Below are 56,110 nucleotides of genomic sequence, written 5' to 3' on the forward strand. Positions count from 1 at the left end.
CGATGACGGGCACGGCATAGGCTCCGGTCGCCGCGGGATCGCCGGGGCCGTTGGACAGGAACACGCCATCGGGCTTCTGCTCCATCACCTGCTCATAGGTCGCCGTCGCGGGCAGCACGGTCACGCGCGCACCGGCCTTCACCAGATTGCGGAAGATATTGTGCTTCGCGCCATAATCCAGCGCGACGACATGGGGCCGCTCCGCACCCGCTTCATTCAGGCCATAGCCAAAGCCCAGCTTCCACACGCCATGCGCCCAGGGCCGCTGCGCCCCGGTGACGGCGATGGCGAGGTCCATGCCCTCCAGACCCGGCCAGGCGGCGGCTTTCGCGGCGAGCGCGACGATGTCGAACCGGCCCGTTGGATCATGGGCGATGACGACATTGGGCGCACCCTTTTCGCGGATCATCCGCGTCAGCGCGCGGGTGTCGACGCCCGCCAGGCCGATGCGGCCATTGTCCTTCATCCACTGGTCAAAGGGCATGACGTTGCGGAAATTGCTGGGCGCGGTCACATCCTGCCGCACGATGCAGCCCAGCGCATGGGGGGCGTCGGCCTCCACATCGTCGGCATTGGTGCCGACATTGCCGATATGGGGGAAGGTGAAATTGATGATCTGCCCCGCATAGCTGGGGTCGGTCATGATTTCCTGATAGCCGGTGATCGAGGTGTTGAAGCAGAGCTCCCCCACCGCATCGCCCACAGCACCGAAACCACGGCCGAAAACCGCGCTGCCATCGGCGAAAACCAATGCCCCTGTCGCTCCTTCGGGCACGGTCAAGGTCTTGGCGTCAGCCATGGCAAGCGATTCCTTCTTATGCTTTTTCGGGAACCCGTCTGATGCGGGTTAAACGGCCGGTCACCTATGCCTCCCGCGCCGCGCGGTCAACGTCTGTTAAAAAAGTCATTTCGCATTATATATGCTCCTTTCCCGCAGACAGGATTTCCTCGCCATGATTCGCGACATGATAAAGAGCGCCCAGGTCGAAGCCATGAAGGCGGGCGACAAGGACCGGCTGGCCGCCGTGCGCCTGATCCTCGCGAAGCTCAAGGACCGCGACATCGAACTGCGCACCGCCGCCAATGTGCCCGATGATGACATAGTGGTCGTCGAAGTGCTCCAGAAAATGGGCAAGCAGCGCCGCGAATCCATCGACATGTTCAAGAGCGGCGGTCGCGACGAACTGGCCGCGAAGGAACAGGCCGAACTCGATGTGATCGAAAGCTTCCTGCCGCAACAGATGAGCGCGGAGGAAACCACCGCCGCGATTCTGGCGATCAAGGCCGAAATCGGCGCGTCCAGCGTCAAGGATATGGGCAAGGTGATGGCGGTGCTGAAGGAACGCCACGGCCAGGTGATCGACATGAGCAAGGCCAGCGGCCTGGTGAAGGCGGCGCTCGCCTGATCGTGCCCGGGGCATGAGCCTTTCCCCAGCCTTCCTGGACGAATTGCGGGCGCGCACGTCGCTGTCGACGCTGATCGGGCGGACGGTGAAGGTGCAGAAGGCCGGGCGCGAATATAAGGCGTGCTGCCCCTTCCATAACGAAAAGACGCCCAGCTTCACGATCAACGACGAAAAGGGTTTCTATCATTGCTTCGGGTGCGGCGCGCATGGCGACGCCATCCGGTGGATGACCGACCAGCGCGGCCTGCCCTTCATGGACGCGGTGAAGGAACTGGCGGCGGCGGCGGGCATGGATGTGCCTGCGCCCGACCCGCGCGCCGCCAAACGCGCTGAACAGGCAAAGGGCCTGCATGATGCAATGGCGGCGGCGCAGGCATTTTTCGAGGAGCAACTGGGCGGCATCGAGGGGGCGGAGGCGCGCGCCTATTTGCAAAAGCGGAGCATATCCGACGCCACCCGTCGCGCCTTCGGCTTTGGCTACGCCCCCGATTCGCGCGGGCGGCTGAAGGCGGCGCTCAAGGATTTCGGCGAACCGATGCTGGTCGAGGCGGGCCTGCTGATCGCCCCCGAGGGAGAACGCGAGACCTACGACCGGTTTCGCGGCCGGTTGATGCTGCCCATCCGCGACATTCGCGGCCGGGTGATCGCCTTTGGCGGGCGGATTTTGGGCGCGGGCGAACCCAAATATCTCAATTCCCCCGACACGCCGCTCTTCGACAAGGGGCGCACCCTCTACAATATCGACAAGGCGTCGCCCGCCAGCCGCAACAGCGGCCGGATCATCGTGGTCGAAGGTTATATGGACGTGATCGCGCTGGCGCAGGCGGGCTTTGCCGATGCCGTCGCGCCGCTGGGCACGGCGCTGACCGAGCATCAGATCGAACGGCTCTGGAAAATGGTCGACGTGCCTGTCCTCTGCTTCGATGGCGATTCGGCGGGGCAGAAGGCCGCGATCCGCGCGGCGTTGCGGGCGCTGCCCCTTCTGAGGCCGGGAATGAGCCTGGCCTTCGCGACCCTGCCGCCAGGGCAGGATCCCGACGACCTGCTGCGCGAATCAGGGGCCGCCGCGTTCGAGGCTGTGCTCATCGGAGCGGAGCCGTTGGTCGACCGGCTGTGGAAGCATGAACAGTCCGCAGCCCCGCTCGATACGCCCGAACAGCGCGCCGCGCTCAAGCAAAGACTTCGCGCGCTGACCGACGCCATCGCGGACGCAGATGTGCGCGCCCATTATGTCCAGATTTTCCGCCAGCGTTATGATGCGCTCTTCTTCGCCCGGTCAGCGCCGGGTGAGCAGCAACGCGCGCCGCGCGGCGAATCGCGTCCCGGCTGGAAACGCGACAAGCGCGGCAAATGGCAGCCGCCTGTGCCCCCCGCCGGCGGCGAGGCGCGCGCGATCGGCGCGACCGGCATGGAACAAAGGCTGCTGCGGGCGGTCTTGGCGGGGCTGCTGCGCCATCCTGAACAGGTCGCGCTCCACCGCGAGACGTTGCTAACGCTATCCATCGCAGATCCCCTGCTGGCGCAATTGCTCGATTCGATGATTGCCGCCTCGTTCAGCAAAGAAACGGTTGAAAGTGATGGCCTCCTTACCATATTGGGGCAAGGTGAGTTGTATAATATGGCTAAAGGGATGCTCCGGGCCGATACGTTCACAATCACCCCCTATAGCAAGGACGGCGATGCCGGTCGCGCGCAGCGCGATCTGGCCGAAGTCGTCCGGGTCATGGCGCAGGGGCCGGAACTGGAGCGGGAACTGGCGGCCGCGACTCAAAGGGTGATGGACGATGTTACGGAAGACAATCTGCTGGCGCAGCAGCGGGCTTTGACCGCGCACAGAGACCATCTGATCCGCCTCGCGGAACTGGTGCAGCCCGAAGAACATATGTGATGTGCTTGTCCCGGCGTGGCGGGGCGACAGAATTAAGGCGAATAAATGGCGAGCAAGGCGAACGGCAAGGGTGCGGGCGAGGACACGGAAACGGGCGATGCCCCGCTGCTCGACCTGAATGAAGCGTCGGTCAGGAAGCTGATAGCTCGCGCTAAGAAGCGCGGCTACATCACCGTTGACGAACTGAACGACGCCCTGCCCCAGGATCAGATGTCCACCGACCAGATCGAGGACATCATGGCTGCGCTCAACGAAATGGGCGTGAACATCGTCGAGAATGAGGAAGCCGGCGAGGACGGCGATGATCAGCGCGAGCGCGAGGATGCCGAAGACGCCGAGGACGATTCGGGCGACGACGACGGCGCCCCCAAGCTGGTCACCGAAAAGAAGAAGGAAACGGTCGACCGCACCGACGACCCCGTGCGCATGTATCTGCGCGAGATGGGCGCTGTCGAACTGCTGAGCCGTGAGGGCGAAATCGCCATCGCCAAGCGGATCGAGGCCGGCCGCGACACGATGATATTGGGCCTGTGCGAAAGCCCCACGACCTTCAACGCGATCATCGAATGGTCGACGGCGCTCAACAATGGCGAAATGCAGTTGCGCGAGATTCTCGACCTCGACGCCATGCTGTCGAAAGACCCCGCGCCCGAAAATCTGGAGGAAGGCGCCGAGGACGATGATGGCGAGATCAGCGAAAAGACTGCTGGCCCGAGCTTCAAGGACGAGGAAGAGCCGGAGGAGGAATCCGCCGACGGCGATGAGGATGAGGACGGCCTGACCGAACGCCGCGCCCGCCGGACGGAAGAGGATGACGAGGAGGACAACACCCTCTCCCTCGCCCAGATGGAAGAGACGCTGAAACCGATGGCGCTGGAGAAATTCGCGACCATCACCGACATCTTCCGCAGCTTCTCCAGCGCGCAGGAATCGCGGATGCTCGCCATGGCCAATGGCGAGGCGTTGAGCCAGAAGGCCGAGGATGATTATCAGGCCCTGCGCGAAAGCCTGACCGCAGAGGTCGAAAGCGTCCAGTTCCACCAGCAGAAGATCGAATATCTCGTCGATCAGCTTTATGCCTATAACCGGCGCCTGACCGCGCTGGGCGGGCAGATGCTGCGCCTGGCCGAACGGCACAAGGTCAGCCGCAAGGATTTCCTCGACCGCTATGTAAACCATGAACTGGACGATGGCTGGCTCGACAAGGTGAGCGGCCTCGACAAGAAATGGTCCGCCTTCGTCGCCGCCGAAGGTCGCTCGGTCGACCGCATTCGCAACGAGGTGAGCGAAATCGCGCAGGCGACCGGCATGTCGCTGCCCGAATTCCGCCGCATCGTGAACATGGTGCAGAAGGGCGAGCGTGAGGCGCGCATCGCCAAGAAGGAAATGGTCGAGGCGAACCTCCGCCTCGTCATCTCCATCGCTAAAAAATATACGAACCGTGGCCTGCAATTCCTTGATCTTATTCAGGAAGGCAATATCGGTTTGATGAAGGCGGTCGACAAGTTCGAATATCGCCGCGGCTACAAGTTCAGCACCTACGCCACCTGGTGGATCAGGCAGGCGATCACCCGCTCGATCGCGGATCAGGCGCGCACCATCCGCATCCCGGTCCACATGATCGAAACGATCAACAAACTGGTCCGCACCAGCCGCCAGTTCCTGCACGAGCAGGGCCGCGAGCCCACGCCGGAGGAAATGGCCGAGCGCCTGTCCATGCCGCTGGAGAAGGTGCGCAAGGTGATGAAGATCGCCAAGGAGCCGATCTCCCTGGAAACGCCGATCGGCGACGAGGAGGATTCGCATCTGGGCGATTTCATCGAGGACAAGAATGCGATCATCCCGGTGGACGCCGCCATTCAGGCGAACCTGAAGGAAACCGTTACCCGCGTGCTCGCCAGCCTCACCCCGCGCGAGGAGCGCGTGCTGCGCATGCGCTTTGGCATCGGCATGAACACCGATCATACGCTGGAGGAAGTGGGCCAGCAGTTCAGCGTGACCCGCGAACGCATCCGCCAGATCGAGGCGAAGGCGCTGAGAAAGCTCAAGCACCCCAGCCGCAGCCGCAAGATGCGCAGCTTCCTGGATCAATAACGGCGGTGCCGGACAAACGGATAAGCAGGAAAAACAAGACTCCTGATCCGCCGCCCGTTAAACGATCATCGGTCAAAAAGGACGATGCTCCATCGTTCGGAGAGAATCGCGCGCCAATGTCGTTGTCGCCCGGGCACGACAGTGTCGATCTGACCGGGTTGAGCGGAGATGAGAAGGCCCGACTGTTCCTGAAGATGGGCCTGCGCGTCGATGCGGCCAGCCAGGCTATTGTCGGGATGGTGAAGTCGCCCCTCGGCCTGCTGTTCGAACCGCCCATCGTGCTCGCCGATATCGAAATGTTCGGCTGGGTGGGCAAGATCGGATCCTATAGCTGCGTGCGGGGCGGCCGTCTGGAAAGCATCGCGGAAATCGGGCGCTATTGCAGTATCGCGCCGGGTCTTTTCATCGGCGGCGGCAATCATCCGGTCGACTGGCTCAGTTCGCACCCCTTCCAATATGCCGGCCAGGCGGACTGGCGCGACTATGCGCCGGATCGTGCTTTCACTACGGAATACGACTATCTCGACTTGGAATGTATCGGCGAACAGCCGCGCATTGGGCATGATGTCTGGATCGGCGCCAATGTGACGATCCTCAAATCCGTCACTATCGGGGATGGCGCGATTGTGGCCGCCGGATCGGTGGTCCATCGCGACGTTCCGCCCTATGCCATCGTTGCCGGATCACCCGCGACGATCAAGCGTTTCCGATTTCCTCCCGACGTCATCGAACGGCTGCTTCAGACTCAATGGTGGCAATTTCGCCATTCCGACCTGTCAGGACTGCCCTTTCATAACATCACCGCCTGCCTCGACGAGATCGACAGGCGGCTGGAACAGGGGCGCATCCGGCGGCGCGGACGGCCGCTTTATGGCCTGACGAACGATCAGTTGAAGCTGCTTCGTCACTATTGATGGCTCCCTATGGGCGGAACCGGGCCCCAATCGGGCGTAACGCAGGCGCCGTAAACCGCCTGTTTACCCGTTGTCGCTATCGTGAAGGCATCGCCTTGCTTCAAGGTGGGCGGACTTCGAAGGACAGGCGATGAGCAACGCAATTCCGCTGCATAAAGGCAGCAGCATTTCCCCGCTTCTGGACGCGCTCGTCCGTGCGGAGGGCAGTGCGGCCCATCCCTATGTGCACCGGATCGTCGACACCCCGGTCAACGCCGCGTCGCGCGCCCTGCCCGACCTTGCCGACATCGCCTATTATCTCTGCCTGCTGCACGGCCGCCATCCCGGCGTCATCGACCATGCCGCCGGTCGATCCACCGACAATGGCGCGCGGGCCTGGCTGGTCCACGCGGCCGACGCCTTTGCGGGCGAGCGCGCCTATCTGACCCAGGTGACCGTCGCTGTCGGCCCCGCGCCCAGCACTTCGGGGCAGGCCGATTGTGAAACCATCGTCAGCCAGCAGCGCCACGCGCTCGACATGCTGGCACAGTCCGACCGGCGCGGCTGCGCCATGGGCGCGGCCATGGCGCTGGCGCTCGACTGGCGCGCCATCCGCAAACTGCTCGACATCGCCGCCATCCGCGTGGGCATGGAGCCAGCGCCCTGCAGCCTGCCGCACGCCGCCGAGACGCTGGCGGTCGCCGGCGCCATCGGCGGCGATGACGGCATCGACCGCGCCATCCAGTTCGGCGCGCGTCAGTTGCTCGCCCAGCATCGCGGCCTGTGGGATCTGATGCAGGCCCGGGCCGCCGTTCGCGCCAACGGCTGACGCATCCCCGCTTCCTGCGCGCTTGCGCAAGTCCGCGCCATTGCCTACCCCTGACGCCGATCAGCGGTTCAGGAAAGGGCGATCATGCGTTTTGAAGGCACAGCGGGCTATGTTGCGACCGATGACCTGAAAGTGGCCGTGAACGCCGCCGTACTGCTTCGCCGCCCGCTGCTGGTGAAGGGCGAGCCGGGCACCGGCAAGACGGTGCTGGCGCAGGAAATCGCCGACGCGCTGGGCGCCCCCCTGATCGAATGGAACGTCAAGTCGACGACGAAGGCGCATCAGGGCCTGTATGAATATGACGCGGTCGCCCGCCTGCGCGACGGGCAATTGGGCGACGAGCGGGTCCACGACATCGGCAATTACATCCGTAAGGGCAAGTTGTGGGAGGCGTTCACCGCCCCGACCCTGCCCGTCCTTCTGATCGACGAGATCGACAAGGCCGACATCGAATTTCCCAACGACCTGTTGCAGGAACTCGATCGCATGGCGTTCCACGTCTATGAAACGGGCGAGACGATCGCGGCGAAGGAACGCCCGGTCGTCATCATCACGTCGAACAATGAAAAGGAACTGCCCGACGCCTTTTTGCGCCGCTGCTTCTTCCACTATATCAGGTTCCCGGACCGTGACACGATGCAACAGATCGTCGATGTGCATTTCCCCGGCATTCAGAAAATCCTGGTCAAGCGCGCACTCGACATCTTTTACGATATTCGCGAAGTGCCCGGCCTGAAGAAGAAGCCCAGCACCAGCGAGTTGCTCGACTGGCTGAAACTGCTGCTGGCCGAAGACATGCCGCTGGACGTGCTGCAATCGGCGGACAGCGGCAAGGCGATCCCGCCGCTGCATGGCGCACTGCTGAAAAACGAGCAGGACGTGATGATGTTCGAGCGTCTGGCCTTCATGAGCAGGCGCAAGGGGTAAACGCGCCCTGCGCCAGGCGCCAGCATCATGCCCTCTGCCCGGACAGCGGATCGCAGATGCCGCCATCTTCTTCCGCTCGCCCCCGCCGCCCGCGAATTGACCGGCCCGACGCATAATGTCGCGGCTCCCCCAGGGAGGATTCAAGCGCCAAACCTTCGCGCACGCAAAAATCCCGCTTGCGCAACGCGGAATATACGGCCATCCTAATCGCTCAGTTCAAGTCCGCGAAAAGACGGTCTGATCCTGGAGGAGGATGCCCGTGTCCCGTCATGCCCGCCCTTATTCCCTCTGGTCGCTGCTTCCCGCGGCCCTCGCCCTTTTCGCGCCGATCGCGGCGCAGGCCGTGGATGATGTCGAGGCATGGACGCCCACCGAAACCGCGTTGAAGGCGACGGCGGCGGGCATTGTCCTGCCCCAGACTGTCGCCGGCCTCTCCCTGTCCAAAAGCGGCGAAGCCTCCCATGGCGGCCGTGGCATCGACAATTACGCCCAATATCTCTCCGAGGACGGCGCAATTCAGGCGACGCTTTATGTCTATCTGCCCGCCTATGCCGACGCATCGCTGGCGGCTTACATGACCGACAAGGCGGTGATGGACCGCTTTGGCCCCAAAACCCGCCGCACCGCCTATGCCAGCGCCGATGCGGGCGGGCGCAGGGGCACCGCCATTCGCGCGGTTTATGACGACGCCGCCGATGGCGCGCTGACGACCGCCGCCGCCTTCGTTCATGCCGGCCGCTGGCTGGTCAAGCTGCGCGTCACCGGCCCCGGCGAACGGCGTGGGGAAGTGCTGGCCGGGCTGGACGCCATGCTGGCCGAAATGCGCTTCGATGATCCGGCAACCCTTCATGTCGCTGCGCCTGCGAAGATCGATGCTTGCCCGATGACGGCCCCAAACAGGATCGGCGGCGTGCTGCCCCGCGACGGTCAGGGCGCCCTGTGCGTGCGCGCAACCATCGCCACGGCCGAAGGGCCGCTGGCGATGATCCAGCAAGTCGGCGTCAAGGGCGGCGCGACCATCGTGCCGATGGACGACACGGGCGCCACCCTCGCCTTCGAACCGGCGGCGAACGGCAAGGGATACCAGCTCGCCATCCATTCGCTGGGCCAGACCGACCTTTACGGCCATTATGACGAAGTGCCCGACGCCAACCGCATCGCCGCTATCATCGATGGCAGCGACCCCGCCATCGCCCGCGCCCGTTCCACCACGGCCTATGCGGCCTCTGGCGGTGTGAGTGTGGACGTGGCGGCGATGCGGGATCGTTGACGCACACGCCATAACGGCGATCTGGCGCCTTCCTTTCCTCCCCGGGTCCGCATAGCCAGATGCAATGAGAATGCCGCAGGGTGCAACACGATTCGCGCGCATCCGCGACGGACTGGAACAGGTGCGACTGTCCCCTGGGCCGACGGCTTGGACCTATGAATTTCTGCTCTTCGGTTTCAAACAGGCTTGGGCCTGCCTGTTCGGTGGATTGATGCTGGCGCTTTTGCTGGGCACCCATTTTTTCTATCCCGCCGATGCTCCATGGCACCGCTATGATTTTTTGACCTGTGCCGCTTTGGCCATTCAGGCGGCCATGCTGGCGTTCCGGTTGGAAACGCCGCGCGAAGCCATTGTCATTGGCGCCTTCCATGTCATCGGAACGATCATGGAGTTGTTCAAAACCTATGCCGGTTCCTGGATATATCCTGAAGCCAGCGTGCTCCACATCGGCGCGGTGCCGCTCTTTTCCGGATTTATGTACGCTGCGGTAGGCAGCTATATTGCACGCATCTGGCGCATCTTCGATTTCAAATTTACCCGTTATCCATCGGCTTGGGCGACGGCCATCCTTGCTTGCGCCATTTATGTGAATTTCTTTGCCCATCACTGGCTACCCGACATTCGGCTGTTTCTGTTCGGTACGGCCGTGCTGCTGTTCGGACGCACCGGGATCTGGTTTACGCCATGGCGGCAACCCCGACGAATGCCGCTTCTGCTTGGCCTGGCGCTGGTTGCCATGTTCATCTGGTTTGCGGAGAATATAGGAACGTTCGCCAACGCCTGGACCTATCCTGATCAGCGCGACGGTTGGCGGATGGTCAGCATTGCAAAGCTGGGGTCGTGGTATTTGCTGATGATTATCTCGTTCGTGCTGGTGGCTCTGATTCATGGCGTCCGCCGCCCCGATCAAATCAGATAGCCCACCTCATACAGCCCCCAGCGCCGACCGCCCCAGGCAAGCGGCACGAACACGCTGCGCAGCGCGCGATAGCGGCCTTCGCCCAGATCCTGCCGATAGGTGAAGAGGAAGAAATCACCATCCTGATCCAGCGCACGGCGGGTCTGGCTGTCCATGAAAATCTGACGATTGCGGGCGTTTTCCAGATTCCAGCGATGGTCGCCGGGGCGCTGAGGCTGGCTGCGGCGGCTGATATGGGTTGGCAGGAAGCCGTTCTGGTCGATCAGGCAGCAACCAATGATCGCCTTGTCCTCACCGGTGCGGCGGTCAAGGATCGGGCGCAGCATCGTGTCGGCAAAGCCGACAAAGCCATTGTGATATTGCACAGGATCGGTGCCCGCGACGGGCGCATAACGCCGGTCGAACAGAGCCTCCATCGACAACAGTCCTCGGTCCAGCGCCTGCTGGACCAATTGTTGCACCTCGTCCGCCCCCTCTTCCGCCAGGGCGATATAACGGCTGTTGCGCGTTCGCCCGCCGCCATGGGCCGTCGCGTTCAGCATATCGTTGGCCAGGCTCTCCAGCCCCTCCAACTGCCGCCGCGCGCCGTCGACGCCGCTGGCGTTGACCCGTGACGATTGACCGAACTGCTCCAGCCCGGCGCTAAGCGTGGTCACATCCGCATCGGCGGCGTCGGTGCAAGCGACGATGGCCTGCGAACGATCGCCGAACTGGCCGACCAGCGCCGCCATGTCAGCCATCGTGCCGCGCAGATGATCGAGATGAGCGTTGACGCCGCGACCACGCGCAATATTGCTTTCCACCCCGCCGATCAGGCGGCGGGCGTCGCGGTCCAACTGGCTCAGCTTTTCGCCAACCGAAGCGGCCGACTCGCCCGCCTGGCCAGCCAACCGACGGATTTCGTCGGCGACCACGGCGAAACCCATGGTCGCCTCGCCCCCGCGCGCGGCTTCGATGGAAGCGTTCACGCCCAGCAGGCGCGTCTGGCGCGCAATGGCGCCCAGCTCTTCGGAAATGCTGCCGACCGTGCCGATAATCTCCAGAAACCGGCGCAGGTCGCCCTCCAGGCTGGTCACATGCTCAATGAGGCCGGACACTTCGGACAGAGACAGGGTCGCCCCTTCATGGCCCTGCGCCAGCATGTCATCGGCACGGCGCGCGGTGGCGCGCAATTCATGCGCCGCCGCCACGCTTTCGGACTGGTTGGCGGCCAATCGCTCCATCGTATCCTGCAATGCGGCAAGTTGGACGCAATCCGCGCCGATCCGGCGATTAAGCTCGCTCAGATAACCGGCGGCCTCGCTGCACTGCAATGCGATGTCGCCCGAACGCTCGCCCATTTCGGCCAGAAAATCTGATTGTTCAGCCAATTGAGCGCCCCGGTTCGATCATCATGCATAGTGTCGCGTTAACCATGCAGCGCAACACTTAAATTTTTGCAAATGCGAACATATCTCATCCCTTGCAAAGGCGCGGATGGTGACCGACAAGGGCATCGCCATGATGCTTCAGTTCCTCGATGCGCTCCGCGCTGCGGGCATACCCGCCAGCATCAAGGAGCATTTGTTGTTGCTGGAGGCGCTGGATCGCGACGTGATCGAGCGCCAGCCGGAGCAATTTTATTATCTCGCGCGCGCCATCTATGTGAAGGATGAAGGGCTGATCGATCGGTTCGATCAGGTGTTCGCCCGCGTGTTTCGCGGCGTTCTGGGCGATGGCGGCGTCGATCAGGCGGAAATTCCCGAAGAATGGCTGCGGCTGGTGGCGGAAAAATTCCTGTCCCCCGAAGAGATGGAGAAGATCAAGTCGCTCGGCTCCTGGGAAGAGATCATGGAGACGCTGAAAAAGCGGCTTGAGGAACAGCAGGGGCGCCATCAGGGCGGCAATAAATGGATCGGCACCGGCGGCACGTCGCCCTTCGGCCATGGCGGCTATAATCCCGAAGGCGTCCGCATCGGCGGGGAAAGCCGTCACAAGCGCGCGATCAAGGTGTGGGAGCAACGCGAATTTCGCAATCTCGACAACAGCAGGGAGCTGGGCACGCGCAATATCAAGGTCGCGCTCCGCCGCCTGCGCCGTTTCGCGCGCGAAGGATCGGCGGACGAGCTGGATCTGGACGAAACGATCCGGGGCACGGCGCGTCAGGGCTGGCTCGATATCCGCATGCGGCCGGAACGGCATAATGCGGTCAAATTGCTGCTGTTCCTGGATGTGGGCGGCTCGATGGACCCGTTCGTCAAACTGTGCGAAGAGCTGTTTTCGGCGGCGACCGGCGAGTTCAAGAATCTGGAATTCTTCTACTTCCACAACTGCCTGTATGAAGGGGTGTGGAAGGATAATCGCCGCCGCTTTTCAGAGCGCACCCCGACATGGGATATCCTCCACAAATATGGCCATGATTACAAGGTGATCTTCGTCGGCGACGCGGCGATGAGCCCTTATGAGATCAGCCATCCGGGCGGTTCGGTCGAGCATATGAATCCGGAGGCTGGCGCGGTCTGGCTCCAGCGCGTGACCAACACCTATCCGGCGACCGTGTGGCTCAACCCGACAAACGAGGCCTACTGGGGTTACAGTCAATCAACGCGAATGATCCAGCAACTCGTCAATGATCGCATGTATCCGATGACGATTGATGGGCTGGACAGCGCGATGCGGGAATTGACCCGCAAGCGCTAGGTCAATCGGACGGTCTGGGCAGGAACAGGCCCGCGAACAGAGTCAGAAACAACGACCAAAGCGCGGGCAGCCACAACGCATCGAACATCAGCCCGGCATGGCAATAGGCGCCCAGCAACGCCCCCGTCATCAGCCCCAGCCATAACATCGCATGGGGCAGCCAGCCGGTGCGATTGCCGCCCGTGATGGCATTGCCGATCCCCTGCCCCAGCTTGACCAGCGCGCCTGTCATATAGGTTACGCCGACGCTGACTTCGCCCGCTTGCAGGAACACCGCGTTCACGACCCCCATGGCCAGCACCATCGCCGGGATCGATAGGTTCGGCAGGGCCGCGCCTAGCGTGAGCAGGGCCGACACCGCCGCCAGAACGGCGGGCTTGCGCCTCTGCCCTGCCATCCGCGCCACCACCGCGCCCATCGCCGCGCCGAACACGAACAGCGCGATGATCGCGCCCGCGCGCATGGCGACATCGGTCCCTTCCGCCACACCGACGGCAAATCGCGTCGAATTGCCGCTCATGAAGGACACGAACAGCCCGCCCAGCCGGATGAAGCCGATCACGTCGACATAACCCGCCAGCATCGACAGGCTGACCGCCAGGAACCAGTGCCGCCGATCATATCGGGTCATGGCCGGAACAGCACGCCCCCGGTCATCTCGCGCGGCGCGCCGGTGGTGCCGGGAAAGCTGATCGGCAAACCCATCAGGCTGCGCACCGCCATATAGGCAAAGCCCTGCGCCTCCAGCGCATCGCCGTCCCACCCCAGTTCATCGACCGAGCGCACGTCGCACCCGCATCGCGCGCGCAGCATGGCCATCATCGTGCGGTTATGACGCCCGCCGCCCGCGACGAACAGACAGGTCGGCCGGTCCGCCAGATGGTCGATCCCGCGCGCAACGGCGGCGGCGGTGAAGGCGGTCAGCGTCGCCGCGCCATCCGCCGTTTCCAAGCCCCGCATGGCTTCGATCGTGAAGGCCTCCCGGTCGATGCTCTTGGGCGGGGGCGCAGCAAACCAGGGGTCGGCCAGCATCGTGGCCAGCCTGTCCTCATCCACCCGCCCGCGCGCCGCCATCGCCCCGCCCTCGTCAAAGGAAGCGCCGGCATGGGTGTGCATCCAGTTGTCGATCAGGCCGCTCGCCATGCCCGTGTCGAAGGCGACCAAAGCGCCGTCAGCGCCAATGGCGGTGATATTGGCGACCCCGCCCAGATTGAGCACGGCCATGGGTTTGGGCAGGTCATGCGCCAACGCCCGGTGATAGACCGGCATCAATGGCGCGCCCTGCCCGCCCGCCGCGACATCGGCCGACCGCAGGTCGCCAACGACGGGAATGCCGAAAGCCCCGGCCAGCGCTTGCGCATCGCCAATCTGCCATGTCCAGCCGCGATCAGGCCGGTGGGCGACTGTGTGACCATGAAAGCCGATGACGCCCACATCTTCCGCCACATGGCCGCTACGCCCCAGCAGGTCCGCCACGGCCTCCACATGCAATTCTGTCAGTTCATTTTCGACCGACGCGATCAGCGGCTCGAAACCCGGCGCGTCCATGGCCATCGCCCGCGCACAGCTTTCCGCCAGCCGCATGCGGAAGCCATCGGCATAAGCCATGGCGTGAAAAGCGACCGGGCGGACCGCCCCCTGCCCGTCGGTTTCGATCAGCGCCGCGTCGATCCCGTCGCGCGACGTGCCGGACATGAGGCCGATGGCAAGCATGGATGAATTGAACGTCATATATCCCCGTGATGCTGAACTTGTTTCAGCATGTATTTGGCCTCTGGCTCTGCGCTTCGTGACCCGAGTGTAACGGCATGATGGACCCTGAAACAAGTTCAGGGTGACGATGAAGACGACCGATGCTACAGGCGCGCGCCATGAGCAACTATCGTTCCGATCTTCTGCGTCTTCTCGACACGCGCGGCTACATCCACCAGGTCACCGATGGCGATGCGCTGGACGCGCTCGCGCTCAGCCAGGTCGTGCCGGGCTATATCGGTTTCGATCCGACCGCGCCCTCGCTCCATGTCGGCAGCCTGGTGCAGATCATGATGCTGCGCCGTATGCAGCAGGCGGGGCACAAGCCCATCGTGCTGATGGGCGGCGGCACCGGCAAGATCGGCGACCCTTCGCTGCGGGACGAGGCCCGCTCGCTGCTGACGGTCGACAAGATCAACGAGAATGTGAACAGCATCAAACGCGTGTTCGAACGCTTCCTGACCTTCGGCGACGGCCCGACCGACGCTGTCATGGTCGACAATGCCGACTGGCTCGATGCCCTCGAATATATCCCCTTCCTCCGCGACATCGGCCAGCATTTCTCGGTCAACCGAATGCTGAGCTTCGATTCGGTGAAGCTGCGCCTCGACCGCGAACAGTCGCTCAGCTTCCTCGAATTCAATTATATGATCCTCCAGGCCTATGATTTTCTGGAACTCTCGCGCCGTTCGGCCTGCCGCCTGCAAATGGGCGGATCGGACCAGTGGGGCAATATCGTCAACGGCATCGAATTGTCGCGCCGGGTGGACGGCACGCAGGTTTTCGGCCTGACCTCCCCGCTCATCACCACGGCGGACGGCGGCAAGATGGGCAAGACGGCGAAGGGCGCGGTTTGGCTGAACGCCGACGCCCTGCCGCCCTATGATTATTGGCAATTCTGGCGCAACACGCAGGATGCCGATGTCGGCCGCTTCATGCGGCTCTTCACCGACCTGCCGCTGGATGAGATCGCCCGGCTCGAGGCGCTGGAAGGCGCGGAGATCAACGAGGCGAAGAAAATCCTGGCCGACGCCGCCACGACCATGGCTCATGGCGCCGACGCCGCCGCCAACGCGGCCGAAACCGCGCGCCGCACTTTCGAGGAAGGCGCCTCGGACGCCAACCTGCCGACCGTCAGCCTTGGCGCGGAGGGCCTCACCATTGTCCAGGCGACAACCGCGCTCGGCTTTGCCACCTCCAACAAGGAAGTCCGCCGCAAGCTGGACGAGGGCGCGATCCGGGTGAATGGCGATGTCGTGAAAGATCCGCACTTCGCGCTGAAGGCGGGCGACAAGGTCAGCTTCGGCGCGAAGAAGCATGGCCTGATCGGCGCTTGAGCCATATTCGTCGTTAAGGCGCGGTTTACGTTTCCCGGTAGCATTGCGGCCATGGATCGCGGCCTAGCCTTGCCCCATGTCCTCGCAAATGTTCGCCAATCTCTCGCATGTCATGCGATCCCGCGATCCCGCCCATGACGAACGGCGCGCGGTGCGCGATCTGGTCGACCTGGTCAGCCATGTGACGGCGCGCGGGCGCACACACGGCATCCGCATCATCAACGTGTCGCCGCTGGGCTTGATGTGCCGATCCGAGGCGGAACTGCTGGTCGGTGAAAAACTGACCGTGTGGTTGCCGCTGGTCCACGATGTTCAGGCGCACGTGCGCTGGGCCGAAAATGGCCGCTTTGGCCTGGAATATCGCACGCCCATTGCGATCAGCCGCTATGCGTCGATGCTGGAACTGATGCCTGCGCGTCGGCTGGCCTGGTAAACGCCACCGCGCCCTCCACGCGCTGGCGTGACCGGGCCAGCGCCTCGGGCATTTCCGTCCGCAGGAAATCGAGCATCGCTTCGCGCACTTCGCAGCGCAGGTCGAACGCCTCACCCGCATTGCGTGCGCTCAGCAGGCCGCGCAATTCCATGGCGTCGGCGCGGTGGTCGGTGACCTGCACGATGGCGACGCGCCTGTCCCAGCGGCGGTTGGCGCTGGCGACGTCCACGAATTTTGCGCGGATGCGCGCCACATCTGCGGTGGGATCGACATAAAGGAAGATCGTGCCCAGCAGGTCTGACGTTTTCGTCGTCCAGTTCTGGAAGGGCTTTTCGAGGAAATAGGAAACCGGCACCACCATCCGCCGGTCATCCCATATCCGCACCACGACATAGGTCAAGGTGATGTCCTCGATCCGCCCCCATTCCCCCTCGACGATGACGACATCGTCCAGCCGGATCGGTTCGGAAAAGGCCATCTGGACCCCGGCGATCAGGTTCTTGAGCGCCGGTTGCGCCGCCGCGCCGACCGCCAGGCCGACAATGCCGGCCGACGCCATCAGCGTGACGCCCACCGCCCGAACGCCCGGTATGGTCATCAGCATCAGCGCAATGACGATGAAGCCGACGACGAACTGGGCAATCCGATAAAGGATGCGCACGCGCGTGTGTTGCCGCCGGGCGCGCAGATTATCCTCCACGCTCATGTCGCTGTTGCGCTCGACCAATGTCCGCATCGCCCCCAGCAGCGCCAGCACCGCCCAGCCCATCAACAGCACGAACGCCATGGCCGATCCGATGGACCAGATGTCCTCCACCCGACCGCCGAGCCGCAGCCCGCGCATCCCGGCGCTGAGCGCCAGCAGAACCACCAGCCATCGCGTCGGATGATAAATGGCGGGCAAAATTACGGGCGCCCAGCCCATTTTGCGGACGATCCTGATGCCGATGGCATAGGCAAGCCAATGGAGAAGGAATGCGAAGCCTACCGCCGCCGCGATGGCGATGGCCGCGACGGGCGAAACGGTCGAAAGACTAAGATCAGGGGAAGCCATGAAAGGCGAACGACGCAACGCCTTTAAGGTTTCGCATTTGCAGCAATTTTCAAAGCGCCAGCCCTATCCTCCGCGCAAAAGCGTGACCGCCGCATCCTTTTCGAACAGATAAAGGCATGTCCGCGCCGCCTGCCCGCGCGGACTGGCCAGACCGCCGTCACGGTCGATCAGCAGCCGGGCGTCGTCGCGCGCCGCGTCGATCAGGGCGGAGACATGCTCGGGCGTCGCCAGTCTCAGCTCGGCCTCGCCCGACTGGCGCGTGCCCAGTATCTCGCCCGCGCCGCGCAGCCGCAGATCTTCCTCTGCGATGCGGAACCCATCATTGCTCTCGCGCATCAGCGCCAGCCGCGCCCGCGCCGTCTCCCCCAAAGCATTGCCGCGCAGCAGCAGGCAGACGGACGGCTTGTCGCCGCGCCCCACCCGCCCGCGCAACTGGTGGAGCTGCGCCAGCCCGAAACGGTCCGCCCCCTCAATGATGATGAGCGAAGCATTAGGCACGTCGACGCCCACCTCGATCACTGTGGTCGCGACCAAAATCTGCGTCCGGTTGGCGGCAAAGGCCGCCATCGCCGCGTCCTTGTCCGGCCCCTTCATCCGGCCATGGACCAGGCCCACACGATCCCCGAACCGCATTTTCAGCGCCTCCGCCCGCGCTTCGGCCGCCGCCTGATCGCTGGTTTCGCTTTCCTCGACCAGCGGGCAGACCCAATAGGCTTGGCCCCCGGCCGACACATGGCGGGCAAGCGCGTCAACCACTTCGTCCAGCCGGGTGGACGCCATCACCAGCGTCTGGATCGGCTGGCGGCCTGGCGGCATCTCGTCCAGCCGCGACACATCCATTTCGCCATAATAGGTCAGGGTCAGCGTGCGCGGGATCGGCGTCGCCGTCATCACCAGCAGATGCGGGGCGCGTTCCGCCTTGTCCGCCAGCATCATCCTCTGCGCCACGCCGAAACGATGCTGCTCGTCAATCACCGCCAGCCCCAGCTTGCGGTAACGCACCGCCTCCTGAAAAATGGCGTGAGTGCCGACCAATATGTCGATGCCGCCATCGGCCAGCCCCATCAGCGTCGCCTCGCGCGCCTTGCCCTTGTCGCGCCCGGTCAGGATGGCGATCTCGACGGGCAGGCCCGACGCCATTTTGCGCAGCGTTTCATAATGCTGACGCGCCAATATCTCGGTCGGCGCCAGCATCGCCCCCTGCGCGCCCGCCTCCACCGCATTGAGCAGCGCCATCAGCGCGACCAGCGTCTTGCCCGACCCGACATCGCCCTGAAGCAGACGCAGCATCGGCGTCGCCTGCGCCATGTCGCCCTCAATCTCGCCCATCGCCCGCCGTTGCGCGCCGGTGGGGGCAAAGGGCAGTTTCAGCATCGCCCGCAGCCGCCCGTCGCCCGCAATCGGCACGCCGCGCCGCCGTCGCCCCGCCTGCCGCACCAGCATCAGCGCCAGTTGCCCAGCGAAAATCTCGTCATAGGCCAGCCGCTCGCGCGCCATGGCATCGGCCGGGTCGGCATGCGCGCGGGCCAGCGCCTCCCGCCATGCCGGCCAATCCTTGCGCGCCATCAGGCTGGGCTCGATCCATTCGGGCAAGTCGGGCGCGCGGGCCAGCGCCTGCGCCGCCAGATCGCGCATGCGATTGTTGGTCAGTCCGTCCGACAGCCCATAAATGCTTTCGCGCGCCGGAATCGTCGCCGCCTCCTCTGGCGGCACGACATGGTCGGGGTGCACCATCTGAAGCGCGTCGCCATAGCTTTCCAGCTTGCCCGACACGAACCGCGGCTCGCCCAGCGGCAGCAATTTGCGCGGCCAGCCGCTGTTGCGCCCGAAATAGACCAGCGACACGGCATTGCCACGGCCATCCACCGCATGAACGCGGAACGGCGCCCGCGCGCTGCCGCTGGCGCGGTAATCGGTCGCGGTCAGGGTGATGCCGATGATCCGCCCCGCGTCGGCCATGTCCAGACTATCGGTCAGTTTCCGCTCGACCATGCCGGTCGGCAGATGGAAGGCGACATCGACCGCGCGCCGCAAGCCCAGCCGCTCCAGCGGCCGGGCGAGCGCGCTGCCCACGCCCTTGAGCGCGTCGATTTCGGCAAAGATCGGATTGAGTATATCGGGTCGCATGGCTATCGAGCCTTTCTCTACTCCAGCCGGGACGGCCATACAAACGCCTGATCGGTCATAGCCCTGCCCGCAAAAGGAACATATTGTGAACGATGATCCCGGGATGCGCCGCCTCCACTTCCGCGCCTGGCACCGCGGCACGCGTGAGGCGGACTATACGGTCGGCGGCTTTTTCGAACGCTATCATGCAAGCTGGAATGACGAGGAAATCGCCTGGTTCGAACGCTTCATGGACGAACAGGATGCCGACATCATCGGCTGGGCGCTGGGCACCATCCCCGTGCCGGACGAATGGAAGGGGCCGATGATGGACCGTTTCCTGAAACTCGATTTCGTGAAGATCGAAAATTGATTCGGCCATGTGCGGGCACGGACTGACGAGCGACAAGACATGACCGATTTTCAGAAGATCCAGCGCGCCGATGCGCCGCTCACCCTGTCGGGCGTGCCCGCCGGGTTCCAGCCATGGCTGCTGGCCGACATCGCCCGCGCCGCTTTTGGTTCGGGCAAGCGTCGGGTGCTGTTCGTCGCCCCCGACGATGCGCTGATGCGCGCGGTGGCCGACACCGCCCATTATTTCGCGCCGGAAATCGCCATGATCGAAATCCCGGCATGGGACTGCCTGCCCTATGATCGGGCCAGTCCGTCGCTCAATGCCGCATCGGCGCGCCTTGCCGGGCTGCACGCGCTGCAAGCCGCGCCATCGGGGCCGCAACTGGTCGTCACCACGATCAACGCGCTCAGCCAGCGGACGCTGACGCCCTTTCGCGTGCGGCAACTGGTGGCGAAGCTGGCGCCCAAGGAGCGGATCGCCATTTCGCGGCTGGCCGAGATGCTCCAGGCCAATGGCTATGTCCGCACCGATACGGTGCATGATCGCGGCGAATTCGCCATTCGCGGCGGCATTGTCGACCTGTTCCCCGGCGGCGAGGAGCAACCGCTGCGCCTCGACTTTTTCGGCGACGAGATCGAGACGGTGCGCAGTTTCGACCCGGCCGATCAGCGCACCACCGGCAGCGTCGATGGCTTCACCCTGCTGCCCGCGTCCGAAGCCCTGCTGGACGAGGACACGATCAAGCGTTTCCGGGGCCGCTATCGGGAGATTTTCGGCGCCACCGCGACCGGCGACCCGCTTTATCAGGCGGTGAGCGAAGGGCGGCGGCTGGCGGGCATGGAACATTGGCTGCCGCTGTTCGAGGAGCGGCTGGCGCCGCTGACCGATCATCTGGACGCGGGCACGGTCATCGTCTGCGACCATGGCGTCGCGGGCGCGGCGGAAGCACGTTTCGACGCGATCACCGATTATCACGCCAATCGCGTTCAGGCGAAGTCCGGCGATCCGGGCGCCTATCGCCCGCTCGAGCCCTCCGCCCTCTATCTGGGGATGGAGGACTGGCGGACGCTGACGACCGACTGGCCGATCCACGCGACAACGCCCTTCCATGAGCCCGAAAGCGCCGCCGTGATCGACTTCGGCGTCGATGGCCCCCGCGATTTCGCGCCGGAACGGGCGCAGAACGCCAATGTCTATGAAGCGGTCGGCAAGCATGTCGGCGCGCTGCAACGGCAGAAAAAGCGCGTGGTGATCGCCAGCTATTCCGCGGGCGCGCGCGAACGGCTGTCCGGACTGCTGCTCGACCATGGCGTGAAACGGCTTGCGGCGGCGGACGATTGGCAAGAGGCGCTGGGCATCGCGGCGGGGGGCAGCGTGACGTTGATCGTCCTGCCCCTCGACCATGGGTTCACCGCGCCCGATGTCGCGGTGCTGACCGAACAGGACATGCTCGGCGACCGGCTGGTCCGCCGCGCCCGGCGCAAGAAAAGCGCCGACGCCTTCCTTCAGGAACTCGCCACCCTCACCCCCGGCGATCTGGTCGTGCACCGCGACCATGGCATCGGCCGCTATGAGGGGCTGACGCAGATTCCCGTGGCGAAGGCCGCGCATGATTGTGTGGCCCTCGAATATGCGGGCGGCGACAAACTCTACGTCCCGGTCGAAAATCTGGAGGTTCTCTCCCGCTACGGCTCCGACAGCGACGGCGTGGCGCTGGACAGGCTGGGCGGCGAAGCATGGCAGCGGCGCAAGGCGCGGATGAAGGAGCGCATCCGCGAAATCGCGGGCGAACTGCTGAAAACCGCCGCGCAGCGCGCCCTGCGCGCCGCCAGCGTGGCCGAACCGGACGCGGCGGGCTATCCCGCCTTCGTGGACCGTTTCCCCTATCAGGAAACAGAGGATCAGGACCGCGCCATTGGCGACGTGATCGACGATCTGGGCGCGGGCAAGCCGATGGATCGCCTGGTCTGCGGCGATGTCGGCTTCGGCAAGACGGAGGTTGCCCTGCGCGCCGCCTTCGTCGCGGCGATGGCGGGGATGCAGGTAGTGGTCATCTGCCCCACAACGCTGCTCGCGCGCCAGCATCATATGAATTTCGTCGAGCGGTTCCGGGGCTTCCCCATCAATATCGGCCGCCTGTCCCGCCTTGTCCCCGACAAGGAGGCGAAGGCGGTGAAGGCGGGTCTGGCCGACGGGACCATCGACATTGTCGTTGGCACCCATGCGCTGTTGACCAAGGGGATCGGTTTCAAGCGCCTCGGCCTGGTGATCGTTGATGAAGAACAGCGTTTCGGCGTCACCCACAAGGAACGGTTGAAGGGCCTCAAGACCGACGTCCATGTGCTGACGCTGACCGCCACGCCCATACCCCGCACGCTGCAAATGGCGATGTCGGGCCTGCGCGAATTGTCGGTTATCCAGACGCCCCCGGTCGACCGCCTCGCTGTGCGGACCTATATCATGCCCTGGGACGGTGTGGTGATCCGCGAGGCGTTGCTGCGCGAACATTATCGCGGCGGGCAGAGCTTCTTCGTCGTGCCGCGCATTTCGGACCTGACGGAGATCGAGGAGTATCTGCGCACCGAAGTGCCCGAAGTGCGCCCGGTGGTCGCCCATGGCCAGATGTCCGCGACGGAGGTGGAGGAACGCATGTCCGCCTTCTACGACAAGCGTTACGATGTGCTGCTGTCCACCACGATCGTGGAATCCGGCCTCGACATACCCAGCGCCAACACGCTCATCATCCACCGCGCCGACCGTTTCGGCCTCGCCCAGCTTTACCAGCTTCGCGGGCGCGTCGGCCGATCAAAAACCCGCGCCTATGCCTATTTCACCACCTCACCCAACCGGGTCATCACCGAAACCGCCGAAAAGCGGCTGAAGGTGCTGTCCGACCTCGATACGCTGGGCGCGGGCTTCCAGCTTGCCAGCCACGATCTCGACATTCGCGGCGCGGGCAACCTCGTGGGCGACGAACAATCTGGGCATATCAAGGAAGTCGGCTTCGAACTCTACCAGTCGATGCTGGAGGATGCGATCATGGAGGCCAAGGCCGGAGGAATCCGCGCCGAAACCAGCCGCGAGGATTTCTCGCCCCAGATCGGCGTTGACGCGCCCATCCTGATCCCCGACGATTATGTGCCCGACCTTGACCTGCGCATGGGGCTTTATCGCCGCATCAACGAACTGGAGGACAGGCAGGGGCTGGAGGCGTTCGCCGCCGAACTGATCGACCGTTTCGGCCCCCTGCCCCCGCCCACGCAGAACCTGCTGAAAATCATCGAAATCAAGCAGAACTGCGTGAAGGCCAATATCGCCAAGGTTGACGCAGGGGCCAAGGGCGCGCTGGTCAGCTTCTTCGAGGATCGCTTCCCCAATCCGCCTGGCCTCATCGCCTGGCTGCAAAGGCTGGACGGCACCGCGCGGCTGCGCCCGGACAACAAGCTGGTCGTCAACCGCAACTGGCCCGACCCGGCCGCGCGGCTGAACGGCGCGCTGCAATTGTCGAAGGGGCTGGCCAAGGTTTCTGGATAAACCAGTCCTTGTCATCCGCACGGCCCCGGTCCTACCCTGTCCGCCATGGAAGAGACATGGGATGCCGTCATCATCGGCGGCGGGCATAACGGGCTGGTCTGCGCCTTCTACCTCGCGCGGGCGGGCTATCGCGTCTGCATCCTCGAACGGCGGGCCGTGGTCGGGGGCGCGGCGGTGACGGAGGAATTCGCGCCCGGTTTCCGCAATTCGGTCGCCAGCTACACCGTCAGCCTGCTTCAGCCCAAGGTGATCCGCGACATGCGCCTCGCCGATCATGGCTATCGCGTGATTGAACGGCCGGTCAGCAATTTCCTGCCCCTGCCCGGCGGCGATCATCTGATGCTGGGCGGCGGTCTTGCCCGCACCCAGGCCGAATTCGCTCGGTTCAGCGCGCGGGACGCCGCTGCGCTTCCCGCTTATCATGCCGCGTTGGAACGGGTGGCGAATGTCCTGCGCGACCTCATCCTGCGCGCCCCGCCGTCCTTGAACGGCGGCCTCGCCTCGCTGCTCGACTTCGCGCGCCAGAGCCGTCTCGCCCGGCGATTGCCGCCTGAGGGGCAGGCCGACCTCATCGACCTGTTCGCGGGATCGGCGAGCGCCTTCCTGTCGCGCTGGTTTGAAAGCGATCCGGTCAAGGCCGCTTTCGGTTTCGACTCCGTCGTCGGCAACTATGCCTCCCCCGAAACGCCGGGCAGCGCCTATGTCCTGCTCCACCATGTCTTTGGCGAGGTGAACGGGAACAGGGGCGCATGGGGCCATGTCGTCGGCGGCATGGGGTCGATCACCCGGATCATGGCCGATGTGGTGCGCGCCATGGGCGTTTCCATCCGGCTGGAATCGCCCGTCGAACAGGTGCTGGTCGACGGCGGCCGGGCGGTCGGCGTGCGGCTGGAGGGGGGCGGGGAAGTCTTCGCCCGACGAGTCATCGCCAATGTCGGGCCAAAACTGCTCTATCAGCGGCTGATGAACCCTGCCGATCTGCCCGGCGATTTCCTGTCCCGCATCCGCGCTTTCACCGCCGGGTCCGGCACATTCCGCATGAATGTGGCGCTCGACGCCCTGCCCGATTTCGCCTGCCTGCCCGGCGCTGGCGACCATCATCGCTCCGGCGTCATCATCGCGCCCAGCCTGTCCTATATGGACCGCGCCTTCACCGATGCGAAGCGCGAGGGGTGGTCGCGCGAACCGATTGTCGAAATGCTGATCCCCTCGACCGTGGACGACAGCCTCGCCCCGCCCGGATGCCATGTCGCCAGCCTGTTCTGCCAGCAATTCGCGCCGCAATTGCCCGACGGCCGCGATTGGGACGATGAACGGGAAGCGGCGGCCGACCATGTCATCGCCACGGTCGACGCCCATGCGCCGGGCTTTGCACGGTCGGTCGTCGGGCGGCAGATTTTGTCGCCGCTCGATCTGGAGCGCAGCTTCGGCCTGATCGGCGGCGACATCATGCATGGCCACATGACGCTGAACCAGATGTGGGCGGCGCGGCCGCTGCTGGGCCATGGCGCCTATCGCGGGCCGGTAAAGGGCCTCTATATGTGCGGGGCGGGCACGCATCCGGGCGGCGGCGTAACCGGCGCGCCGGGGCATAATGCGGCGCGCGCGGTGCTCACGGACGCAACCATGCCGGCGCGCTGGCGCGGACGATAGGATGATGGGCGGACCTTGCGACCAAAGCGCGCGAGGCCCGCCCCTTCGTCAAAGACCCAGACGGTTCCAGAATTCGTCCGGCGCCATGGCGACAGCAGGGGCCGCCGGACGATTGCCATATGTCCAGGATGAATGCGGAACATGGTCGCGCCGCGGTTTCGGCTGGCGGCGACGACGAATAAGGGGAGCAGCTCTGGTCATCATCAACATCCTTTCATGTCCATGGGGAACACGAAACCATGCGTTGACGCGTCGGGCCCGTGCGCTTTAGCCGTTGGTGACGCGGAGCAAGCTGACATCCTTCAAAAGCCGCGGAGCGAAACGCTCACGGATATATCTATTCATTGGGTTGATTATTGGAAGCCAGCGATGCTTGGCCGGGCCGCAGAAAAACTATGCGCGGCCAAGCCAGCGGCGTCAGGCTTCGTCAGCGTCCCGATGGCGCAGCATGGCCTGCGTCGCTTCCGGCGCGCCGCGATAGGCCTCCTGCAGCGCCTCGCTCCAATAGGTCAATATATCGAGGTCGATCCGCTCGCCCGACACGGCGCACAGCACGAACTGGCCGGGCTTGATGACTTCGAAATGGGGCGTGCCATAACGGATTTTGGCCAGCCCCGGAATATCCGCCGCCATTCAGTCCCCCGTCAGGATGCGATCGACCAGTTGCTTGACCGTGGGAACAAAGCCGTTGGAATAGAAAGGATCCTGCTTGAACTTGTAGGCGGCATGGCCCGCGAAGAGCAGATTTTCGTCCAGATCGCCGCCATGGACCGAATTCTGCAACGATTTCTGGATGCAGAAGCTGCGCGGATCGGCCAGACGACCGGTCGAGTTGGTCTCGCTGTCCATCCAGCTCGAAAAGGCGCATTGCGACAGGCAGCCCATGCAATCCGTCTGATCCTTGCGGATTTCGTCGCGCTCCTCGATGCCCACGAACACCAGCGTATTGTCGGGCGTCTTGAGGGCGGAAACAAAGCCCTGACCCACCCATTCGCGGGCGCGCATCAGGTCGCCGCGCGTCACCCAGAAATTCTTGCCTTTCACGCCCGCGTCCAGTTGGTGCGTATGGTCGCCCGCCTGTTCGGTGCTGAAGGGAATCTGGCGTTCCGAACGCGCCTCCAGGCTGCGCAGGAAGGGATTGCGGATGGCCGAGCTGTAAAAGCCGGTGGGCGAGAATTTGTGCAGCAGCACGTCGCCCGGCTCCAGTTGCATCAGCCGGTCTTTCCAAGCCTGCGGGATCGGGCTTTCCTGCGTCAGCAGCGGGCGGGTGCCAAACTGGAACATGATCGATCCGAGTTCGGGATTGTCGATCCAGTCGTTCCAGTCCTTCAGCGCCCAGACGCCGCCCGCCATGACGATCGGGACATCATCGGCAATGCCGCCCTCGCGCATGGTGGCGCGCAGGTCGCGGACGCGGGGATAGGGGTCTTGCGGCGCACGCGGATCTTCCGCATTGGACAGGCCATTATGACCGCCCGCCAGCCAGGGATCTTCATAGACCACCGCCGCCAGCCATTCGGACGCCTTGGAATAGGCGCGCTTCCACAGCGCGCGGAACGCGCGGCCAGACGAGACGATCGGCAGATAGCTGACGCCATAGGAAGCGGCGATTTCGGACAGTTTGTAGGGCATGCCCGCGCCGCAGGTGACGCCCGCCACCATGCCGCGCGTCTTTTCCAGAACGCCGTGCAGCACCCGCTGGGCGCCGCCCATTTCCCACAGCACGTTGATGTTGATCGCGCCCTTGCCGCCCGCGATCTCGAACGCGCGCTTCACCTGTTCGACGGCGCCGTCAATGGCGTAGGCGATCAGTTCTTCATGCCGGTCGCGGCGGGTGCGGCCATGGTAGATTTGCGGGATGATGTTGCCCATCGAGTCGTAACTGTCGGCGTTGACGGCTGAGACCGTGCCGATGCCGCCCGCCGCCGCCCATGCCCCCGAACTGGCATGGTTCGATACCGCGACGCCCTTGCCCCCTTCGACCAGCGGCCACACTTCGCGGCCACCATAGACGATGGGCTTCAACCCCTTGAACAACGACTTCTCCCAAGCATGACCCGACGCCACCCATGTGGCCAAAAACCATTCCTAGCAGCTTTCCGCCGCCGTTACGAACGCTTGGGGGCGCGCGTTAGCGGAAAATATCGGGTCTGGCCAGTGCTTCGCCATAAAGACGGGCATAGGCGTCGACCATTGCGCGCTCGGTAAAGTCCCGCTCCGCCCGCGCCCGGTTGGCGGCGCCCAAATGACGACGCAGCCCCTCATCCGCCGCCAGCCTCCCCAGCGCATCGGCAAGGCCATCGGCTCCCGACACGATAAACGGCCGGTTTTCCGTCGCCACCATATTGGCGACGTCGCCGACATCGGTCGACGCCACCGGCAGGCCCGCCGCCATGGCCTCCACCAGCGAGATGGGAAATTGTTCGCTGTCCGACGACAGCGCGAATATGTCGAACACGCCGACGAACCTCCAGGGATCGGCCATGAAACCAGCCATATGAAGGTCATCCAGGCCCAAAGCCCGCGCCTCGCGCATGATCGAGTCGCGTTCCTCGCCCTCCCCTACGACAACGAGTTGCAGGCGGTGCTTGTGCTGCGCGACGGCGCGCACCAGCCGCCGGATATTCTTGACCGGGCGCAGTCCCGCCAATGTGCCGACGATCAGCTTGCCCCGCGACCGGACAAGCCCCGGAATGGCATCCGGCGCGGGCTGCATGGCATAATGGTCGACGTCGATGCCGTTGCGGATCAGGCGCAGGCGCGAAGTCGGCTGACGCCAGGCGCGCAGCGCGATCCCCTCCAGCACGACAGACGGCACGACCAGCGCATGGACCCGCGCCAGCCCGAACCGGCGATACAGGTTTCGCCGGGTCTTCAGCCGGTCCACCTCGTCGATGTTGAAACCGTCCTCATGGTGGATGAGCGGCGGCAAATTCAGGGACCGCTTGAACAGGCGGTGGGCCACCACCCCATCCATGGCGCCCCAGTTATAACTGAGGATCAGGTCATATTCCGCCATGAATGTCGCGATGGCGCGCAGACGCGACAGCCGCATTGGCCCGATCAGCGGCACATCGGCAGGATAGTCCACCGCCACGGCCGCATCGATGGCGGCCCGCGCGCCCATATCGCCTGGCACGCCGCTCACTATGCTGTGCCGGGCCCGGTCGCCCCACACATTCATCAGGCGGATGGCGCGGGCCTCCTTGCCGCCCAGCGAAAAACTGCTGTGCAGATGGAGCAGCCGCGCGGGCCGCACGGCCGCATCAGCCATTGGCGCGCACACGTTCCAGCAGACGGTCGATCGCGGCAATCGCCTCGGGTTCGTCCAGCGCCGGGGCGTGCCCCACATCGGGCACGGTCGCGATTTCCGCATTCGGGCCGATTTCGCGCCCCATTCTCTCGGCCGTCTCGGCGCTCAGCAGGTCGGACAGGGCGCCGCGCAGCACCAGCGTCGGCGCACGGCCGAAAGCAGGCATAACCGGCCACATGTCGACCACCGCATCATTGCCGGCGGCGCGGAGCGGATCGGCTATCCGCATGTCATAATCGAGCACGATGCGCCCGGCATTGTTCAGCCGATAAAGCCGCTTGGCCATCGCCAGCCATTGGTCGAGGCCATAGCGCGGAAACGCGTCGCGATTTGCTTCCTCCAGCGCACGAGCGGCATGAACCCAACTGGGGTGCGTGCTCCCGACGCCGACATAGCTGCGGATGCGATCAAGCCCCTTTTCCTCAATCACCGGACCGACATCGTTCAGCACCGTGCCCGCCAGCCATTCCGGATGGGTCGCGGCGATCAACATGCCGATGACGCCGCCCAGCGACGTGCCGACCAGCACGAAGCGCGATATGGCGAGATCGGCCAGCAGGCGGCTGACATCCTGAAGATAGGTCAGCGGCACATAGGTCATCGGATCCTTGGCATAGGCGCTTTCCGCGCGCCCCCGCAAATCGGGGCAGATCAGCCGCCATTCCCCGGCCAGTCGACCGGCCAGCATTTCGAAATCGCGCGCATTGCGGGTCAGGCCGGGCAGGCACAAAATGGGCGGTCGACCGTCTTCCCCACCCGCATAATCGCGGTAATGCAGGCGAAGGCCATCGGGCGACCACCAATATCCGTCTTTGAACAGACTCAACCTTGATCCTTCCTGCCTGACACCCCCATATCGCGCCATGCACAATTCCCCGCAAGCTGCCAAATATATCCCGGCTCGGGACATCCTCGCCCTTGAACAGGACGTCGCCGATGCGGTGTCGCCTCAGCCCTTTCCCCAACATATATTGCGATTCCGTAATGATCGGGCGGCGTCGACGGTGGGGCTGGCCCATCTGGACGATGGCCGGTGGATCGAACATTTCGGCCGTTTCGCGCCCCTGCCGGACAATCTGCCGCACCCCCTGGCCCTGCGTTACCATGGTCACCAGTTCCGTCACTATAATCCCGACATTGGCGATGGCCGGGGGTTTCTGTTCGCCCAGTTGCGCGACGGCGGCGGGCGGCTGATGGATCTGGGCACCAAAGGGTCCGGCCAGACGCCCCATAGCCGCTCTGGCGACGGCCGCCTGACGCTGAAGGGCGCGGTGCGGGAAATATTGGCGACCGAAATGCTGGAGGCGCTGGGCGTCAACACCTCCCGGACTTTTTCGGTCATCGAAACCGGCGAGGCGCTGGAGCGGCATGACGAGCCGTCACCCACCCGTTCGGCGGTGCTGGTGCGGCTCAGCCACTCGCACATGCGCATCGGCACCTTCCAGCGCGCCGCCTATCTGGGCGATGTCCCCTTGCTGGAACGGCTGGTCGATTATGCCCTCACCCGCCTCTACGGCGAAACGCCCGGCGACAATCCGCCCGCGCAACTGCTGGGCCGGGTGGTCGAACGCACGGCCGACCTTGCCGCCAGCTATATGGTCGCCGGCTTCGTTCATGGCGTGCTCAACAGCGACAATATCAACGTCACCGGCGAAAGCTTCGATTATGGCCCGTGGCGCTTCACCCCGCGCTGGGACAATGGCTTCACCGCCGCCTATTTCGATCATCAGGGGCTTTACGCCTTCGGGCGCCAGGCCGAAGCCATTCATTGGGACGTCGCGCAACTGGCGGTGTCGCTGCGCCCGCTGGTGGAGGCCCCGCCGCTGATCGCTGAGCTGGAACGCTTCCCAGCCCTTTACGCCGATGCCCTGACGCGGCGCTTTGCCTGGCGACTGGGCATTGTGGCGGCCGACGATGGCGCGGCGCTGGTCGAGGCCGCCGTCATCGCCATGGCGGCGACAGCCACGCCGATCGACCGTTTCTTCATGGACTGGCGCGGCGGCGCGGCGCGCGATCCCGCCGCCTATGCCGACGACAACTGGTCGCCCCTGCGCGACATTTTGGCCAAGGCGCAGCCGGTTGACGACGGCGCGCATCCCTATTGGGGCGACCCCGCCCCCTGTTCCATGCATATAGAGGAGGTCGAAGCGATCTGGGCCGCGATCGACGAGCGCGACGATTGGGCGCCGCTTGACGCCAAGGTCGCCGCCATTCGCCGCATGGGCGCCGCTCACGGGCCAGCGCCCGCCATTCCCTGAACCCCTTTCAAACCCGCATTTTTTCGGCCATAGCAAGCCCATGTCCGCGACGCTGATTTCCATCGAACCCGCCACCGGCAAGCATTTGTGGGAAGGCGCCGTCAGCGACGTGGCGGTGGAGATTGCGCGCGCCCGCGCCGCCTGGCCCCGCTGGGCGTCGCAACCCATCGCCGTCCGCATCGAAACCATGCGCCGGTTCGCCAATGCCGTTCGGACGAAGGAAGACGCCCTCGCCGACCTGATCGCCCGCGAAACCGGCAAGCCGCTGTGGGACGCGCGAACGGAAGTCGCCGCCGTCATCAACAAGGTCGACATTTCCATCGCCGCCTATTCCGAACGCACCGGGCAAAAGCGGCTGGAGGCGGCCATGGGCGCGCGACAGGCGGTGCGGCACAAGCCCCATGGCGTGATGGCGGTGCTCGGCCCCTATAATTTCCCCGCCCATCTGCCCAACGGCCATATCGTGCCCGCGCTGCTGGCGGGCAACGCCGTGCTGTTCAAGCCGTCGGAAAAAACCCCGGCGGTCGCCGAAATGCTGGTGTCGCTCTACCATGAAGCGGGCGTTCCGGTCGATCTCGTCCGCCTCATCATCGGCGGCCCGGCGGAGGGCAAGGCGCTGGCCGCCCACCCCGACGTCAACGGCATATTGTTCACCGGATCGGCCCAGACCGGCATCGCCATCAACCGCCAGTTCGCGGCCCAGCCCGAAAAGATACTGGCGCTCGAAATGGGCGGCAACAATCCGCTGATCGTATGGGACACGCCCGAAATCGCCAGCGCCGCCGCGCTCGTCATCCAGTCGGCCTTTCTCTCCTCGGGACAGCGCTGCACCGCCGCCAGCCGCCTGATCGTGCGCGACAGCCTGGCAGACGCGCTGATCGCAGAGGTCAAGAAAATGGCCGACCGCCTCATTATCGACCATCCGCACGCCGATCCCGCGCCCTATATGGGTCCGGTGATCGACAATCAGGCCGCCGATGGCCTGACCGAAAGTTTCCTGTTCCTGATGAGCAATGGCGGCCGCCCGATCAAGCATATGGCCCGCCCCCATGCAGACCTGCCCTTCGTCACGCCCGCCATCATCGACGTGACGGCGATGAAGGAAAAGCCGGACATCGAATTGTTCGGCCCGCTGCTTCAGGTGATACGCGTGCCCGATTTCGCCGCCGCCATCGCGGAAGCGAACAATACCCGATACGGTCTGTCCGCCGCGCTGATCGGCGGCTCGCCGGAACAATATAACCAGTTCTGGTCCAACATCCGCGCCGGGATCGTCAACTGGAACCGGCCGACCAACGGCGCATCCTCCTCCGCCCCCTTTGGCGGCGTCGGCATTTCGGGCAATCACCGGCCCAGCGCCTATTATGCGGCCGATTATTGCGCCTATCCGGTGGTTTCGGCGGAAATCGAAACGCCGCGCGCCAGCCTGGGCGTGGGCTTGCGCGATATCGACACCAGCGCCATGGGCGATTGAAGCTTCAAGGGACAGAAAGATTATGACGGGCATCGGCATTTTCGGCGCGGCCGGGCGCATGGGCCGCGCCATCGCGCAGGCGGCGGGGGAACAGGGCGTCGCCATTGCGGGCGGCGTCGACCGGGCGGGCGATGGTGCGCCGCTCCTTGGCGACATGGCCATCGGCACCGACCCGCTGGCGCTGGCGGAGAGCGCAGGCGTGCTGATCGACTTTTCCGTGCCCGGCGCACTGGGGGCCCATCTCGAAGCCTGCATCGCCGCCAAAAAGCCCATCGTCATCGGCACCACGGGCCTTGAGCATGTCCATCACGCCCTGATCGACGAGGCGGCAACGCTCATTCCCGTCCTTCAGACCGGCAACACGTCGCTCGGCGTCAACCTGCTCGCCGCGCTGGTGGAACAGGCCGCCGCCAGCCTGGCCGACGATTGGGACATTGAAATCGTCGAAATGCACCACCGGCACAAGGTCGACGCGCCTTCGGGCACCGCGCTGCTGCTGGGCGAAGCGGCGGCGCGCGGGCGCGGCATTACGCTCGCCGATCACAAGGAAAGCGGCCGCGACGGCATCACCGGCGCGCGGGCGCGCGGCGCCATCGGGTTTGCGGCGCTGCGCGGCGGATCGGTGGCGGGCGACCACAGCGTGATATTGGCGACCGAGGGCGAAAGCATCGCCCTGTCGCATCGCGCGGAAAACCGCGGCATTTTCGCGCGCGGTGCCATTCGCGCGGCGCTTTGGCTGATGACGCAACCGGCCGGACGATACGACATGAAAGGCGTGCTGGGGCTCTGATCGTCGATGAACAAGGCGCAGATATTCGACTTTTTCAGCCGCCTGGCGGATCATGATCCAGCCCCCCGGACGGAACTGGAATATGGCAACGATTATCAGTTGCTGGTCGCGGTCGTCCTGTCCGCCCAGTCGACCGATGTCGGCGTCAACAAGGCGACCCGTGCGCTCTTCCGCGACGTCACGACGCCGGCGCAAATGGTCGCATTGGGCGAAGAGGGCCTCAAAGAGCATATCAAGACCATCGGCCTGTTCAACGCCAAGGCAAAGAACGTCATCGCCCTGTCGGACATACTGGTCCGCGATTTCGGTGGGCAGGTGCCGCAGGATCGCGATGTGCTGACCACGCTGCCCGGCGTCGGGCGCAAGACCGCCAACGTCGTCGTCAACACCGCCTTCGGGCAGGAAACATTCGCGGTCGACACCCATATCTTCCGCGTCGGCAACCGCACTGGCCTTGCCCCCGGCAAAACGCCGCTGGCGGTCGAATTGAAACTCGACAAGCGCGTGCCCCAACCCTTTCGCCGCGACGCCCATCACTGGCTGATCCTGCACGGCCGCTATGTCTGCAAGGCGCGAAAGCCCGAATGCTGGCGCTGCATCGTCGCCGATCTGTGCCGGTTCAGGGCCAAGACGCCGGAGCCGACAAAGGGTTGATCCTTTCCGACCCGTTATCGCGCCGTTCAGCATCGCTTTGCTATGCGCCGGTTTACGGATTTGCTGTATTGGCGCCGTCTCTTGTCAAAACAATTTGATGGAGAGTTCCCATGCCCCTCTCACGTTCCGCCCTCCCATTGATGGCCGCTGCCTTTATCGCGCTGCCCAGCGCTCCGGCCATCGCGAAAGACAAGAAGCCCGACGGCCTGGTCGCGACGGGCAAGCCCGTGGACTGCATCTCGTTGCCTTCCATCCGCTCAACCAATGTGCGGGACGACCAGACGATTGACTTCATCCTCAACGGCAACAAGGTCTATCGCAACACGCTGCCCAACAAATGCCCCAGCCTGGGCTTTGAAAGGCGATTTTCCTACCGCACCAGCCTGTCGCAACTATGCTCGGTCGACATCATCACCGTGTTGTACAGCGCCGGGCCGGGCCTGCAGCGGGGCCCAAGCTGTGGCCTGGGCAAATTTCAGCCCATGATCAAGGCGGCGAAATAGGGGCTCTGAAAATTTCGAACCGTTGAGCGCCAGCATCTTCAATTTGGTGCTGGCGCGCCGCGCCCCCCTTTGCTAAGCGGCGACCTCCGACCCGTCGGAACGCACCCATAGCTCAGCTGGATAGAGCGCTGCCCTCCGAAGGCAGAGGCCAGAGGTTCGAATCCTCTTGGGTGCGCCATTTTTTCCGCCATTTTTGAGCATAGCGCCCTGCATGGTTTCTGGCGCTGTGCAAGTCATGTGTAAATTGCCTCTCTAACTTGGCTGGTCACCATAGCTGAGACCAGCCTAGCACGGGGGGCATTGCGGGATGCAGCCTTGGCATAAGCTGCGAGCGGGTGGCCGGTGTTGCCATGCAATCCACCGGATAAGCGCCCGCTGGCGCCGCGCGACGTGGTAGACGGCAAGCCGGTGCCGAAAAGCGGCGGCTGGAATTGCGGCGCCAGTTTACTTAACCCTGAACCTTGAACACGCCCGCCCCAAATTGCCAGCCGCCGCAATCAATCCCCATGTCATCCGACCACTATCCCATCCGCATATGCACAATTCGACGCCTCCTGCACCGCCCATTGCAGCAGCTTCGCCACCCGGCGCCACAAACCCCACGCCAAAAATTCCCTGTCCTACAGCCCCGCCCCTCTGTTACGCCCTTCCCCGTCCGATCCGCATACAGCGTCAGGGTTGCGCGCGGTGTTGGACGCCTTGCAAGGGACGGGGAGTCCATCACCCCGATAAAATGGAGCGTTCGGCGCCGGGGGCGTGGACGCAGGAACAACAAAAGTGCCACGGACCACCGGGCGCGAACCCATACTGCCATTTCATGGCAGGGCCGGTTCGTAAGTCATTGTTTATATACCTTCAAATCGCCGCATCGGGAGTTTTCCCGCCCGTCGCAGCGATTTCGCCCGGCTCCGTCGGACGATAACATCACCCGGACCCGGCGCCGCGGGGCGGGCCGACCGGACCCACTTCACCGCCCGGACGGGTTTTCGTCCGGGCGGCTTTTTCCGTGGCTTTTTTTCAGATCAGGGCGTCAGGCCGCCATTACGCAGCACCGCAAAACTCGCCTTCAACCCGTCGATCACGAACTGCGCCGCCAGCGCCGCCAGCAACACGCCCAGCAGGCGGGTAATCACCGCCTCGATCTTCTTGCCCAGCATCGCCATCAACGGCCCCGCCGCCAGCAGCGACGCCAGCATCAGCACCAACGTCACCGCCACCGCCGCCAGCACCACCATGCGCTCGCTCAGCCCCTCGGCCCGCGCCATCAGCAGCATCACCGTCGCGATCGAGCCAGGCCCGGCGATCATCGGCATCGCCATGGGGAAAACCGACACATCTTCGACATGCGGTTCTTCGCTGCTGATCTTCTGCGCCCGGTCCTCGCGCCGCTGCGTGCGTTTTTCGAACACCATGTCCATGGCGATGATGAACAGCATGATGCCGCCAGCAATGCGGAAACTGTCGAGCTGAATGCCCAGCACGCCCAGCAACTGCTTGCCCCATAGCGCAAAGACCAGCAGGATCGCGGCGGCAATGCCGACCGCGCGGATCGCCATGGCGCGGCGATGGCCGGGCGTCGCCCCGCTGGTCAGGCTGGCGTAGATGGGCGCGCAGCCGGGCGGATCGATCACCACGAACAGGGTGACGAAGGCGGAAAGGAACAGTTCGATCATGGCGCGGCCACCCGGTCGTCGATCACATTTTCATAATCCTGCCCGGTCCACATCCGCACGACAATATGCCGCCCCTTGTCGGGCGCGACCTGCACGGTCCAGACCAGGCTGTCGTCGGGCGGCGGCGCGGCCTTGTCGTCCCCGGCCCGCTCCGCCGCGCCGGGCCCGCCGCCCCGGCAACAGGTCGCAACCTTGCCCACCAGAAATTCCGGCGCTTCCCTTGCGGTGCTCAGCGCATCGCCATGGTCCATGATCCATTCCCAGCGCCCCTTCTTGTCGAGCCGCCAGATGGTGGTGAAATAACCGACCGAGCCGTCGGGCCGGGTCCATCCGCCGGTGCTCGCCGCCAGCCGCCCGTCGCACGACACATAGACGCGGTGCGGCGTCCACTCGACGCTGCGCGGCGGATCGGCCCGCCCTTTCAGCCAGTCCCGCGCCATCACCCGTTCGGGCACGAACATCACCGCATCCTTCGCCGCCGTCTCGCGAAAGGCGGTCCATTGCCCCTTTTCCCGCGCCAGCCGGTTGAAGGCGAATTCGGCGGCGATCACCGCGCTCGGGTTGGGCTGCACCCGCATCGGCGGCCGCGCGGCGATCAGCGCCGTCGCGCCCAGCGCAATGAGGATGGCGCGGCGCGTCACAGGTCTGCTGGCGCGACCAGCCCGGCGCGGGCATGGGCGGCGACCAGCGTGTTGCGCAGCAGCACGGCGATGGTCATCGGCCCGACCCCGCCGGGCACCGGGGTGATGGCGCGGACATGGGGCAGCGCTTCGGCCGTGGCGACATCGCCCACCAGCCGGCCCTTGCCGTCCTCGGTATCGGCCAGCCGGTTGATGCCGACGTCGATCACCGTCGCCCCCGGCCTGATCCAGTCGCCCTTAACCATTTCCGCGCGCCCCACGGCGGCCACCACAATGTCGGCGCGGTGGACGACGCTGGCGATGTCGCGCGTGCGGCTGTGGGCGATGGTGACGGTGCAGTTTTCGGCCAGCAGCAATTGCGCCATCGGCTTGCCGACGATGTTCGACCGGCCGATCACCACCGCCTCCATGCCCGAAAGGTCGCCCAGCTCGTCCTTGAGCAGCATCAGGCAACCGAGCGGCGTGCACGGCACCAGCGCCTCCTGCCCGGTCGCCAGCAGCCCGGCATTGGTCACATGGAATCCGTCGACATCCTTGGCCGGATCAATCGCCGCGATCACCGCGCGCTCGTCAATATGGGCGGGCAGCGGCAACTGCACCAAAATGCCGTCGACCCGCTCGTCATGGTTGAGTTCGTCAATCAGCTCCAGCAGCTCTTCGGCGGAGATCCCGGCCGGGCGACGGAACTCCATGCTTTCCATGCCGACCTCGACGGTCATCTTGCCCTTCGACCGGACATAGACGGCGCTCGCCGGATCCTCGCCCACCAGCACCACGGCCAGCCCCGGCTTGCGCCCCGTCTCCTCGACAAAGGCGGCGACGCCTTCGCCCACGCGCGCGCGCAGCCCGGCCGCAAAGCCCTTGCCGTCGATGATCTTGCCGATGGTCATGCCAAATTTGTCCACTCGTTGATGCGGGCCATGATCGCCCCGTTCAGCGGCTCGCGCCCGCCGTCCGCTATGCGCAGCCGCTTTAGCCGGTTGGTGTCGCCCGACTCCAGCGAAATCGCACCCTTGGCCACGCCCAGCCTCTTCGCCATGACTTCGCGCCCCTTTTCCGGCACGGCCCGCACCCGCGCCGACAGCCAGACGTCGCCGCGCGCATCGCTGAACCGCCCGCCGACATCATCCTTCGCCGCACCCGGCGTCAACCGGACGCTCAGCAACAGGTCCGCCCCGTCGACGCGCCAGAGGTTACTCAGGCCGCCAGCCGCATCAATGCGCTGAACAGGTTCACCCGCACCGGCCCCTGCAGGATGATGACGATCAGCAGCACGACCATCGGCGACAGGTCGAGCGCGCCCAGATCGGGCAAAATCCGCCGGATCGGCCGGTAGAGCGGCTCCGTCATCCGGTCGAGCGCATAATAGCCGTTGCGCACCATGTCGTTCGACATGTTGATGATGTTGAACGCGATCAGCCAGCTCAGCACGGCCTGGATGATGATGATCCACCACACCGCTTCCAGGACGATATAGACGATGCCGTTCAGGGCGTTGAGAAATTCGAACAAGCTACCGGCCTTCCATGCTGCGCTGCCGCGAATAGGGGCCTTATCTAACCCCCACACCCGCCGGGGACAAGGGAGCCGCCCGGCTTAATCCACCAGCGACGGTCAGGCGTGGACCAGCGTGCCCGCGCCCTGCCGCGTGAAAATTTCCAGCAGCATCGCATGCGGCACCCGCCCGTCCAGGATGACGGCGGCGTCGACCCCGCCCTCGACCGCCTTCACGCAGGTTTCGAGCTTGGGGATCATGCCGCCGCTGATCGTGCCGTCGCCCTGCAAGACCGCGATGGCGGCGGGGTCGAGGTCGGTCAGAAGCTGCCCCTGCTTGTCCAGCACGCCCGCAACATCGGTCAGCAGGAAAAAGCGCGAGGCGTTGAGTTCCGCCGCGATCGCGCCCGCCATCGTATCGGCGTTGACATTATAGGTGTGGCCGTCCGCGCCAATGCCGACCGGGGCCACCACGGGGATGATCCCGTCTTCCGACAGCGTGTCCAATATGCGCCGATCGATCTTCACCGGATCGCCGACAAAGCCCAGGTCGACATTGCGCTCGATCCCCGAATTGGGGTCGGCCTCGCGCTTGCCCGCAACCTTCTCGCACAGCACAAGACCGCCGTCCTTGCCCGAAATGCCGACCGCGCGGCCGCCCGCGCCGGAAATCCAGCCGACAATTTCCTTGTTGATGGAGCCTGCCAGCACCATCTCGGCGATCTGCGCGGTTTCCGCGTCGGTCACGCGCAGCCCGCCGACGAATTTCGATTCGACGCCCAGTTTCTTCAGCATCGCGCCGATCTGCGGTCCGCCGCCATGCACCACGATCACCTTGATGCCGACCGCCTTCATCAGCACGACATCCTCGGCGAAATCGCGGGCCGCTTCGGGGTCGCCCATCGCATGGCCGCCATATTTGACGACAAAGGTCTTGCCCGCATAGCGCTGCATATAGGGCAGCGCCTCGACAAGGGTTTCGGCCTTCGCCAGCAGGGCGGGATCGGGGGCGTGCTTGCTGTTCATGGCCGCGCGCATAGGGCCAAAGGGCCGCTATCGCAAGATCAGCGGTCCAGCCGCCGCCCGATCGCCACCGCCAGCGAAATCAGCGGCGGCACCAGCAGGATCGACAGCACGACCTTCGTCGCCATCTGCCCGGCCATCAGGTCGATTATCGGCCGCTCGCCATAGAAGGAAATGGTGATGAACAGCACCGTGTCGACGATCTGCGATATGATGCTGGCGATCATGCCGCGCAGCCAAACCAGCTTCCCTTCACCCCGCGACAATTTGGCGAAGATCAGCACATTGAGCGTCTGCGACACGCCATAGGAAATCAGCCCCGCCATCATCATCCGCGCGCCCTGCCCCACGACGATGGGAAAGGCGTCGATGGCGGGCGGATACATGCCCGGATCATGCGGCAGGGCGATGACCAGATGGATCAACCCCGCCGACGCCAGCAGCGGCACGAAGCCCAGCCGCACCAGGCTGGTGGCGACCTTCTGCCCATGAAGCTCGGCAATGGCGCTCGACAGGATGACGAGCAGCAGGAAGGCGAAAATGCCCGCTTCCACCGCCAGCGGCCCCAGCGCGACCTGCTTCACGCCCAGCACGCCCGCAATGCAGACCATGCCGCCATAAAGGACCGAAAAGACGAAGAGAGAGCGCGAAAGCGGCGCGGCGGGGCTTGTCATCGCATGGACCTAACCACTTTGCGCGGCGGTGGGAAGAGGCCCGCCGTCGAGCGACGCCCGCAAAATGCTACGCCGCGATGCGCAGGCCTCCCAAAGCGAAACAGGCGCGGCATCCAGTGCCGCGCCCGTCGGATCGCTTACTCGCAACATCGCCGGTAAAGGCGGCTCATTCGGCGGCGTTGGCGCCTTCTGCCGGCACCGCAGCATTGCCTTCGGCCGCATTGCCCGCTTCGGCGGCATTGTCGCCACCCTCGGCGGCAGGGGCGGCGTCAGCCGCGGGCAGCGGCAGGTTCGAACCCTGGGTGTTCATCCACGCGATCAGGTTGGCGCGGTCGACCGGGTTGCCAAGCCCCGCAAAGGTCATCTTGGTGCCGGGCGCGAATTCACGCGGGGACTTCAGCCAGTGGTCCAGATTGTCGAACGTCCACGCGCCGCCCTTGCTCTTGAGCGCGTCGGAGAAGGCGAAGCCCGCCTTGCCCTGGGCGATAGCCTCGCCGACCGTGGCGTAGAGATTGGGGCCAATGCCGTTGGCGCCGCCCTGGTTGATGGTGTGGCACGCCGCGCACTTGGCGAAAACCTTTTCGCCCGCCGCAACATCGGCGCTGGCCAGCAGGGTGTTGAGGCCGGGGCCGCTCGCGGCGCCCTCGCCCTCGGCTTCCACGCCTTCAATGGCATAGCCCATGGCTTCAGGGCGTTCGGAATGGAAATATTTGGAACTGACGATCGCGCCGCCCAATGCGACGATGCCGCCGAACAGCGCCCATCCGGCCACGGTATTGAAACGATCGCCCATTTCGCACGGTTTCCCTTGAAATTTCTGTTCTGCAGGGCTGATTTTCCGCCCCCTTAGCGCGCTGCCATAATGGCGCAAACGCGAAGGCGCAAGCATGGTTACGCACCGGGCGCGCGCTTTTCGGTCGCGACGGGACGCAGGACGCTTGCCTCGCGCGGGCCAACTGCCTAAGCGCGCACTCGCTCATGGAAAACTACCCCCTCCCCGCCCGCACCCTGGTCGCCGACATGGCGCAAAAGGCCGCCGCCAACCCGGCGCGGGCCATCGCCTATCAGGGTGCGCCCGGCGCCAACTCGCATCTGGCGGCGCTCGGTTACGCGCCCGATTGCGTGCCGCTGCCCTGTTTTTCGTTCGAGGACGCGATCGACGCGGTGCGCGGCGGTCAGGCCGATCGCGCCATCATCCCCATCGAAAACAGCCTCCACGGCCGCGTCGCCGACATGCATTTCCTGCTGCCCGAATCGGGGCTGCACATCGTCGACGAATATTTCCTGCGCATTCGCCACTGCCTGATGGCGCCCGGCGATATGCCCGTCACCAGCGCGATCAGCCATGTGCAAGCGCTGGGGCAATGCCGCCACTATCTGCGCGAACGCGGCATCCGGCCGATCGCCTATGCCGACACCGCCGGCGCCGCCGCGCTGGTCGCGGAAAACCGCATTCCGGGCGAAGGTGCGATCGCGCCCTATCTGGCGGCTGAGCTTTACGGGCTGCGCCTGATCGCGGAAAATATCGAGGACAGCGACGACAATATGACGCGCTTCGTCGTGCTCTCGCGCGACCCGCACACCCCCGACGCCGGCATCGGCCCGGTGATGACGACATTCCTGTTCGAGGTGAAGAATATCCCCGCCGCCCTCTACAAGGCGATGGGCGGCTTCGCCACCAACGGCGTCAACATGACCAAGCTGGAAAGCTACCAGCGCGGCGCCAGCTTCGCCGCGACCGAATTCTACTGCGACATCGAAGGGATGCCGGGCGACCCGGCGGTCGACCGCGCGCTCGCCGAACTGGAATTCCACAGCAAATCGGTGCGCATCCTGGGCAGCTATCGTCAGGCCCGCCCCCGGACCTGACGATGAAGGCGCGCGCGCTTCAGCGCCGCCCTTCCAGATAGTCGTTCAACACCTCATGGAAATAGCGGACACGGGTTTCCTGCCCGGTCAGATAGGCGTCGCCATAGCCGCGCGAATGCATGCCGCGCTGCATCCCTTCGGCCAGCATCATGTCCTGATAGACGATCTGTCCCTCGATTTCCGGCACGCCCGCGCCATTGTCGAAATCGCGCCATATCATCTCCGCCTCGCGCAGCGGTTGCGGCCCGGCCATGATCGATTCGACCTCGGTCCGCCCTTCCACCGGAAAGGCCATGCACCACAGGTCGAACGTGCATTTGCCCGGATCGTCGGGATGCGGCTCGGTGCGGAAGAAGACCAGATTGTCGGGCAGGAAGGATATGGTGACATTGGGAAAGATCACCGTATGCGGGCTGTCGGTGATCTCTTCATCGTCCATATGCTCGTAATGAACATAGCCGCGCTCCCGCCAAAGCGCTCGCTTGGCGGCCTTGAGGTCCAGCCAGCCCTGCATCGCCTTTGTCTCGTAATCGGGATAGGATTCGGGGTCGATGCCCCACTGGCGCAGGATGAAGTCGAACGGGTGCGGCGCGCCATCGGGCAGGCGATCGCTCAATGACGGGCGCATCGGCTGAACCGTGCGGCCATGACCGCCGGGATACATTTCATGCCGGGCGGTATCGACATCCTGATCGATCCACGGCGGCACCTGCGGATGGGCGGTGCGGGTGTGATAGCTTTCGGAGAAATTGTCGGTCGCGAATTTCCAGTTGGTGTTGAGGTTGATCTTCATCCAGAAGACGCGCACCGCCGTGTCCATCGGATAGTTTTTGTAGATGTCGGGCATCGGCGCCAGATAGTCGAGCAGTTCGGGGGCATTGTCGTCCATCGTGTACCACACGAACCCGCCCCATGTGGCGCAGCGCAGTTCCTTCAGCTTCAGCTTTCCGCATGGATTGCCCTGCGGAAAATCATGCGCGTCCTGCGCATGCTCCAGCACCCCGTCGCGCCCCCATCGCCAGCCATGATAGGGGCACTTGAAGCTGCGGACGCTCGACGCGCCGTCGGCCAGCCGCATCCCCCGGTGGCCGCAGGCGTTGTAGAAGGCCTTGATGGCCCCGTCGTCCTGCCGGACGCAGATCACGCTTTCGTGGCGGAAATCATGGACGACATAATCGCCCGGCTCCTCCAGCTCCGCGGTCCGCCCGGCCACATGCCAGATCCGGGTCCACATGTGGTCCCATTCCTTCTGCATGAACGCGGCCGATGTATAGCGGTCGCCAGTGATGGGATCGCCGCGCAGACTGGCCGGATCGCGGCCATCGATGGTCAACGGGTGGCGGGGCGCCTGTGTCATCCTCAATCCTCCTGTGGGCGCGACGGATGGCCCCCCCGCCCTTCGCGGCCAGACTATACAAGCACCCCTGCCTGTTCATCCTAGCGTTTCCGGCAGGGCAGGCCCTGAGACGCAAAAAAGGGCGCGGTCGCCCGCGCCCTCTCCTTCCCCGAACCGGGTTCCGGCCCCTCAGACCCCGGTCATGCCCGCCGTCGTCGCGCCGTCGATGGCATAGTCGGCGCCGTTGATGAACGCCGCCTCGTCCGAGGAGAGATAAGCGACCAGCCCGGCAACCTCCTCCAGCTTCGCCATGCGGCCCATGGGCGACATGCCTTCATAGGCGGCGCGCGCCGCATCGGGGTCGGGGCAACTGGCGATGATGCCCGCGATCATGTCGGTCTCGACGACGCCGGGCAGAATGGCGTTGCACCGGATATTAAGCTTTTCCAGGCCGCAATGGATGGCTGTCGCCTTGACCATGGCGACCACGGCGGCCTTGGTCACCGAATAGCTGATATAGTTGCTGAGCGCGCGATTGGCGTTCATCGAACTGTTGACGATGATCGACCCGCCCGGCCCTTGCGGATTGTGCTTCATCAACGCGATCGCCGACTTGATGGTCAGCAGCACGCCGGTCTGGTTGATGCCGACAATGTCGTTCCACGCCTCCAGCGTCACCGCCTCGACATTGGCGTCGCCCCGTTCCGTGCCCGCATTGGCGAAGGCGATGTCCAGCCGCCCGAAATCGTTCCTGATCAGCGCCTCGACCCGCGCCCAGTCCGCCGGATCCTGCACCGCCGCCCTGATGAAGGTCGCGCCGGTCGCCTCGCACAGGCTCTGCGCCTTTTCGGCGTTCGACCCGGTAAAGACCACCTTCGCGCCATCGGCGGTCAGCCGCCCGACGCACGCCCGGCCAATGCCCGACGTGCCGCCGGTGATGAGGGCGACCTTGCCCGAAAGATTCGCCATGATCCTGCCTCTCCGCGCGTCAGGCCGGGATCAGGCCGGTTGCCCGGGCGATCGCGGCCGTATCGAAATAATAGGGCGTAATGCCGCAAAACCTGTCTCCGCGCAGGTGGAACACCTCGGTCAGCGGCATCTTCAACCGTTCGCCACTATAGCGCGACGTCGCGGTGACCGTCACGAAGACTATGGCGTGATCATCGCCGATACAGATGTCGCCGGTCTCCAGCGAGGCATCGCCCCAGTAGGCGAAGACCCTGGTATAAAGATCCTGCAACGCCGTTTTGCCTTCATAGCGCCCGGCATAAGGCAGGCTGTCGGCTTCCAGGATCAGGAAATCGTCGGTCAGCATCTCCGCGACCGCGTCCCACTGGCCGGTCCCGGTGAGCTGATAGATGCGCTGCACCATGTCCCTGACCTGCGCAAAGCGTTCCATGTCCATGGCCGTCGTCATCCTCTTGTTGCTATCGTGGCACCTGCATGGCCCTGCTCGCCGGTCGCGTCACCCTGCCAAAAAAAGCAGGTGCCTGCACGCGCCCGCGCGGGGACAAGGCTGACGATGCGGTCAAACGCGCCCGATGCGGCGCGACATAGAGAGGATGATGAGATGGCAGGCAGGCTGGAAGGCAGGATCGCGCTGGTAAGCGGCGGTTTACGGGGTATCGGCCGGGCGATCAGCGAATGCCTGGGGGCCGATGGCGCGATGGTTTACGTGACCGATCTCGATCCCGAAGATTCGGCCGATGCGACCGCGATCGCCGCCGCGCTGACCGGCGCCCGCTATCTCCGGCTTGACGCGACCAGCGAGGAGGCCTGGGCCGCCGCGCGCGCGCGGGTGGAACAGGATTTCGGCCATCTCGACATATTGGTGAACAATGTCGGCGCTGACCTCACCGGCAAGGTGCAGGATCTGAAGCTGGAGGACTGGCGCCGCCTCATCACCTTGAACCTCGACACCGTGTTCCTGGGCACCAAGACATTCCAGCCGCTGCTGGCCAAGGGCGGCGCATCGACCCCCTATGGATCGAGCATCATCAACATCAGCTCGATCATGGGCCTGGTCGGCATGGGCGAAGTCGCCGCCTATAATGCGTCGAAGGGCGGCGTGCGCCTGTTCAGCAAGTCTAACGCGCTGGAATTTGCCGAAGCGGGCGTCCCCATTCGCGTCAACAGCGTTCATCCCGGCTTTGTCGACACGCCGCTGCTGCGGCAGGGCTTCGAACGCTGGGCCGCGCGCGAAGGGACCACGGCCGACGCCATGATCGACGCCATGGCGCAAACGACGCCGATCAAGCGGCTCGCCAGGCCGGTCGAGATCGGCAAGGTCGTCGCCTTCCTGGCCAGCGACGACGCCAGCTACATGACCGGGAGCGAAGTCGTCGTCGACGGCGGCTGGACCGCGCGCTGACCCCCGAAACGACAGGAGAGAAGAGGATGAGCGGAAAAACGGATCTGACCGGCGCGGTGGCGCTGGTGACGGGGGCTACCGGCGGCATTGGCCGCGCGACCGTCGCGGCGCTGGCCGACAGCGGCGCACAGGCGATCGCAACCGACGTCGCTCGCCAGGCCGATGTCGCGGGCGCGGCGCTCTACGCCCCGCTCGACGTGACCAGCCCGGAGGACTGGGCCAGCGTCATCGCCCGGATCGAACAGTATTTCGGCCGCCTCGACATCCTCGTCAACAATGCCGGGATATCGGTGACCAACAGCATCGCCGACACGACATTGGCCGAATTTCGCAAATGCATGGCGATCAATGTCGAAGGCGTTTTCCTGGGCACGCAGGCGGCGCAGCCCTTGCTGGCGCGCAGCGGCGTGGACCGGGACGGCGGATCGTCGATCATCAACCTGTCGTCGGTCGGCGGCCTGCGCGGTGCGGCGTTCATGTCGACCTATTGCGCCAGCAAGGGCGCGGTGAAGCTCTACAGCAAGTCTGCGGCCCTCGAATTTGCGATGCTGAAACTGCCCATCCGCGTCAATTCGGTCCACCCAGGCGGCATCGACACCAACATGATGGACACGATCTTCGCCCGTTATGTCGACGAAGGCGTCTTCCCCGATCTGGAAACCGCGCGCGGCGCAGTGTCGGCGGGCCACGCCATGAGCCGCATGGGCCAGCCCGACGAGATCGCGCAGGGCATCGCCTATCTCGCCAGCCCTGCGGCGAGCTTCATGACGGGGTCGGAACTGGTCATCGACGGCGGCATGACCGCGCACTGAGCGCCGCTCAACGGAAAACAGAAAGGCCTGGATCGTCCGGACGATCCAGGCCTTTCCTTTGCCGACATCATTATGGAGAGAAATGCCGGCAAATAGCCTTTACAGCATGAATTTTTCCGACGCTTCGACGCTGTGGATCGACACGTCGACGGTGTAGCGCCCGCCAAATTCGGCGAGCAGCCCCGCAATGGCCGGGAGCGCCAGATGCGCGTCCAGCGCCGCGCGATCCCGCCATCCCTCCATCGCCATGATGGCGCAGGACGCCTCGTCATCCACGCCCATATGGTAGAACAGGCAGCCATCTTCCGCCCGCGACGGTTCGCACAGCGACTTCAGCCGCGCCAGCAACGCCGGAAAGGTCTCAGGGTCGGTCCTGATCAGACCGGTGACGAGGATCATGGGCCTTCTCCCCAAAGGCCGCTCAGGTCTGGTGAATGATGCCGAAAACGCGCTCCTTGAACAGCCACTGGCCGCCGCGCTTGACCAGCTTGTCATTGTAGCAGGCCCGCGCGCGCTTGTCCTTGCCGCTGTCGGGATCGGTATAGACTTCGGAGAAATAGGTGCGGGCGACAGCCGTATCGCCATCGACCTGGATCATGCCGGGCATGGCGATGAAGGACAGTTCGGGATAGGCCGGCATGGCGCTGGCCCATAATTCCATCACCGCGTCGCGGCCCGATACGACGCCCAGTTGCGGATAGTGCGACAGATCCCAATGGCCGTCCTCGGCCCACAGGCTGGTCATCAGCGCGCGGTCGGCGCGGTTGACCGCATCGGCGTAGCTTTCCATCAGTTCGCGGATGGCGATACGGTCCTCCAGCGGACCGGTATAGTTGCGGCTCACGCCCCTCTCCTTGGATGTTTGTGTTTCGTGGGTCAGGCTATGCGCTTTGCGTCCCCGCCCCTACTCTTGAAAGTCGGAGGTTCAGCGATAACGGTTGCGCAATACACGGCGCAGCACCTTGCCCGACGGGTTGCGGGGCAATGCGTCGACAAAATCCACCGACTTGGGCGCCTTGTAAGCGGCGATCCGGGCGCGCGCCCAGGCGATGATGGAGGCGGGATCGGGGCTTTCGCCTTCAACCGGCACGACGATCGCCTTGACCGCCTCGCCCCATTTGGGGTCGGGCACGCCGATCACGGCCACGTCATGCACCTGTGGATGGCTGAAAATCGCGTTCTCCACCTCGGCCGGATAGACATTCTCGCCGCCGGTGATAATCATGTCCTTGATCCGGTCAGCCAGGTAGACATAGCCGTCCGCGTCCATGCGCCCCGCATCGCCGGTGCGCAGCCAGCCGTCCGCGTCAATCGTCTCCGCCGTCGCGTCGGGCCGGTTATGATATCCGACCATATTGGCGGCCGAACGGATCGCGATCTCGCCCACCTCGCCACGGGGCAATTCCCGCCCGTCACCATCGAAAATACGGATTTCGACGCCCGGCAGCGGCAGGCCGACGCTGCCCATGCGGTCATTGCCCGCCACATCATGGTCTTCGGGCGGCAGGCCGGTGATCGTCCCCGCCGTCTCCGTCATCCCGTACATCTGCGCAAAGCCGCAGCCGAAAATGCCGATCGCCTGCCGCAGCAAATCCAGCGGGATCGCCGAACCGCCATAGCAGATATAGTCGAGGAAGCTGAAATCAGTCTGCGTCGCACGGGGATGGTCGCATATGATGCGCAAGGCCGTCGGCACGATCATCAGCTTGGTGATGCGATATTGCACCAGCAGGTCCAGCACCTGATGCGGATCGAAATCGCGCACGATGATCGCTTTGGCGCCATGCTGAAGCGACCAGAGCCCCCAGCCCGATCCGCTGATGTGGAATATCGGCATCGCCACCAGCGCCACATCATCGGCATCCCACCGATACCAGACCGGCAACGCATCTTCCGGAACCGCATCGCGCAGGCCCAGCAGGCTGCGGTTGGTGAGCAACGCGCCCTTGGGATGGCCCGTCGTGCCCGATGTGTAGAGTTGCAGGACGACGTCGTCATAACCGCCATCCGTGCGGGGATCGGCTTCGGACTGGGCGTCGCGCCAGGCCTCGAACGACTGCCCCTCCTCCCCGTCCGTCGTCAGCAGCGACGGGCAGGCAGGCGGCGTTTCGAGCGCGGCCAGAAATTCAGGGTCGGCCAGCAGCAGCGCGGGCCGGCTGTCGCCCAGCACAAAGGCGACCTCCGGCGGCGCTAGGCGCCAGTTGATCGGCACCATCACGGCCCCGGCGCGGATCGCGCCCAGCCAAAATTGAAAATACAGATCGCAATTCCTGCCCAGAAAGGCGACCCGGCTGCCTGCCCCAATGCCCATCGCGGCCAGCCCGTTCGCCACCCGGCTGACCTGCCTGTCCAGCGCGCCAAAGCTGGTTTCCCGATCTTCGAACACCAGCGCGACCGCGTCCGCCCGCGCGGCGGCATGGTCCCGAAGATAGTCGCCGATTGTCCTGCGGTCGCCCCTCATGCCTTGCGGTCCCTCCTGTTGCATCAAATCCTTCATAGGCGGCAAAGTCGACCCGCGCCCCTGTCGTTTCCCATGGGCTGGGCGCGACTGGCGAAATCGTCAGTGCCGCTTGGCGCGGCGGTCATTATGGTGCGACTTTCAAGAATCCACCGCGCACCGGCAGGAGAGAAAAATGGATCTGGGATTGAAGGGCCGCAAGGCGATACTGATCGGCGCGAACGCCAGCGTCGGCCGCCACACCGCCGAAATTCTGGCTCAGGAAGGGTGCAATGTCGCCCTGTGCGGCCGGACTGAGGAGAAGGTCGACGCCGTGGTGGCGCGCGTGAACGCGCTGGGCGTGAACGCTTTCGGCAAGGCGGTTGACGCCAGCGATGCAAAGGCGCTGCCCGCCTTCATCGACGAGGCCGCCGCCGCGCTGGGCGGGTGCGACATCTTCATCTCCTTCGTATCGACCAATCTGGGCGTCGACAGCGACGAAGGCTGGATGGCGGTGATGAACGCCGACATCCTGCCGCTTTCGCGCGGCGTGCGCGCCGCCCTGCCCCATCTGCAAAAATCCGACGCCGGTTCGATCGTGACCCTGTCATCGACCGGCGCGGTCGAGGAATTTATGGGGCCACAACCCTATAATGCGCTGAAGGCTGCGGTCATCAACTACAGCAAGTCGCTGGCCCAGAAGCATGCGGCCGAAGGCATTCGCGTCAACTGCATGATCCCCGGCCCCATCTATACCGAAGACGGCCCATGGGCGGGCATCAAGGCGGCGGCGCCCGAATTTTACGACTCCATTCTGGGCCAGATTCCCATGGGCCGCATGTGTTCAGGCGAGGAAATCGGCAAGGCGATCGCGTTCGTCGCGTCGCCGGCCTGCCGCTTCATGACCGGCGCCAGTCTGGTCATCGACGGCGCGCTGACCAAGCGCGTTCAGTTCTGATCGAGGGCGCGATGAACAACGACCAACCGGCGCGGCTCAACTGCGTATTGATCGCGGGCGGGCTATATCATGATTTCGATTTCGCCCGGCTGGAATTGCTGAAACTGCTGGCCGAGGACAGCCGGGTGCGCACCCGCGTGTTCGAGGATTACGGCAATATCGAAGCGATCCGGCAGGCCGATTTCCTGATTACCTACACCTGCGACGTCACCCCGCCGCTGGAGGCGCAGGAGGCGCTGCGCGACTGGGTGCGGGCGGGCGGGCGCTGGTATGCGCTGCACGGCACCAATTCGGTGCTGCGCCTGTTCGACAACGGGCTGTATGGCGCGCCGCGCTGGGCGCCGCTGATGATGGAGACGCTGGGCACGCAGTTCATCGCCCATCCCCCCATCGCGCCCTACAGGGTGTGCGTCGCCGATCACGATCACCCGCTGACGCAGGGTATCGAGCCATTCGACACGACCGACGAACTTTATCTGATGGAACAGCACGGCGACCTTCATGTGCTGCTGGACACCGAGTTCGAAGGCGACGCCACCGGCTTTGACGAACATGACTGGGCCCATGGACGACACCCGGTTCTGTATATCAAGGATCAGGGCAAGGGCGCAGTGCTCTACAATACGCTCGGCCATTGTCGCGGCCATTACGACATGCAGCCCTTTCTCGACTGGTGGCCGCAAGTCGACCGCTGCGCCTGGAACTTGCCGGTCTTTTACGACCTGCTGCGCCGGGGCATCGAATGGGCGAAGGAAGGGAAAAGGGGCGGGGCGTGACCCCTCGCCCTTTTCACACGTTCAAGACAGCCGGACCATCCTCAGCCAAGCGGCGTGACCGGCAGATGTTCAGCGCCCGGCGCTTCGTCGGGCACAGCAATCTCGATCCAGCCCTCGGCATCTTCGCGCAGGTCGAATTTCATCAACGGCCTATATCCTGCGCCGCCCAGACATTCGCCGCTGTCCAGCTTGAACCGCGCGCCATGCAGCGGGCACATCACCGCCCCGCGCCGCACCCGGCCGTCCGGCGTGAAACTGGCGGCCTGATGGGTGCAGCGGTTGATGACGGCGAACAGCTTGCCCTCATCGCGCGCGACCAGCACCGGCCAGCCGTTGACGACGAACGCCCGCAGGCTTTTGTCGGCAATCTCGTTCGCCTGCGCCACCCGATGAAAAGTCTCAGTCATTGCGTTCTCAATCCCCTGCGCGATCCGCCGGCGGCGGCATCACGCTTTCGCACTCTTCCACGGTGAAAGACAAGGTGGCGGCGCGGTCGAACAGGCGCTCCTCATCCTCTGCTATTTCCCGCGCGATATCGGGCGTCGCCAGCATCGCCATGCAGCGGTCATGCGCGGCCCGGTCGGCGAAGTCGATCTCCATCACCACATCGAAGCCGGGCGCCCTTCCCTCCTGCAATGGCCTTACATAGCGGCGGACATAGCGCAGCGCCTGGCCGGACAGGACGCGCTCCCCCATCACTCGGTGGCGCGACTCGTAATAAGCGCGAAAATCCTCTGCCGACATGCCAGGCCGCCGGCGCAGCAGGGTCACAAGCCTGAACATCGGGCGGTCAGGCCGCCTGACGACATTGGGTATAGCTGCGCAGATCATGGTCGACATCGCCCAGCAGGCGGGTGAGCAGCAGGACGCGCTTGAACGCCTGCCCCACCATCAGCTCCTCGGTCGTGCCGATGCCGCCATGCAACTGCACCGCCTCCTCCGCGACAGTTGTCGCGCTGCTGCTGATGAACGCCTTGGCGCCGACGATCGCGGCGTGCGCTGCATCGGTTCCCGGCATCTGCGCAGCGGCCCGATAAAGCTGGGAACGGCTGAGTTCAACCAGCGCATAGCAATCGGCCAGGCGATGCTGAATCGCCTGAAAGCGGCCGATCGGCTGGCCGAACTGTTCGCGCGTCTTTACATAATCGACGGTCGCATCGAATATGCGCGTCATCAGCCCCATCAACTCGGCGGCGATGGCCAGACGGCTCTGGTCGAGCACCACCGCCAGCGCAGCCCCCCCCCGCTGCAAAGGCTTTCCGACAGCGTTGTCGAACCTGATGTCGCTGGCGACCGAACCGTCCACGAGACGATAATGCACGCGCGACACGCCCGCACTCCCCGCCTCGACCAGAAGGACGCTCCCTCCGCCCGCGTCATCCAGCGCGGAAACCAGCAGCAGGTCGGCAAAGGAGCCGCCCAATACGCAGATCTTCTCACCGTTGATGCGCGCCTGCCCGTCGACGTCGCTCACCCGCGTGGCGATGGCGCCCGGCATGAAGCGGCCTGATCGTTCCATATGGGCCAGCACCGGAAAACGCTCGCCGCGGACCACTGCGGGCAACACCGCTTCACGCATGGCGTCGTCGCCGCCCCGGTCGATGATCGCAGCGCCCATCATGACGACCGGCAACACCGGCTCGACAGCAACGCCCCGGCCCAGCGCCTCCATCAACGTAATCAGTTCGACAGCGCCGCCGCCAAGGCCGCCCATCTCCTCCGACAGCGGAAGAGCGAGCAACCCGGTTTCAGCCAGGGTCATCCAGTTTTCCGATGCAAAGCCATCGGGCTGCGCGACATAGGCCAGGCGGCGCACCGGATCATAATGATCGGCCAGAAACCGCTCAACCAGATCCCGCAGCATCGCCTGCTCGTCGTTGAGATCGAAATTCACGGCTTCCTCACCCCTAAACCCATGGCCATATTTGACGGCAGCGGAAAAACGCCGCCGATGCCCATATTAAAGCACTGTGACCGCGGCAAAGCCGACTGCGCTTTCCAATAGGAAGGCGCGCGGCGACGAACAAAAAACCTAGCGCTAGTCACAGGTTTTGGACGCTTGTCTAAGGACCTTAACGGGCGTAGCTTTTCCCCCATGGAGAGAACAGTCGACTCATTCGTCGCCTGCATGGACCGCACCGACCAACCGAGCAAAAGCCAGGTCGATTTCCGGACAAGCAGGCAGGGCACAATCTGCATCTCGTCGATCGAGGATGTCCGGCCTGCCGCCGAAGCGTTGCGGGATCTTGCCAGGGATCTTGGCAACCTGCGCGTCGCCGCCTGCGCCAACATCGCGTCGAAGATGGCCATGGCCGACGCGGACGGCAATGCCCTCGCCTCCGACGTTTTCGGATGGCCGGGATCAAAAGACCAGTGGTGGAAAAAGCCGCTGCTTGCGCTCAGCTCCCCGCTCACATTCGCCTGTCGTTATGAAAGCGAACCTTTCTGGGTCAATGCCGACGGCATCCGCACGCGCGCGCCCAACCCCCTTCTCGACAAGATCGACCTTTCGCATTTTCACGATGAAGTGAACGCCGCCTCGGTCATTGTCATCCCCGTGCATCTGCCCTTTGGCCAGATCGGCGTGGTCAGCTTTTCGCCAATTGATGAAGGCCGCAGCGACCTCAGCCGTGAATTCGACGCCTATGCCGACGTTCTGGAATATCAGGGGCGGCGGTTCATCAACGGATATTCCCGCGTCACGAGCCAACGGCCCTGGATTCCCCGCAATTGCCGCCTGTCAAAGCGCGAGGTGGAATGCCTGCGCTGGGCGGCCCTGGGCAAGACAGACGTGGAAATCGCCATGATTCTGAACCGCAGCTGCGCCACGGTGCGCTTCCATATCCATAATGCGGCGATCAAGCTGGAGGCGGTGAACCGCAGCCAGACGGTGTTCAAGGCGACCCAGCTCGGCTATTTGGGCAGCGTCGCGGTCGCCGCCCCCGGCACGCACGCCACGGCCTGAACCCGTCCCGTCATTTTCCCCGGAAAGGGGCCTTGCCGACCTGTTGGCAGGGCCCCTTTTTGTTGGAATTTCGACAGCTTGGGCCTTGTTTTTCATCGAGTTCGCCGATCCCGGTCGGGAACCTATGCTTTCTTACAGATGCCCTGAAGCGATGGCCTTCCCATAGTCATTATCAAGTCAGGGAGAGTGCCAGCCATGGGGCAGACAATAGACATAGCCGAAGGATTGTTCGTGGATAGCCCCATCCCCGCACTGGTCGGGGGCCGCCATCGCGACACCGGGCAAATCATGTTCCCCTGCCCCACCGGCAACGCCCTTTACGAACCGGTCACGCTGCCCAGCCGCGGCACATTATGGTCGTGGACGGTGCAACGCTACCGCCCCAAAACGCCGCCCTATGCCGGGCCGGAAGAGTTCACGCCCTTTGCCCTGGGCTATGTCGAGTTGCCGGGCGCTGTTATCGTGGAAGCGCCCTTTGTCGATGTCGATTTCGACGATTTGCGTATCGGCATGGAAATGGAAACGGTGCTCGCGCCGCTGAATGTCGATGCCCAGGGGCGCACCATCCGCACCTTCGCCTTTGCCCCTGTCAGAGAGGATTGAGCCATGGCGGATGTCTTCATCGTCGGCATCGGCATTCACCCTTTCGGTCGCACCGACCGCCTGTCGGGCCTGCAACAGGGGGCCTTCGCCATCCGGGAGGCGTTGAAGGACGCCGGCCTTGAATGGGCTGACATGCAATTCGGGTTCGGCGGCTCCGACAGTTCGGGCAATGCCGACACGATGATCAACGAAATGGGGCTGACCGGCATCCCCATCATCAATGTCCGCAATGGTTGCGCCACGGGCGGATCGTCGCTGATCGGCGCATGGCAGGGCATTGCGTCGGGCCAATTTGATCTGGGCGTCGCCTTCGGCTTCGACAAGCATCCGCGCGGCGCGTTCAACGCCATGCCGTCCGAATACAGCCTGCCCGACTGGTATGGCGAAGCAGGCATGATGGTGACGACGCAGTTCTTCGCGATGAAGCTGCAACGCTATATGGCGCATCACGGCATCAGCCACGAAACGCTGGGCCGGGTCGCGCAGAAGGCGTTCGACAATGGCGTTCATGCGCCCCACGCCTGGCGGCGCAGCCCGGTCGATCTCGACACGATCCTGAACAGCCAGATGATTTCGGATCCGCTGACCAAATATATGTTCTGCTCGCCCGCTGAAGGCGGCGTCGCGCTGATCCTCGCCAGTGCAAAGAAGGCCCGTGAACTCGGCCGCGCCGACATCCGCATCAAGGCGGCTGTCACCCGCACACGTCCGCCCGGTTCGTTCGAGGTCTTTTCGCCCAGCCTGTCCATCGAACGGGGCGGCGCGCCGACATTGCTGGCGTCGGCCGCGGCGTTTGAAATGGCGGGCATCGGGCCGGAGGATATCGACGTCGCCCAGTTGCAGGACACCGAATCCGGCGCGGAAATCATGCACATGGCAGAAAACGGCTTTTGCAAGGATGGCGAACAGGAAGAATGGCTGGCCGAGGGCTGGAGCCGTATCGACGGCAAGCTGCCGATCAACACGGATGGCGGCTGCCTTGCCTGCGGCGAACCGATCGGGGCTTCCGGGCTGCGTCAGGTTTATGAAAATGCGGTTCAACTGCGCGGCGCGGGCGGTGGTCGTCAGGCGCCCGGCACGCCCCGCACCGCCTACACCCATGTCTATGGCGCGCCCGGCATTTCGGGCGTCACCATTTTGGAACGATAAGCAATATGGACCTGTCTTTCACCCCGGAGGATGAAGCCTTCCGCCAGGAAGTCCGCGCCTTCCTCGACGTCAGCCTGCCCGATGAACTGCGCGAAGGAACGGCGGCGACGCCGGGCGTCTTTGTCGAGCCCGACATCGGCCAACTGTGGCAGCGCATCCTGTATGAAAAGGGCTGGCTTGCCTATAACTGGCCGGTCGATTGCGGCGGCACCGGCTGGTCGCCCGTTCAACGCTATATTTTCGAGAAGGAATGCGCGCTCGCCAACGCACCCAGCCTGCCGGTGCTCAGCCTCAAACTGCTGGCCCCCGTCATCTGCCGGTTCGGCACGGCGGCGCAGAAGGCAAGCATCCTGCCCCGCATTCTCGACGGCAGCGACTACTGGTGTCAGGGCTTTTCGGAACCCGGTTCCGGCTCCGACCTCGCCAGCCTGCGGACGCGGGCGGAGCGACGCGGCGATCATTATGTCATCAACGGCCGCAAGCTGTGGACCACCCACGCCCACCACGCCAACAAGATTTTCTGCCTCGTCCGCACCGACGCGCAAGCAAAACCCCAGGCCGGGATCAGCTTCATTCTGGTCGATATGGATCAGCCAGGCATCGAAGTGCGTCCGATCAGGGGGCTGGCCGGCGACCATGAGGTCAACGAAGTCTATCTGGATGACGTTGTCGCGCCGGTGGACAATCTGATCGGCGCGGAAGGCATGGGCTGGACCATTGCCAAATTTCTGCTCGAAAACGAACGGGGCGGCGCGTGCCACGCGCCCAAATTGCTGTCCGACATCGCCAAGCTGCGCGACAGCGCGACGGCCGAGCCCGATGGCCATGGCGGCACGATGGCCGATGATCCGGGGTTCATGGCCGACCTCGCCCGCATTGAGCTGACCGCCCAGGCGCTGGAAATGACCGAACTGCGCGTGCTGGCGGAAATGGCCAAGGGCCTGCCGCCCGGCCCGCAGACGTCGCTGTCGAAAATGATCGCCTCGACTCTGCGCCAGCAGGTCGATGGCATGGCCGTGCGGCTTTATGGCTATGCCGGGCTGGAACTGGAGCATCGGCGTCCCCTCTATGGCGCGAACGCCCCGGCCCCTACCCATTGCAAAGCCGCGCAACTGGCCGCCCCGCGCTATCTCAACAGTCTCGCCTGGACCATTTTCGGCGGGACGAATGAAGTCCAGCGCACCATCATCGCCAAGACCGTGCTGGGC

55 protein-coding genes and 1 tRNA gene (2 of these 56 cut by a window edge) are annotated in these 56,110 nt (G+C 64.5%); 29 read left to right on the top strand and 27 right to left on the bottom strand.

What is annotated here, in order from left to right:
* Positions 1 to 799 carry the 5' portion of a glutamine-hydrolyzing carbamoyl-phosphate synthase small subunit gene (carA, locus tag GGR44_RS03140; RefSeq protein WP_183953959.1) on the bottom strand. Its footprint begins 377 nt before the window's first position, so only the first 799 of its 1,176 coding nucleotides appear in the window; the start codon lies at positions 797 to 799; its stop codon lies off the left edge, out of view.
* 154 nt (positions 800 to 953) lie between these two features.
* Here carA and GGR44_RS03145 point away from each other — a divergent pair, with 154 nt between their 5' ends.
* The 8 genes from GGR44_RS03145 (at position 954) to GGR44_RS03180 (ending at position 10,226) form a co-directional block, all read left to right on the top strand.
* Positions 954 to 1,406, top strand: coding sequence for a GatB/YqeY domain-containing protein (locus GGR44_RS03145; protein WP_183953960.1), 453 nt, complete (start codon positions 954 to 956; stop codon positions 1,404 to 1,406).
* 13 nt (positions 1,407 to 1,419) lie between these two features.
* Complete coding sequence (gene dnaG / locus GGR44_RS03150) at positions 1,420 to 3,294, top strand: DNA primase (protein ID WP_183953961.1); 1,875 nt, start codon at positions 1,420 to 1,422, stop codon at positions 3,292 to 3,294.
* 45 nt (positions 3,295 to 3,339) lie between these two features.
* A complete protein-coding gene (gene rpoD / locus GGR44_RS03155; protein ID WP_183953962.1) occupies positions 3,340 to 5,388 on the top strand; it encodes an RNA polymerase sigma factor RpoD in 2,049 nt (682 codons plus the stop codon).
* 116 nt (positions 5,389 to 5,504) lie between these two features.
* A complete protein-coding gene (locus GGR44_RS17045) occupies positions 5,505 to 6,302 on the top strand; it encodes a CatB-related O-acetyltransferase (RefSeq protein WP_281374175.1) in 798 nt (265 codons plus the stop codon).
* 130 nt (positions 6,303 to 6,432) lie between these two features.
* Positions 6,433 to 7,110: a DUF6975 family protein gene (locus GGR44_RS03165; RefSeq protein ID WP_183953963.1), complete on the top strand. Its 678-nt coding sequence runs from the start codon at positions 6,433 to 6,435 to the stop codon at positions 7,108 to 7,110.
* Between the two features lie 84 nt (positions 7,111 to 7,194).
* Complete coding sequence (locus GGR44_RS03170) at positions 7,195 to 8,037, top strand: AAA family ATPase (RefSeq protein WP_183953964.1); 843 nt, start codon at positions 7,195 to 7,197, stop codon at positions 8,035 to 8,037.
* 259 nt (positions 8,038 to 8,296) lie between these two features.
* Positions 8,297 to 9,307: a hypothetical protein gene (locus GGR44_RS03175; protein ID WP_343052286.1), complete on the top strand. Its 1,011-nt coding sequence runs from the start codon at positions 8,297 to 8,299 to the stop codon at positions 9,305 to 9,307.
* A gap of 64 nt (positions 9,308 to 9,371) precedes the next feature.
* Positions 9,372 to 10,226, top strand: a complete 855-nt coding sequence (locus GGR44_RS03180) for a DUF817 domain-containing protein (RefSeq protein ID WP_183953966.1) — start codon at positions 9,372 to 9,374, stop codon at positions 10,224 to 10,226.
* On the opposite strand, the gene GGR44_RS03185 is transcribed toward GGR44_RS03180, so the two are convergent.
* Complete coding sequence (locus tag GGR44_RS03185; protein ID WP_183954231.1) at positions 10,214 to 11,566, bottom strand: methyl-accepting chemotaxis protein; 1,353 nt, start codon at positions 11,564 to 11,566, stop codon at positions 10,214 to 10,216. The genes GGR44_RS03180 and GGR44_RS03185 overlap by 13 nt on opposite strands.
* 160 nt (positions 11,567 to 11,726) lie before the next feature.
* Here GGR44_RS03185 and GGR44_RS03190 point away from each other — a divergent pair, with 160 nt between their 5' ends.
* The gene (locus tag GGR44_RS03190) at positions 11,727 to 12,905 is read left to right on the top strand and encodes a vWA domain-containing protein (RefSeq protein WP_183954232.1); all 1,179 of its coding nucleotides are present in this window, start codon (positions 11,727 to 11,729) and stop codon (positions 12,903 to 12,905) included.
* Position 12,906: 1 nt separating this feature from the next.
* Here the strand turns inward: GGR44_RS03190 and GGR44_RS03195 are convergent, their stop codons facing one another.
* Both GGR44_RS03195 and GGR44_RS03200 read right to left on the bottom strand, forming a co-directional pair.
* Positions 12,907 to 13,536 (bottom strand): YoaK family protein, encoded by a 630-nt coding sequence (locus GGR44_RS03195; protein ID WP_183953967.1) that lies wholly within the window; start codon positions 13,534 to 13,536, stop codon positions 12,907 to 12,909.
* Positions 13,533 to 14,618: an anhydro-N-acetylmuramic acid kinase gene (locus GGR44_RS03200; RefSeq protein ID WP_183954233.1), complete on the bottom strand. Its 1,086-nt coding sequence runs from the start codon at positions 14,616 to 14,618 to the stop codon at positions 13,533 to 13,535. The genes GGR44_RS03195 and GGR44_RS03200 overlap by 4 nt, the downstream gene beginning before the upstream one ends.
* Before the next feature lie 158 nt (positions 14,619 to 14,776).
* Here GGR44_RS03200 and tyrS point away from each other — a divergent pair, with 158 nt between their 5' ends.
* Entirely contained in the window at positions 14,777 to 15,994 is a 1,218-nt protein-coding gene (gene tyrS, locus GGR44_RS03205) for a tyrosine--tRNA ligase (protein WP_183953968.1), read from the top strand.
* A gap of 76 nt (positions 15,995 to 16,070) precedes the next feature.
* Positions 16,071 to 16,427, top strand: a complete 357-nt coding sequence (locus GGR44_RS03210; RefSeq protein ID WP_183953969.1) for a PilZ domain-containing protein — start codon at positions 16,071 to 16,073, stop codon at positions 16,425 to 16,427.
* Here GGR44_RS03210 and GGR44_RS03215 read toward each other — a convergent pair.
* Both GGR44_RS03215 and recG read right to left on the bottom strand, forming a co-directional pair.
* A complete protein-coding gene (locus tag GGR44_RS03215; RefSeq protein WP_183953970.1) occupies positions 16,372 to 17,481 on the bottom strand; it encodes a mechanosensitive ion channel family protein in 1,110 nt (369 codons plus the stop codon). The two genes, GGR44_RS03210 and GGR44_RS03215, sit on opposite strands and share 56 nt — an antisense overlap.
* A gap of 63 nt (positions 17,482 to 17,544) precedes the next feature.
* A complete protein-coding gene (recG, locus tag GGR44_RS03220) occupies positions 17,545 to 19,608 on the bottom strand; it encodes an ATP-dependent DNA helicase RecG (RefSeq protein ID WP_183953971.1) in 2,064 nt (687 codons plus the stop codon).
* 85 nt (positions 19,609 to 19,693) lie between these two features.
* On the opposite strand from recG, the gene GGR44_RS03225 reads away from it, so the two are divergent.
* Genes GGR44_RS03225 through GGR44_RS03235 form a run of 3 tightly spaced genes read left to right on the top strand, consistent with a single transcriptional unit; the run spans position 19,694 to position 25,129 of the window.
* A complete protein-coding gene (locus GGR44_RS03225; protein ID WP_183953972.1) occupies positions 19,694 to 19,960 on the top strand; it encodes a succinate dehydrogenase assembly factor 2 in 267 nt (88 codons plus the stop codon).
* Positions 19,961 to 19,999: 39 nt separating this feature from the next.
* A complete protein-coding gene (gene mfd, locus GGR44_RS03230) occupies positions 20,000 to 23,476 on the top strand; it encodes a transcription-repair coupling factor (RefSeq protein ID WP_183953973.1) in 3,477 nt (1,158 codons plus the stop codon).
* 45 nt (positions 23,477 to 23,521) lie between these two features.
* Complete coding sequence (locus tag GGR44_RS03235; RefSeq protein WP_183953974.1) at positions 23,522 to 25,129, top strand: phytoene desaturase family protein; 1,608 nt, start codon at positions 23,522 to 23,524, stop codon at positions 25,127 to 25,129.
* 417 nt (positions 25,130 to 25,546) lie between these two features.
* Here the strand turns inward: GGR44_RS03235 and GGR44_RS03240 are convergent, their stop codons facing one another.
* The 4 genes from GGR44_RS03240 to GGR44_RS03255 all read right to left on the bottom strand — a co-directional run bounded on the left by GGR44_RS03240 (position 25,547) and on the right by GGR44_RS03255 (position 29,268).
* Positions 25,547 to 25,762 (bottom strand): DUF2093 domain-containing protein, encoded by a 216-nt coding sequence (locus tag GGR44_RS03240; RefSeq protein ID WP_183953975.1) that lies wholly within the window; start codon positions 25,760 to 25,762, stop codon positions 25,547 to 25,549.
* Positions 25,763 to 27,166: an NAD(P)H-dependent flavin oxidoreductase gene (locus GGR44_RS03245; protein ID WP_183953976.1), complete on the bottom strand. Its 1,404-nt coding sequence runs from the start codon at positions 27,164 to 27,166 to the stop codon at positions 25,763 to 25,765.
* A 94-nt stretch (positions 27,167 to 27,260) separates the two neighbouring features.
* Positions 27,261 to 28,403, bottom strand: a complete 1,143-nt coding sequence (locus tag GGR44_RS03250) for a glycosyltransferase (protein WP_183953977.1) — start codon at positions 28,401 to 28,403, stop codon at positions 27,261 to 27,263.
* Positions 28,396 to 29,268, bottom strand: a complete 873-nt coding sequence (locus GGR44_RS03255) for an alpha/beta fold hydrolase (protein WP_183953978.1) — start codon at positions 29,266 to 29,268, stop codon at positions 28,396 to 28,398. Before GGR44_RS03255 ends, GGR44_RS03250 begins: the two co-directional genes overlap by 8 nt.
* Positions 29,269 to 29,305: 37 nt before the next feature.
* Between GGR44_RS03255 and GGR44_RS03260 the strand changes: the two genes are divergently transcribed.
* The 6 genes from GGR44_RS03260 (at position 29,306) to GGR44_RS03285 (ending at position 34,299) form a co-directional block, all read left to right on the top strand.
* A complete protein-coding gene (locus GGR44_RS03260; protein ID WP_183953979.1) occupies positions 29,306 to 30,700 on the top strand; it encodes a protein adenylyltransferase SelO family protein in 1,395 nt (464 codons plus the stop codon).
* A gap of 40 nt (positions 30,701 to 30,740) precedes the next feature.
* Positions 30,741 to 32,174 carry a succinylglutamate-semialdehyde dehydrogenase gene (astD, locus tag GGR44_RS03265; protein WP_183953980.1) on the top strand — a complete coding sequence of 478 codons (1,434 nt, stop codon included), beginning with the start codon at positions 30,741 to 30,743 and terminating at the stop codon, positions 32,172 to 32,174.
* A gap of 22 nt (positions 32,175 to 32,196) precedes the next feature.
* Positions 32,197 to 32,964 carry a 4-hydroxy-tetrahydrodipicolinate reductase gene (gene dapB / locus GGR44_RS03270; protein WP_183953981.1) on the top strand — a complete coding sequence of 256 codons (768 nt, stop codon included), beginning with the start codon at positions 32,197 to 32,199 and terminating at the stop codon, positions 32,962 to 32,964.
* 6 nt (positions 32,965 to 32,970) lie between these two features.
* Complete coding sequence (gene nth / locus GGR44_RS03275) at positions 32,971 to 33,618, top strand: endonuclease III (protein ID WP_183953982.1); 648 nt, start codon at positions 32,971 to 32,973, stop codon at positions 33,616 to 33,618.
* A gap of 140 nt (positions 33,619 to 33,758) precedes the next feature.
* On the top strand, positions 33,759 to 34,121 hold the full coding sequence (locus tag GGR44_RS03280; RefSeq protein ID WP_183953983.1) for a hypothetical protein: 363 nt from the start codon (positions 33,759 to 33,761) through the stop codon (positions 34,119 to 34,121).
* A gap of 101 nt (positions 34,122 to 34,222) precedes the next feature.
* Positions 34,223 to 34,299 (top strand) — tRNA-Arg (locus tag GGR44_RS03285).
* Between the two features lie 844 nt (positions 34,300 to 35,143).
* Here the strand turns inward: GGR44_RS03285 and GGR44_RS03290 are convergent.
* The 8 genes from GGR44_RS03290 to GGR44_RS03325 form a co-directional block, all read right to left on the bottom strand.
* Positions 35,144 to 35,794, bottom strand: a complete 651-nt coding sequence (locus GGR44_RS03290) for a MarC family protein (RefSeq protein WP_183953984.1) — start codon at positions 35,792 to 35,794, stop codon at positions 35,144 to 35,146.
* The gene (locus tag GGR44_RS03295; RefSeq protein WP_183953985.1) at positions 35,791 to 36,435 is read right to left on the bottom strand and encodes a hypothetical protein; all 645 of its coding nucleotides are present in this window, start codon (positions 36,433 to 36,435) and stop codon (positions 35,791 to 35,793) included. Before GGR44_RS03295 ends, GGR44_RS03290 begins: the two co-directional genes overlap by 4 nt.
* Positions 36,432 to 37,325 (bottom strand): bifunctional methylenetetrahydrofolate dehydrogenase/methenyltetrahydrofolate cyclohydrolase FolD, encoded by an 894-nt coding sequence (folD, locus tag GGR44_RS03300; RefSeq protein ID WP_183953986.1) that lies wholly within the window; start codon positions 37,323 to 37,325, stop codon positions 36,432 to 36,434. Before folD ends, GGR44_RS03295 begins: the two co-directional genes overlap by 4 nt.
* The gene (locus GGR44_RS03305; RefSeq protein WP_246344281.1) at positions 37,322 to 37,600 is read right to left on the bottom strand and encodes a DUF167 family protein; all 279 of its coding nucleotides are present in this window, start codon (positions 37,598 to 37,600) and stop codon (positions 37,322 to 37,324) included. Before GGR44_RS03305 ends, folD begins: the two co-directional genes overlap by 4 nt.
* 32 nt (positions 37,601 to 37,632) lie before the next feature.
* Positions 37,633 to 37,947 (bottom strand): YggT family protein, encoded by a 315-nt coding sequence (locus GGR44_RS03310; RefSeq protein WP_183953987.1) that lies wholly within the window; start codon positions 37,945 to 37,947, stop codon positions 37,633 to 37,635.
* Positions 37,948 to 38,049: 102 nt separating this feature from the next.
* A complete protein-coding gene (argB, locus tag GGR44_RS03315; RefSeq protein ID WP_183953988.1) occupies positions 38,050 to 38,967 on the bottom strand; it encodes an acetylglutamate kinase in 918 nt (305 codons plus the stop codon).
* A 26-nt stretch (positions 38,968 to 38,993) separates the two neighbouring features.
* Positions 38,994 to 39,626 carry a queuosine precursor transporter gene (locus tag GGR44_RS03320; RefSeq protein WP_183953989.1) on the bottom strand — a complete coding sequence of 211 codons (633 nt, stop codon included), beginning with the start codon at positions 39,624 to 39,626 and terminating at the stop codon, positions 38,994 to 38,996.
* Between the two features lie 166 nt (positions 39,627 to 39,792).
* On the bottom strand, positions 39,793 to 40,419 hold the full coding sequence (locus tag GGR44_RS03325) for a c-type cytochrome (protein ID WP_183953990.1): 627 nt from the start codon (positions 40,417 to 40,419) through the stop codon (positions 39,793 to 39,795).
* A 185-nt stretch (positions 40,420 to 40,604) separates the two neighbouring features.
* Between GGR44_RS03325 and GGR44_RS03330 the strand changes: the two genes are divergently transcribed.
* Complete coding sequence (locus GGR44_RS03330; RefSeq protein WP_183953991.1) at positions 40,605 to 41,495, top strand: prephenate dehydratase; 891 nt, start codon at positions 40,605 to 40,607, stop codon at positions 41,493 to 41,495.
* Positions 41,496 to 41,514: 19 nt separating this feature from the next.
* Here GGR44_RS03330 and GGR44_RS03335 read toward each other — a convergent pair whose 3' ends face one another.
* The 3 genes from GGR44_RS03335 to GGR44_RS03345 form a co-directional block, all read right to left on the bottom strand.
* Positions 41,515 to 42,852, bottom strand: coding sequence for an aromatic ring-hydroxylating oxygenase subunit alpha (locus GGR44_RS03335; RefSeq protein ID WP_183953992.1), 1,338 nt, complete (start codon positions 42,850 to 42,852; stop codon positions 41,515 to 41,517).
* Positions 42,853 to 43,020: 168 nt separating this feature from the next.
* Entirely contained in the window at positions 43,021 to 43,800 is a 780-nt protein-coding gene (locus GGR44_RS03340) for an SDR family NAD(P)-dependent oxidoreductase (RefSeq protein ID WP_183953993.1), read from the bottom strand.
* A 19-nt stretch (positions 43,801 to 43,819) separates the two neighbouring features.
* On the bottom strand, positions 43,820 to 44,248 hold the full coding sequence (locus tag GGR44_RS03345; RefSeq protein WP_183953994.1) for a nuclear transport factor 2 family protein: 429 nt from the start codon (positions 44,246 to 44,248) through the stop codon (positions 43,820 to 43,822).
* A 153-nt stretch (positions 44,249 to 44,401) separates the two neighbouring features.
* Here GGR44_RS03345 and GGR44_RS03350 point away from each other — a divergent pair, with 153 nt between their 5' ends.
* Both GGR44_RS03350 and GGR44_RS03355 read left to right on the top strand, forming a co-directional pair.
* Complete coding sequence (locus GGR44_RS03350) at positions 44,402 to 45,202, top strand: SDR family NAD(P)-dependent oxidoreductase (RefSeq protein WP_183953995.1); 801 nt, start codon at positions 44,402 to 44,404, stop codon at positions 45,200 to 45,202.
* A gap of 26 nt (positions 45,203 to 45,228) precedes the next feature.
* Entirely contained in the window at positions 45,229 to 46,014 is a 786-nt protein-coding gene (locus GGR44_RS03355; RefSeq protein WP_183953996.1) for an SDR family NAD(P)-dependent oxidoreductase, read from the top strand.
* Positions 46,015 to 46,113: 99 nt separating this feature from the next.
* Here GGR44_RS03355 and GGR44_RS03360 read toward each other — a convergent pair whose 3' ends face one another.
* The 3 genes from GGR44_RS03360 to GGR44_RS03370 form a co-directional block, all read right to left on the bottom strand.
* A complete protein-coding gene (locus GGR44_RS03360) occupies positions 46,114 to 46,413 on the bottom strand; it encodes a putative quinol monooxygenase (RefSeq protein ID WP_183953997.1) in 300 nt (99 codons plus the stop codon).
* Positions 46,414 to 46,435: 22 nt separating this feature from the next.
* Positions 46,436 to 46,858, bottom strand: a complete 423-nt coding sequence (locus tag GGR44_RS03365; protein ID WP_183953998.1) for an SgcJ/EcaC family oxidoreductase — start codon at positions 46,856 to 46,858, stop codon at positions 46,436 to 46,438.
* Between the two features lie 81 nt (positions 46,859 to 46,939).
* Complete coding sequence (locus GGR44_RS03370) at positions 46,940 to 48,475, bottom strand: long-chain-fatty-acid--CoA ligase (RefSeq protein ID WP_183953999.1); 1,536 nt, start codon at positions 48,473 to 48,475, stop codon at positions 46,940 to 46,942.
* A 172-nt stretch (positions 48,476 to 48,647) separates the two neighbouring features.
* Between GGR44_RS03370 and GGR44_RS03375 the strand changes: the two genes are divergently transcribed.
* Together GGR44_RS03375 and GGR44_RS03380 are read left to right on the top strand one after the other, a co-directional pair.
* A complete protein-coding gene (locus GGR44_RS03375; protein WP_183954000.1) occupies positions 48,648 to 49,409 on the top strand; it encodes an SDR family NAD(P)-dependent oxidoreductase in 762 nt (253 codons plus the stop codon).
* An 11-nt stretch (positions 49,410 to 49,420) separates the two neighbouring features.
* Complete coding sequence (locus GGR44_RS03380) at positions 49,421 to 50,185, top strand: ThuA domain-containing protein (protein WP_183954001.1); 765 nt, start codon at positions 49,421 to 49,423, stop codon at positions 50,183 to 50,185.
* A gap of 41 nt (positions 50,186 to 50,226) precedes the next feature.
* Here GGR44_RS03380 and GGR44_RS03385 read toward each other — a convergent pair whose 3' ends face one another.
* From GGR44_RS03385 to GGR44_RS17145, 3 genes are read right to left on the bottom strand one after another with little or no spacing between them, the layout of a single operon-like run.
* Positions 50,227 to 50,592, bottom strand: coding sequence for a Rieske (2Fe-2S) protein (locus GGR44_RS03385; RefSeq protein ID WP_183954002.1), 366 nt, complete (start codon positions 50,590 to 50,592; stop codon positions 50,227 to 50,229).
* A 7-nt stretch (positions 50,593 to 50,599) separates the two neighbouring features.
* Complete coding sequence (locus GGR44_RS03390) at positions 50,600 to 50,968, bottom strand: EthD domain-containing protein (protein ID WP_183954003.1); 369 nt, start codon at positions 50,966 to 50,968, stop codon at positions 50,600 to 50,602.
* Positions 50,969 to 50,975: 7 nt separating this feature from the next.
* Positions 50,976 to 52,079: an acyl-CoA dehydrogenase family protein gene (locus GGR44_RS17145; RefSeq protein WP_183954004.1), complete on the bottom strand. Its 1,104-nt coding sequence runs from the start codon at positions 52,077 to 52,079 to the stop codon at positions 50,976 to 50,978.
* Between the two features lie 201 nt (positions 52,080 to 52,280).
* On the opposite strand from GGR44_RS17145, the gene GGR44_RS03400 reads away from it, so the two are divergent.
* The 4 genes from GGR44_RS03400 to GGR44_RS03415 all read left to right on the top strand — a co-directional run.
* On the top strand, positions 52,281 to 53,150 hold the full coding sequence (locus tag GGR44_RS03400; protein ID WP_246344282.1) for a helix-turn-helix transcriptional regulator: 870 nt from the start codon (positions 52,281 to 52,283) through the stop codon (positions 53,148 to 53,150).
* A 195-nt stretch (positions 53,151 to 53,345) separates the two neighbouring features.
* Complete coding sequence (locus GGR44_RS03405) at positions 53,346 to 53,753, top strand: Zn-ribbon domain-containing OB-fold protein (RefSeq protein WP_183954005.1); 408 nt, start codon at positions 53,346 to 53,348, stop codon at positions 53,751 to 53,753.
* Between the two features lie 3 nt (positions 53,754 to 53,756).
* Positions 53,757 to 54,902 carry a thiolase family protein gene (locus GGR44_RS03410; RefSeq protein ID WP_183954006.1) on the top strand — a complete coding sequence of 382 codons (1,146 nt, stop codon included), beginning with the start codon at positions 53,757 to 53,759 and terminating at the stop codon, positions 54,900 to 54,902.
* A 5-nt stretch (positions 54,903 to 54,907) separates the two neighbouring features.
* A protein-coding gene (locus GGR44_RS03415) for an acyl-CoA dehydrogenase family protein (protein ID WP_183954007.1) crosses the window boundary here: on the top strand, positions 54,908 to 56,110 show its 5' portion. It continues 6 nt past the right edge of the window; only the first 1,203 of its 1,209 coding nucleotides appear in the window; it begins with the start codon at positions 54,908 to 54,910; its stop codon lies beyond the right edge, outside the window.

This window comes from Sphingobium fontiphilum (assembly GCF_014196635.1).
Classification (GTDB): domain Bacteria; phylum Pseudomonadota; class Alphaproteobacteria; order Sphingomonadales; family Sphingomonadaceae; genus Sphingobium; species Sphingobium fontiphilum.

What these genes read in the sequence shown, in the direction of transcription:
- GGR44_RS03145 (WP_183953960.1), top strand. Translation starts at nt 954, where the DNA reads ATGATTCGCGACATGATAAAGAGCGCCCAGGTCGAAGCCATGAAGGCG.
- dnaG (WP_183953961.1), top strand. Translation starts at nt 1,420, where the DNA reads ATGAGCCTTTCCCCAGCCTTCCTGGACGAATTGCGGGCGCGCACGTCG.
- rpoD (WP_183953962.1), top strand. Translation starts at nt 3,340, where the DNA reads ATGGCGAGCAAGGCGAACGGCAAGGGTGCGGGCGAGGACACGGAAACG.
- GGR44_RS17045 (WP_281374175.1), top strand. Translation starts at nt 5,505, where the DNA reads ATGTCGTTGTCGCCCGGGCACGACAGTGTCGATCTGACCGGGTTGAGC.
- GGR44_RS03165 (WP_183953963.1), top strand. Translation starts at nt 6,433, where the DNA reads ATGAGCAACGCAATTCCGCTGCATAAAGGCAGCAGCATTTCCCCGCTT.
- GGR44_RS03170 (WP_183953964.1), top strand. Translation starts at nt 7,195, where the DNA reads ATGCGTTTTGAAGGCACAGCGGGCTATGTTGCGACCGATGACCTGAAA.
- GGR44_RS03180 (WP_183953966.1), top strand. Translation starts at nt 9,372, where the DNA reads ATGAGAATGCCGCAGGGTGCAACACGATTCGCGCGCATCCGCGACGGA.
- GGR44_RS03185 (WP_183954231.1), bottom strand. Translation starts at nt 11,566, where the DNA reads ATGGGCGAGCGTTCGGGCGACATCGCATTGCAGTGCAGCGAGGCCGCC.
- GGR44_RS03190 (WP_183954232.1), top strand. Translation starts at nt 11,727, where the DNA reads ATGATGCTTCAGTTCCTCGATGCGCTCCGCGCTGCGGGCATACCCGCC.
- GGR44_RS03195 (WP_183953967.1), bottom strand. Translation starts at nt 13,536, where the DNA reads ATGACCCGATATGATCGGCGGCACTGGTTCCTGGCGGTCAGCCTGTCG.
- GGR44_RS03200 (WP_183954233.1), bottom strand. Translation starts at nt 14,618, where the DNA reads ATGCTTGCCATCGGCCTCATGTCCGGCACGTCGCGCGACGGGATCGAC.
- tyrS (WP_183953968.1), top strand. Translation starts at nt 14,777, where the DNA reads ATGAGCAACTATCGTTCCGATCTTCTGCGTCTTCTCGACACGCGCGGC.
- GGR44_RS03210 (WP_183953969.1), top strand. Translation starts at nt 16,071, where the DNA reads ATGTCCTCGCAAATGTTCGCCAATCTCTCGCATGTCATGCGATCCCGC.
- GGR44_RS03215 (WP_183953970.1), bottom strand. Translation starts at nt 17,481, where the DNA reads ATGGCTTCCCCTGATCTTAGTCTTTCGACCGTTTCGCCCGTCGCGGCC.
- recG (WP_183953971.1), bottom strand. Translation starts at nt 19,608, where the DNA reads ATGCGACCCGATATACTCAATCCGATCTTTGCCGAAATCGACGCGCTC.
- mfd (WP_183953973.1), top strand. Translation starts at nt 20,000, where the DNA reads ATGACCGATTTTCAGAAGATCCAGCGCGCCGATGCGCCGCTCACCCTG.
- GGR44_RS03235 (WP_183953974.1), top strand. Translation starts at nt 23,522, where the DNA reads ATGGAAGAGACATGGGATGCCGTCATCATCGGCGGCGGGCATAACGGG.
- GGR44_RS03240 (WP_183953975.1), bottom strand. Translation starts at nt 25,762, where the DNA reads ATGGCGGCGGATATTCCGGGGCTGGCCAAAATCCGTTATGGCACGCCC.
- GGR44_RS03250 (WP_183953977.1), bottom strand. Translation starts at nt 28,403, where the DNA reads ATGGCTGATGCGGCCGTGCGGCCCGCGCGGCTGCTCCATCTGCACAGC.
- GGR44_RS03260 (WP_183953979.1), top strand. Translation starts at nt 29,306, where the DNA reads ATGCACAATTCCCCGCAAGCTGCCAAATATATCCCGGCTCGGGACATC.
- astD (WP_183953980.1), top strand. Translation starts at nt 30,741, where the DNA reads ATGTCCGCGACGCTGATTTCCATCGAACCCGCCACCGGCAAGCATTTG.
- dapB (WP_183953981.1), top strand. Translation starts at nt 32,197, where the DNA reads ATGACGGGCATCGGCATTTTCGGCGCGGCCGGGCGCATGGGCCGCGCC.
- nth (WP_183953982.1), top strand. Translation starts at nt 32,971, where the DNA reads ATGAACAAGGCGCAGATATTCGACTTTTTCAGCCGCCTGGCGGATCAT.
- GGR44_RS03280 (WP_183953983.1), top strand. Translation starts at nt 33,759, where the DNA reads ATGGCCGCTGCCTTTATCGCGCTGCCCAGCGCTCCGGCCATCGCGAAA.
- GGR44_RS03290 (WP_183953984.1), bottom strand. Translation starts at nt 35,794, where the DNA reads ATGATCGAACTGTTCCTTTCCGCCTTCGTCACCCTGTTCGTGGTGATC.
- folD (WP_183953986.1), bottom strand. Translation starts at nt 37,325, where the DNA reads ATGACCATCGGCAAGATCATCGACGGCAAGGGCTTTGCGGCCGGGCTG.
- argB (WP_183953988.1), bottom strand. Translation starts at nt 38,967, where the DNA reads ATGCGCGCGGCCATGAACAGCAAGCACGCCCCCGATCCCGCCCTGCTG.
- GGR44_RS03320 (WP_183953989.1), bottom strand. Translation starts at nt 39,626, where the DNA reads ATGACAAGCCCCGCCGCGCCGCTTTCGCGCTCTCTCTTCGTCTTTTCG.
- GGR44_RS03325 (WP_183953990.1), bottom strand. Translation starts at nt 40,419, where the DNA reads ATGGGCGATCGTTTCAATACCGTGGCCGGATGGGCGCTGTTCGGCGGC.
- GGR44_RS03330 (WP_183953991.1), top strand. Translation starts at nt 40,605, where the DNA reads ATGGAAAACTACCCCCTCCCCGCCCGCACCCTGGTCGCCGACATGGCG.
- GGR44_RS03335 (WP_183953992.1), bottom strand. Translation starts at nt 42,852, where the DNA reads ATGACACAGGCGCCCCGCCACCCGTTGACCATCGATGGCCGCGATCCG.
- GGR44_RS03340 (WP_183953993.1), bottom strand. Translation starts at nt 43,800, where the DNA reads ATGGCGAATCTTTCGGGCAAGGTCGCCCTCATCACCGGCGGCACGTCG.
- GGR44_RS03345 (WP_183953994.1), bottom strand. Translation starts at nt 44,248, where the DNA reads ATGACGACGGCCATGGACATGGAACGCTTTGCGCAGGTCAGGGACATG.
- GGR44_RS03350 (WP_183953995.1), top strand. Translation starts at nt 44,402, where the DNA reads ATGGCAGGCAGGCTGGAAGGCAGGATCGCGCTGGTAAGCGGCGGTTTA.
- GGR44_RS03355 (WP_183953996.1), top strand. Translation starts at nt 45,229, where the DNA reads ATGAGCGGAAAAACGGATCTGACCGGCGCGGTGGCGCTGGTGACGGGG.
- GGR44_RS03360 (WP_183953997.1), bottom strand. Translation starts at nt 46,413, where the DNA reads ATGATCCTCGTCACCGGTCTGATCAGGACCGACCCTGAGACCTTTCCG.
- GGR44_RS03370 (WP_183953999.1), bottom strand. Translation starts at nt 48,475, where the DNA reads ATGAGGGGCGACCGCAGGACAATCGGCGACTATCTTCGGGACCATGCC.
- GGR44_RS03375 (WP_183954000.1), top strand. Translation starts at nt 48,648, where the DNA reads ATGGATCTGGGATTGAAGGGCCGCAAGGCGATACTGATCGGCGCGAAC.
- GGR44_RS03380 (WP_183954001.1), top strand. Translation starts at nt 49,421, where the DNA reads ATGAACAACGACCAACCGGCGCGGCTCAACTGCGTATTGATCGCGGGC.
- GGR44_RS03385 (WP_183954002.1), bottom strand. Translation starts at nt 50,592, where the DNA reads ATGACTGAGACTTTTCATCGGGTGGCGCAGGCGAACGAGATTGCCGAC.
- GGR44_RS03390 (WP_183954003.1), bottom strand. Translation starts at nt 50,968, where the DNA reads ATGTTCAGGCTTGTGACCCTGCTGCGCCGGCGGCCTGGCATGTCGGCA.
- GGR44_RS03400 (WP_246344282.1), top strand. Translation starts at nt 52,281, where the DNA reads ATGGAGAGAACAGTCGACTCATTCGTCGCCTGCATGGACCGCACCGAC.
- GGR44_RS03405 (WP_183954005.1), top strand. Translation starts at nt 53,346, where the DNA reads ATGGGGCAGACAATAGACATAGCCGAAGGATTGTTCGTGGATAGCCCC.
- GGR44_RS03410 (WP_183954006.1), top strand. Translation starts at nt 53,757, where the DNA reads ATGGCGGATGTCTTCATCGTCGGCATCGGCATTCACCCTTTCGGTCGC.